This is a genomic window from Acidovorax sp. GW460-11-11-14-LB4 (assembly GCF_059423685.1).
In genome coordinates, this window is the sequence record NZ_JBWKYJ010000032.1 from 1 (window position 1) to 49,938 (window position 49,938).

Consider the following 49,938-nt stretch of genomic DNA (forward strand, 5'->3'; position numbering starts at 1 on the left):
CACCACCATAGCCACCGCCGCCTTCACGGCCGCCGCCATATCCGCCACCACCGCTGCGGCCGCCGCCGTAGCCGCCACCACCACCACCGCCGCCGCCGAAACCACCGCTACGGGGTGGGCGTGGTTCCATGGGGCGCGCTTCGTTCACCACAATGCTGCGACCGCCGAGGGGCTGGCCGTTCATGCCGTTGATGGCGGCCTGGGCTTCTGCGTCGCTGCCCATCTCCACAAAGCCAAAGCCTTTGGAGCGACCCGTGTCGCGCTCCATCATGACCTTGGCGCTGGTCACGGCACCGAACTGGCCAAAGGCCTGTTCCAGATCACCGTCGCGCACCGAGTAAGGCAGGTTGCCGACGTACAGTTTGTTGCCCATCGAGGGACTCCTCAAAAACACATGGATAAAGCGATGGAGTCCCCAAAACGCAGCCAGCTAATCTCAATGACGCTCTCAGCGCGAAACTGACGGATCACCGCAAACTTGAAATGCGGGCCAAACCCGCCAGACCATTATGCGCCACACTTTTGGGGAAAAAGCAAGGGGCTTTGCGCGCTGTGGTGTCCGTGCCGCGCCCGAACGCAAAAAGGAGCCCAAAGGCTCCTTTTTTTGCCGTCGGCAGGCCCTGAGGACTGCCGATAAGGACTTTTTAGTAGCTGCTACGGCCACCGCCGTAACCACCACCGCCGCCACCGCCGTAGCCGCCGCCACCGCTACGGCCACCGCCGTAACCGCCGCCGCCGCCATTGCCGCCACCGAAGCCACCGCTACGGGGAGCGCGGGGCTCCATGGGGCGGGCTTCGTTGACCACGAGGTCACGGCCACCGAAGTTTTGACCATGCACGCCTTGGATGGCGGCTTGGGCTTCAGCATCGCTGCCCATTTCGACAAAGCCGAAACCCTTGGAGCGGCCGGTGTCACGTTCCATCATGACCTTGGCGCTGCCAACCGAGCCGTACTGGCTGAAGGTCTGCTGCAGATCTTCGTCGCGGAAAGAGTAGGGCAGGTTGCCCACGTAAAGTTTGTTGCCCATGAAGGACTCCTGAAAAAACACAAAAACGCGATGGAGCCCGACGCAATCAACAAACCTGTGACGACTTCAAAGACGCGAAACTGACCATTCACCGCTAAGCTAACTGCCCTTCTGCAAGCAGAAAAGCGAATCCATTATTAATCACTTTATGGGGCCCGTGGGGTTTTATTTCTGGGCAGATGGGCTCAAAACACCGGGGCAGCGTGGTTTTTCGGGGAATTTCAGGGCAAACCATAAGGTAAAATCTGGGGGTCTTTGGGGAGTAGCCCGCCCGGCCGCGCAATGCGCCGGGGGCATGCGTCAACACACTTGGGTTCTTTGAGACCTATGGCGTATGCGGCTTTTTGAGCTGGGCGAGACCATTGACTGCAAACCGATCCACGTGGCCGGAGTCGGGGTGCAGTCAATGCGTTTTCCACCCATCCGGCCGGATAGGACCCCCTCCCCCATGGAAGCCTTCTTCATTTCCACCGCCATCGTCGCGCTCGCCGAGATGGGCGACAAGACGCAGCTGCTCGCTCTGGTGCTGGCGGCACGCTTTCGCAAACCCTGGCCCATTGTGCTGGGTATCCTGGTGGCCACGCTGGTCAACCACGGCCTGGCCGGCGCTGTCGGTGCCTGGGTGACCACGTTCCTGGGCCCCCAGGTGCTGCGCTGGATTTTGGGCGCCTCGTTCATCGCCATGGCGGTCTGGATGCTGATCCCCGACAAGCTGGACGAAGGCGAAGCCGACGGATCGCCACGCTGGGGTGTGTTTGGCACCACCGTGGTCGCATTCTTCCTGGCCGAGATGGGCGACAAGACCCAGATCGCCACGGTCATGCTGGCTGCCAAATACAACGCTTACCTCTGGGTGGTGGCGGGCACCACGTTGGGCATGATGCTGGCCAATGCGCCCGTGGTCTGGCTGGGCGAGCGCATCACGCGCAAGGTGCCCATCCGCGCGGTGCATCTGGTGTCTGCCGCCATCTTTCTGGTGTTGGGGCTGCTGGCGATTTTTTCGTCCGCAGGCTGACCTGATCGGTGCGACGGGCTGGGCGACGCGGCGCTGCTTTGGTATATTTACCGCACGCGCCGATTTGCCACAGCTTGCGGGCGCTTTATAAATTCTGCTAAAGACCCGTCCGACACACCTGCCCGGCCTCGTTTTTAGCGACGCCGGGTATTTTTTTGCCGAGGTTTTGCCCTCGGTGACAGCGGCTCCTCAAGGGGCTTGCGGCGTGTGCAAGCGGTGGAACGTGAGGGCTTACCAGTTCCAACTATGTCGTTCATCGCCACACCCCAGTCCATGCATTTCCCGGATGCGCTGCCGCTGCAAAGCGGCGCGTCCATCCGCGACTACCACCTGGCCTTTGAGACCTACGGCACGCTCAATGCCGACCGCTCGAACGCCGTGCTTGTGTGCCACGCCCTCAACGCCTCGCACCATGTGGCGGGCGTGTACGCCGGTCAGGACAAGAGCGAGGGCTGGTGGGACAACATGATCGGCCCCGGCAAGCCCGTGGACACCGACCGCTTCTTCGTCATCGGCGTGAACAACCTGGGCTCGTGTTTTGGCTCCACCGGGCCCATGCACCACCACCCGGACACCGGCGAGGTTTATGGCGCGGACTTCCCCGTGGTCACAGTGGAAGACTGGGTCAACGCCCAGGCGCGGTTGCTGGACCGCCTGGGCATCCAGCAACTGGCGGCTGTGCTGGGTGGCAGCCTGGGCGGCATGCAGGCCCTCAGCTGGACGCTGCAGTACCCCGAGCGCATGCGCCACGCGGTGGTGGTGGCCAGCGCACCCAACCTCACGGCCGAGAACATCGCCTTCAACGAAGTCGCCCGCCGCGCCATCGTGACCGACCCGGACTTCCACGGCGGCCACTTTTACCGCCACGGCGTGATCCCCAAGCGTGGCCTGCGCATTGCCCGCATGATCGGCCACATCACGTACCTCAGCGACGACGTGATGAACGAGAAGTTCGGGCGTCAGCTGCGTGAAGGCATCGACCTGAAATACAGCACGCAGGACATCGAGTTCCAGATCGAAAGCTACCTGCGCTACCAGGGCGACAAGTTCAGCGACTACTTCGACGCCAACACCTACCTGCTCATCACCCGGGCGCTGGACTACTTCGACCCCGCGCGCACCCATGCCGGTAACCTCACGCGGGCCCTGGCCCGGGCGCAGGCCAGGTTCCTGCTGGTGAGTTTCACCACCGACTGGCGCTTTTCGCCCAAGCGCAGCCGCGAGATCGTGAAGGCCCTGCTCGACAACCGCCGCAGCGTGAGCTACGCCGAGATCGACGCGCCCCACGGGCACGATGCCTTTTTGCTCGATGACGCCCGCTACATGGGCGTCATGCGCTCATACTTCGATAGCATTGCCAAGGAGTTGCAACCATGACCGAAAAAGCGGCGATGCAAGCCCTGGCGCGCCTGGTGCCCCCCGGCTCGCGCGTGCTCGACCTGGGCTGTGGCAACGGCGCCATGCTTGACTACCTGCAGCGCGAGCGCGGCTGCAGCGGCTATGGTGTGGAGATCGACGACGCCAACGTGCTGGCCTGCGTGCAGCGCGGCGTCGATGTGATCCAGCTCAACCTCGACGAGGGGCTGGCCATGTTCGACGACAACAGCTTTGACGTGGTGCTGCAGATCGACACGCTGCAGCACCTGCGCAATGCTGAAACCATGCTGCGCGAGACCGCGCGCGTGGGCCGCACGGGTGTGGTGGCGTTTCCCAACTTTGCGCACTGGCCCAACCGCCTGTCCATCCTGCGCGGACGCATGCCCGTGACGCGGCGCTTGCCTTACCAGTGGTACGACACGCCCAACATCCGCGTGGGCACCTACAAGGACTTCGAAGTGCTGGCCACCAAGAACAGCCTGCGCATCCTGGATGCCTTCGGCCTGCAGGATGGACAGGAAGTGCGCTGGCTGCCCAATGCGCGCGCGGGCACGGCCGTCTTCCACTTCGAACACGCGTAGCGCTTACCGGGGTGTACGCCCCGGCGACACGCCGCTGTCAACCGCATCGGCTAAGGTGCGGGCTCCGTTTGTAGGAGACCCGCATGAAACGCATTGCACTGCGCGCAGTGACCGCTGCCGCGCTGTTGACCACCTGGGCGCTGGGCGCCGTGGCCCAGGCCTGGCCGCCCACCCCCACCGTCATTGCCCACCGGGGCGCCTCGGCGCTGCGGCCCGAGCACACGTTGGCCGCGTACCAGAAGGCCATTGACGACGGCGCCGACATCATCGAGCCCGACCTGGTCATCACCAAGGACGGCGTGCTGGTGGCCCGGCACGAGAACGCCATCGCCATCCTGGGCGCCGATGGCTCTGTGAAGGAAGCCACCACCGACGTGGTGGACCGCCCCGAGTTTGCGGGCCGCAAAACCACCAAGACCATTGACGGCCAGGCCATCACCGGCTGGTTCTCCGAAGACTTCACGCTGGCCGAGCTCAAAACCCTGCGCGCCCGCGAGCGCATCCCTGCGCAGCGCCCGGCCAACGTGGCCTATAACGGTCAGTTCGAGGTGCCCACTTTGCAGGAGGTGATCGACCTGGCCAAGGCGGCGACGGCCAAGACCGGTCGCACCATCGGCATCTACCCCGAGACCAAACACCCCACCTACTTCCAGTCCATCGGCCTGCCGCTGGAGGCGCCGCTGCTGGCCGTGCTGGAGAAGAACGGCTGGAACCACAAGGACGCGCCCGTGTTCGTGCAGTCGTTCGAGGTTAGCAACCTGCAGGCGATCCGCAAGCTCAGCAGCGTGCGCCTGGTGCAGCTGGTCGCTCCTTCGGGCCGGCCATATGACTTTGTGGCCCAGGGCGCGGCCAACACGCGCGCTTATGCCGACCTGATCACGCCCGAGGGCCTGAAGCAGGTAGCCACTTACGCCAACGCCATTGGGCCATTCAAGACGCTGGTGGTGCCGGTGAAGGACGGTGCGCCCGGCGAGCCCACGCCGCTGGTCGCGCAGGCCCATGCCGCCGGGCTGGCAGTGCATATCTGGACGCTGCGTCCCGAAAACGCTTTCCTGCCCGCCGGTCTGAAGAAGGCGCCGATCACTGATGGCACCGTGCGCGGCGACAGCGTGGCCGAGATCACGGCCTACCTGCGCGCGGGCATCGACGGCTTCTTCACCGACGACTCGGCGGTGGGCCGTGCTGCAGTGCAGGCCTTCACGGCGAAGGCGACGAAGTAACAGGTGCCGGGCGCGGCTTGCCCGGTGCGGAACGCGCCCCCTGGCGCAACCCCAGTTGCCGCGCCTTCTCCACCCACAGCGCCAGCCGGTCAGCGCTGGCGCTGCGCACGGGGCCAAAGCTGTGCACCTGCACGGGCCGGATGCCGCAGAACTCCAGGATGGCCTTCTTCATCTGGTGGTGCCCCGGCATGCGCGTGACCCAGCGGAAGTACCAGGGCGGCGAGTCCATGGTCACCAGCAGCTCGGCCGATCGGCCGGTCAGCAGCTTGTCCCACAGCGATGAGCCTTTGCGGTACTTGAAGGCATAGCCGGGCAGCAGCACGCGGTCGATAAAACCCTTGAGCAGCGCGGGCATGGCGCCCCACCAGATGGGGTACACCCACACCAGGTGGTGCGCCCAGCTGATGTCGGTCTGCGCGGCCAGCAGGTCGGGTTCCAGCGGCTGGGCAGCGCCGTAGCCCTGGAACAGGGGGTTGAAGGTCAGCTGACCCACGTCCAGAAAGCGCACCTGCGCCCCGGCGTGCCGGGCGCCCTCGGCATAGGCACGTGCCATGCCCGCGCACAGGCTCCCGGCGGCGGGGTGGCCCAGGATGACCAGAATGTTGTGTTGCTCTGCCACAGACGCTCCATCTCGGTGTTGTTGATGGCGCCATGGTCACCTTGCCCCACGGGGCAGAGTCAAGCGGTCAGGTCAAGTCGCGGTGGATCTCGCAGCGCCCGCTGTGGTCGCTGCACCAAATTGCGCGGGGTTGTGCGCTGGAGGTGCCACCGCCAGTGTGGAGGGTCCAGCGCAGGCTTCGGGTGCCACGGGCACGGCCAGCGTGTCGCAGGTGTGCAGCTCGGCTTCCAACAGCGCCAGCTGCGCGTCCAGCGCTGACAGGCGTGCCAGCTCCTGCGCCACGGCGGCCCGCCGCCCGGCCACCAGTTGGGCCACACGGTTCCAGCCAGCGGCGGTGTCGATGTGGGGCAGCCCGTCCAGCTCCGACAGCCGAAAACCCAGCGCCTGGGCCCTGCGAATCAGCAACACGCGGGCCACATCGGCCTCGCCATAGTGGCGGTAGCTGCCCGCACGCGCCACCGTGCCTAGCAGGCCCCGTGACTCATACAGCCGAATGGCCTTGGGCGTGGTGCCGGTGCGTTGAGCGAGTTCTCCGATGCGCATGGGTGATCCTGAGATTGCTATAAAATGTATAGCTGTAAAGGCATATGAAACTAGCGCTAGAAGCGAATTTGGCACAAATTCAGGCTCCACGGCGCTCTGGGCGGGCAATGGGCTCGTTGGCTACACGATAAGCTGCGGCGCTTTGAAGTTGCCTCTTCGCACTGCCCCCCATGCCCCAGTTTGCCGCCCACCTGAGCCTGATGTACACCGAGCTGCCCTTGCTCGACCGTTTTGCGGCTGCGGCGCACGACGGGTTCCGGGCGGTGGAACTGCACTTCCCCTACGCTTTCGATCCCCGCGAGATCGCTGCCCGGCTGCAGGACAACGGCCTGCAGCTGGTGCTGTTCAACGCCCCGGCGGGCGGGTTCGCGCCCACCGACATGGCCCACGCCTGGGACCAGGGCGCACGGGGCCTCGCCGCGCAGCCGGGGCGGGAGGCAGAGTTTCGCGCCGGAGTGCTGGAGGCCCTGCGGTATGCCGAGCAACTGTGCTGCCCGTTCATCAACCTGCTGTGCGGCACCGTGCCGCCGGGGGTGGAGCGCGAATCGCTCAAGGCCCTGTGCGTGGGCAACCTGCGCTGGGCGGCAGAGCAGGCCGCGCGTGCAGGGTGTGACATCCTCATCGAGCCCACCAACCTGCGCGACGTGCCGCGTTATTTCCTGAACCGGCAGGACCATGCGCACGAGCTGCTCGACGCGGCCCAGGTGCCCCACCTGAAGGTGCTGATGGACCTGTACCACTGCCAGCTGGTGGAGGGGGACCTGCACGGCAAGCTGCAGCGCTACCTGCCCACGGGCCGCGTGGCCCATATCCAGGTGGCGGGCGTGCCCGCACGCAATGAGCCCGACCGAGGCGAGCTGCACTACCCGTTCTTGCTCGACACCATCGACGCCCTGGGCTACACGGGCTGGGTGGGGTGCGAATACACCCCGGCCGCGGGCACGTCACAGGGGCTCGGCTGGCGGGACTGGGCCCTGCGCAGCCGCGCCCCTCACCCCGCATAGATCGTTTCGGCGGTCGGCACCAATACGCGCGAATGCGTAAGGGAATGCGTGAATAAATGTAACAAGGTGCTGCGCTTAGAGTGAATGCAGACCGGCCCAGCCGGCTTTTCGCATTCCATTCCAGGAGATACCCCGCATGCCCGCATCCCTTGCCAACAACCGATCCGTCGCGCGCCAGGTCACGTTGACCGCCATTGCGCTGGTGGCCTTGGTGCTGGTGCTGGTGGGGCTGGCGATTGCTGTGCTGACCGAGCGCAGCACCCGCGCCCAGGTGGTGGCCAGCGTGGGCGACACGGCACAGAGCGTGGCGCAGTCGCTGGACGCGGCCGACAACACCAACCGCGAGCTGGTGCAGCTGACCATGAAGGGCTTTCAGCGCTACTTCGAGGCCGCCATGCAGCTCGACGAAGCCTCGGGCGAACTGCGCAGCTACGGCGCGCTGGTCAACGAGGACTACGGCTCGGTCGACAAATTCGCCAGCGAGACGGGCGGCATTGCCACCGTGTTCGCCAAGAAGGGCGACGATTTCATCCGCATCACCACCTCGGTCAAGAACGACAAGGGCGAGCGCCAGATGGGCACGCCGCTTGGCCGCACCGACCCGGCCTACGCCACGGTGTCCAAGGGCGAGCCCTTTACCGGCGTCACGGTGGTGAACGGCAAGCCCTTCATGGGCCACTACCTGCCCGCCAAGGACGCCTCGGGCAAGGTCATTGCGCTGCTGTTCATCGGCAACGACATCAGCGTGTTCCACGCCATGCTGCAAAAGCAGGTGGCGCAGACGAAGTTCTTCGAACACGGCGGCACCTATGTGATCAACCCTGGCACCTCGCTGGACCAGGCCGTGTTCGTGTACCACCCCACGGCGCGCGGCAAGCGCGTGCTGGAGGCCTACCCGCAAGCGCGCCCCTTCTTTGAAGCGCTGGCTGCATCGCAGGACGGCTTTGTGCGCGAGGCCGCAGACGTGCTGGGCACCGGCGCCGAGAACCCCTGGGCGCTGGTGCGCAAGACCGGTGGCGGCTGGTGGGTGGTGGCCGAAGTGGCCGACGGCGAGGCCATGGCCAGCCAGCGGCGCGTCACGCTGGCCGTGTGGGGCTTGATGGCCGTGGCCGTGGTGCTGCTGGCCATCGGCCTGTTCGTCATGCTGCGCCGGGGCGTGAGCCGCCCGCTGCAGGACCTGACCCAGGCCATCACGCTGGTCGCGCAGGGCGACCTGACCGAGGCCTTTCACACCACGCGGCGCGACGAGATCGGCGCGCTGGTGCAGGAGGTGGAGGGCATGCGCCAGCGCTATACGCAAATGCTGCAACAGGTGCGCAATGCCGTGGACAGCATCACCACCGCCAGCGCCGAGATTGCCAGCGGCAACCAGGACCTGTCGGCCCGCACCGAGGCCACGGCCAGCAGCCTAGCGCAGACCGCACAAAGCATGGAGCACCTGACCTCCACCGTGCGCCAGTCGGCCGACGCCGCCCGCCAGGCCAACCAGCTGGCCAGCACCGCGGCCGAGGTGGCCGCGCGGGGCGGCCAGGTGGTGGGCGAGGTGGTCACCACCATGGGCGACATCAACCAGAGCTCGCGCAAGATCGCCGACATCATCGGCGTGATTGATTCGATCGCGTTCCAGACCAACATCCTCGCGCTCAACGCTGCGGTAGAAGCCGCCCGCGCGGGTGAGCAGGGCCGGGGTTTTGCCGTGGTGGCCAGCGAAGTGCGCAACCTGGCCGGGCGCAGCGCCGAGGCGGCGCGCGAGATCAAGGCGCTGATTGGTGCGTCCGTAGAGCGGGTGGAATCGGGCGCGCGCCTGGTGCAGAACGCGGGCAGCACCATGGACGAGATCGTGGGTTCGGTCAAACGGGTGGGCGACATCATTGGCGAGATCACGGCCGCATCGACCGAACAGTCCGACGGCATCGGCCAGGTCAACACCGCCGTCAACCAGCTCGACCAGATGACGCAGCAGAACGCCGCGCTGGTGGAGCAATCTGCCGCCGCTGCGCAAAGCCTGCGCGAGCAGGCCACGCGGCTGGCCGGGGCGGTACAGGTGTTCAAACTCTCGCGGGGCGACGGCACGGCGACCCACGGTGGCCTGGGTTACTCGGCGCGCGAGGCCCTGGCTGCGCCCATGGCGCAGACCGGCGACGGCGAGGGACAGCACGCGCCCGGCAGCGGAGCTCGGGCGCCCGCCCAGCTGCAATAGGGCGCACGAACGGTGGGGGTGGTCATCCGGCGGTTTGCGGTCTGTGGCCCTTGGTTTATGCTGGTCTGATTCCTTTCACTCCCCCGCCCACCTGCATCCATGGCCGCCCACGTCCCCACCATGCTGGCAATGATCATTGCCAGCTCCCTCATGATGGCGGCCTCCATGGCCGTGGTGGGCTGGGGTCGGCGACGCGACGGCCTGGGTCGCTGGGCGGCGGCCCTGCTGGTCAACGCCATCGGCCACTTGCTGATCATGCTGCGCGGCCTGATTCCCGATGTGTTGTCCATCGTGGTCGGCAACCTGATGTTGTCCAGTGTGTTCGTGGGCATGATCGCAGCGGTCTATCAGTTCCAGGGGCGCCCCGTGCGCTGGCCCCTGCTGCTGGCACCACCGCTGCTGGTGCTGGTTTTTGTCTCGGTGTTCATCGACAACTTTCCAGCGCGGGTGAGTTTTGTGGGCCTGGTCATCGGGCTGCAGGCCGTGTGGGCGCTGCTGGCGGCGCTGTCGCACCGGCACGCCACCGTGGGGCGCGGGCAGTGGCTGCTGGTGGCGGGCCTGCTGCTGGAGGCCGTGGTACTGGGGGGGCGCGCGCTGGTGGCCATCAGCACCCATTCCGAGGCCACCAACATCCTGCAAAGCAGTGCGCTGCAAACGCTGACCTTTCTGGCCACCTTCTCGGTGGTGCTCGTCAGCTCGGTGGGTTTTGTGTTCATGTCGCGCGACCGGGCCGACGAAAACAACCGCGTGCTGGCCGCGCTGGACCCGCTCACCGGTGTGGCCAACCGCCGCTCGCTGATCGCCGCGCTGGACCGCGACGTGGCCCGTGCCCAGCGCATGCGCGAGCCCATGGCGCTGATGATGGTGGACATCGACCACTTCAAGGACGTGAACGACCAGTACGGCCATCCGGCGGGGGACCGCGTGTTGTGCAGCGTGGTCAATGTGCTGCGCCAGCGCGTGCGTGCGCAGGACTTGGTGGGCCGCTACGGGGGCGAGGAGTTCATGGTGCTGCTGCCAGACACCGGCCTCACGGGGGCCGAGCAACTGGCGCGCGAGCTGTGCAAGGCGGTCGAGGAATCCCGCTGCCCCGCCGATGGCGTACCCGGCCCCGGCATTGCGGTCACGGTGAGCATTGGCGTGTTTGGCGGGCGGCTGGAGTCGGGTGACAGCTGGGACATGCTGATTGCTGCCGCCGACCGCGCGCTGTACCAGGCCAAGAACAACGGCCGCAACCGCGTCGAGGTGGCCACGGGCTTGCGCCGCCCCAGCGCCCAGCTGGCGGCCCAGGCCAATCCCGAGACCCTGCCCGAGTCTCTGTATTGATCGATGGCGCCCGGCGGGGGGTTGTGTTGGAATGGCGGATTGATCACCTTCTGCCTTCAGGAGTCCCACCATGAACGCCCGCGTGCCCTCCCAAGTCCTTCAGCCTGAGCTTGCCCTGCAGCGTGTCAGCCAGGCCTGGGACAGCGACATTGTTCGCCAGCTCACCGACTACATCGCCATCCCCGCCAAGTCCCCCACGTTCGCTGCTGACTGGGCCGAGCTGGGCCTGCTCGACACCGTGGTGCGCAACGCCGCCGCCTGGGTGGAGTCGCAAAAGGTCGAGGGCCTGACGCTCGAAATCGTGCGCCTGGAAGGCCGCACCCCGGTGCTGTTCTTCGAGATCGCCGCCACCCAGCCCGGCGCCACCGACACCGTGCTCATGTACGGCCACCTGGACAAGCAGCCCGAGTTCTCCGGCTGGCGCAGCGACCTGGGTCCCTGGACGCCCAAGTACGAAGACGGCAAGCTCTACGGCCGGGGCGGCGCCGACGACGGATATGCGGTGTACGCCAGCATCGCTGCGGTGCAGGAACTCAAGCGCCAGAACGTGCCGCACCCACGCATCGTGGGCCTCATTGAAACCTGCGAGGAAAGCGGCTCGCGCGACCTGCTGCCCTACATCGATGCATTGAAGCCCCGCATGGGCAACGTGGCGCTGGTCGTGTGCCTGGACTCGGGCGCCGGCAACTACGACCAGCTGTGGCTCACCACCAGCCTGCGCGGCATGGCCAGCGGCACGCTCAAGGTCGAGATCCTGACCGAGGGCATCCACTCGGGCGACGCTTCGGGCCTGGTGCCCTCGTCGTTCCGCATCATGCGGCAGGTGCTCGACCGGCTGGAAGACAGCGCCACCGGCCGCCTGCTGCCCCAGAGCTTCCATTGCGAAGTGCCCGCCGACCGGCTGGCCCAGGCCCGCGCCACGGCGGCCATCCTGGGCGAAGAGGTGTACCGCCGCTTCCCCTGGGCGCACTACGACTGCGGCGGCTCCACCACGTTTGCCCTGCCCACCACCACCGACCCGGTGCAGGCCCTGCTCAAGCGCACCTGGGAGCCCACGCTCAGCGTGACCGGTGCCGAGGGCTTCCCGGCGCTGCAGGACGCGGGCAATGTGCTGCGGCCCTACACCGCCTTCAAGCTCAGCCTGCGCCTGCCCCCGCTGGTGGACGCCGCGCAAGCCGTGCAGGACCTGAAAGCGCTGCTGGAAGACAACGCGCCCTACCAGGCCAAGGTCACCTTCCAGAGCGGCGGCGGTGCCACGGGCTGGAATGCCCCGGCCACCACACCCTGGTTCGAGCAGGCGCTCAACGAGGCTTCGCAGGCGCACTTTGGCGCGCCCTGCGGCTACATTGGCCAGGGCGGCACCATTCCGCTCATGAACATGCTCAGCGAAGGTTTTCCCACCGCGCAGATGATGGTCTGTGGCGTGTTGGGCCCCAAGAGCAACGCGCATGGCCCCAACGAGTTTTTGCATGTGCCCTATGCCAAGCGCCTCACCGCCTCCGTGGCACATGTGGTGGCGGCCATGGCCCAGCAGGCAGCCGCTGCGGCCACGGCCCCCTGACTCCAGAGGGCGCCACACCAGGCGCCCTGGGTGCTCTTCCTCACGCCTTCCATCACCGGGTCACACCATGGACAAACGCGTATTTCTCCACGCCTGCTCTGCAGCTGCCCTTGCCACTCTCGCGCCGGCGTCCGGTACGGCCCAGACCCCGGCTGGCAGCAGCACACCGGGCCCTCTTCACACGCTGACCGGTACCAACAGCGAAGGCAAACCGGTCATGCTGACGGACTATGCGGGCAAGGTGTGTCTGGTGAGCTTTTTCACCGCTGGCTGCGCTCTGTGCACCAACGAGTTGCGCCTCATGCGCGAGTTTTACACCGCCAATCGCCAACGCGACTTTGTGCTGCTGGGCGTGAACATGGATGAGAAGGCTGCTGACTTCATGCAGTACATCGAGCTGCTCAAGGTATCAGTGCCCGCCGAGCAGCGTTTTCCCATTGCCTGGCGAAACGCTGAGGGGCACAAGGACAGTTTTGGCGCCATTTCTCGGCGTCCCACGCACTTCGTGCTCAACCGCAAGCACCAGCAAGTGCTGCGGCGCGAGGGCAATTTCCTGCCCACCGACTGGGATGACCTCTGGGTATCTCTGGCTTGAAAACCCCGGAGCAGCTTCGCCCGATCAGGGGTCACGCTCTCTGGGTCTTGCCGGCAGTACAAGCCTGACCATTTAGTGCATCGGGTATTTGGGTGCGCCGGGTATGCTGTCCCATCGCGTCTCGAATGCCCTGCTTTCCATGACTTCTGACGAACTGCTTCCTTCGACCCTGACCACCTTCACCGCGAGCGATGGCGAGAACCTGGCTGTGCAGGACTGGCCCCTGCCGCAGGGCGAGCCCTGCCGGGGGACGGTGCTGCTGGTGCACGGCCTGGGCGAGCATGTGGGCCGCTATGACGCGCTGGCCCGCCGCCTCAACGACTGGGGGTTTGCGGTGCGGGGCTATGACCAATACGGCCATGGCGAATCGGCCGGGCCGCGTGGCGGGCTCACGTCGGACATGCGCCTGCTGGACGACCTGGCGGACCTGGTGGACGCCACCCGCGCCCGGATGCTGGCAGGGCAACCCCTGGTGCTGCTGGGCCACAGCATGGGCGGCTTGGTGGCCTCGCGGTTTGTGTCCCTGCACCTGCGCCCGGTGGATGCGCTGGTGTTGTCCTCCCCCGCACTTGATGCCGGCCTGGGCGCCGTGCAAAAGCTGCTGCTGGCCACCTTGCCGCGCCTTGCGCCCAACCTGCGCCTGGGCAACGGGCTGGACGCGCAGTACCTTTCGCATGACAGCGCCGTGGTGGCGGCCTACCTGGCCGATCCGCTGTGCCACGACCGCATCAGTGCCCGCCTGGCCCGCTTCATTGCCGAGGGTGGCCCCGCCACCGTCGCCCGCGCTGCGCACTGGAGTGTGCCCACGCTGCTGATGTGGGCGGGCAGCGACGAGCTGGTCAACCCCGCAGGCAGCCGTGCGTTTGCGGCCGCTGCACCCCAAGCCGTGGTGCAGTCGCACTGCTTTGAACCCCTGTTCCACGAGCTGTTCAACGAAAGCCCCGAGCTGGCGGAGCCGGTGTTCGACCTGCTGCGGCAGTGGCTGGTGCGGCGCTGTCCCGTGGTGGCCTAGGCGTACGGGCCGTTTTTTGGATAAAAAGGCCTTCAAGCGCTAGTGCATCATGCGTTAGTAGCTATCATTTTTGAAATGATGGAGATAGCGCCGGTAGTACGGACCGGCGCAACCGCCTGTGGTGGACGACAGTGCCATAGACGCCCAGCGCGTACACCACCAGCAGCACCGCGGCCATCAGCAGGCCGCCGCTGGTACAGGTGTCCAGGCTGTCCAGAAAATCACTCCAGCCGGGTTCGTCCCGCATCTCCAGGTCATTCCACACCCACAGCACCTTGGCGGCGGTGAAGTAAACGAACATGAGCACGGCGGCGATGCGGCTGCGGCGGTAGATGCCCCACGCCAGCACCCCGCAGATACCTACGTCCAGCCACATCCACGGGGTGAACGTCACCCCGTTGGAACCCAGTGCGGCACCGGTCGTGTTGGCTGCGGTGAGTGCAAACGTCACCAGGGCAGCCCCCCAGGCCCAGCGAATGCAGTGTTGTGCGGCGCGGCTGGGGGTTGTGGGTTGGGGGCCGGGTGTCACAGCCAGCCGTTGTCGCCCAGCATGACCTTCTTGTAGTAGTCGCGGTTGGCCATCATGGCAAACAGGGCGACCCATGCGCCGGTGTAGTGCACCCGGCTCAGCAGGTGCCCAAAGCCCGCCACCGTCACCAGCGTTTCCAGCAGCAGGATGCCCGCAATGCCCAGCCCCCAGTACGCCAAGCCCTTTTTCCACATGCCCTTGGCGACGTAATAAAACGGGCCGAACAGGCCCGCCAGCAGGTTGAAGGTACACGCCGTGCGCTCAAAGAAGCTCAGGTCCTTGAGCTTGGTGAGCTTGAGTCCCCCCGCCCGCTCTATCAGCGCAAATCGTTTTTGCCAGACTTTGGGCAAGTCGGTGGGCACCGCCGTGGGGGTGCCACTGGCTGCGGCGGATGCCGCTTGGGGCGTTGCAAATGGAGTGCCTTCGTTCATGCTGAAAATTCCCTCGGTCGTGTGTTGTTGTGTGCGCCGCAGTGCTTGCCGATGGGCCCGCCTTGCACGGCGCCCGCGATGCTAGGGGCACACCCGTGGGAATTTTTGTGAGCAGTCCTCTGAGTTGTTTGCAGCGGTAACGCGCTGGCCCCACCGAGGGCGCGGGGTGGTGATGAAAATGGCTGATGGCGCTTTCAATTCAAGTGCTAGCAGCTATCACTTTTGAAGCAATCCGCCCAGCATCCCCAGCAGATCGTTGGCATTGCCAAACCCGCCATGGGGCGCCTGTCCCTGGGGGCTCAGGTGGTCGACCAGGCCCGGCAACACCTGCGCCAGTTGCCCCGCCGCAGCGCTGGGGCCCACACCCAATTGCGACGCGATCTGCGCCAGTGGGCCACTGCCCAGCACCTGGGACAGCTGCTCGCCCGAGATTGCGTGGTTGGGCCCGGCGCTCAGCCACGACGCAATCACGTTGCCCAGCCCGGCCTGCTGGAACTTGGCCATCAGCCCCGGCAGGCCGCCCACCGGGCCGTCGTTGCTGAGGAGGGACATGACGGCCTGCACCAGCTGCGGGTTTTGTGCGGCCAGGCTGATCAGCCCTCCCAGGCCACCACCGGCCCCACCCGCCGCAGCGGCGCCACTGCCGCCTTGCGACGCGTTGTTGATGACGGCACCCAGAACGGAATCGAGCAAACCCATGGTGTTCTCCTGTAGAGGAATGAAGGGCGGCAGTGCGCCAGCCCGGACGGAACCACCCATGGTACGCACCTCGGCGGCGCCTTCGTGTCAACAATCGTGAACGGGGTGATGCCGCTGGGGTGCCGCGCCACTACTTGGTGCGGGGTGGGCGCTTGTCGAGCAGTGGCGCACTCACACCTTGTACCCCCACCAGCCCCAGCACCGTGACCAGCGAGGTCTGGGCGCCTTTCCAGGCATCCGTCAGGTCGATCCATTCGGACAGCGCGTGGAACCCTCCTGTCTTGCCGCCGCCCCCGATCACGATGGCCGGGATGCCCAGCGCCATGGGCACGTTGGCATCGGTGCTGGCACCGGCCAGCACCGTCTTGCGGCCAAAGGCGGTGTTGGCGCGCACGGCAGCCTCGACGATCAACGCGTCGGCGGCGGTGCGGCCACCGGGCCGGTCGCCGATGAGCTTGGTCGAGGCGCTCAGGGTGTTCACGCCCCAGCGTGCGTTCTCTTCGGTCACGGCGCTGTCCACGGCGGCCAGCACCTGCTTCTCGGTGGCCAGCAGCGGGGCCATTTCGTCGGAGCGGATGTCCACCGCCATGCGCGCATCGGGCGCGATGGTGTTGACAGACGTGCCGCCGCCCACGGTGCCCACGGTGAAGGTGGTCTTGGGGCTCTTGGGCGTGCGGATCTCGGCGATCTTGGCAATGGCGCGGCCCATGCCGTGAATGGCGCTGGGCACCTCGCCGAACGCGGCGTAGCTGTGGCCGCCCGGGCCCTTGAAGGTCACCTCGTGGCGGTGGCTGCCCGTGCCCAGCACCAGCACCGTGCCATCGGGCGCGGGCTCCAGCGCCACCATGCCGTCGATGTCCAGGTGCTCCTTGAACAAATGCTTCATGCCGCGCAGGTTGCCCAGCTCTTCCTCGCCCACATTGCCCACAAACACCAGGTCGCCCACGGTGGCGATCTTCTGGTCGTTCAACACCTTGAGCCACGACAACAGCACGGCCAGGCCGCGCGTGTTGTCGGAGATGCCGGGCGCATACAGCTTGCCGTCGCGCTCCTTCACCTTCACGTCGGTGCCGGAGGGGAACACGGTGTCCAGGTGGGCCGAGATGACCAGCTTGGGTCCGTTGCCCGTGCCCTTGCGCACGCCCACCACATTGCCTTCGGCGTCAATGGCGGCATTGGTCAGGCCCAGGGCCTGGAGCCGGGCCAGGAAGGCTTCGGCACGCTTTTGTTCCTTGAACGGCGGCGCCTCGATCTCGGTGAGCATGCGCAGGTCTTCGGTGGCGCGGTCGTGGTCGGCCTTCACGGCGTCGAGCAGCTGCAGGATCTGGGGTGCGGCCATCAGCTGGCCGTAGGCCTTGTCCACGGCGGGACGCAGCGTGGTGGGCGTGGGCGCCACGGCGCCGAACTGCGCATGGGCGGCACCGGGCAGCAAGGCGGAGCAGGCGAGGGCCATGGCACCCGCAAGGGCTGTGGCACGGAAGGTATGGAGAGGGAGAGTCATGGTGATCCAGCGAAACACGAACACAAACGGAAGGAGTGACCGGCCTGTCCAGCCATCGTGGATGGAGCCGTGGGCCGGCATGCAGTGCCATGCAATTGTTGGACCGAACCCGGCCCCTGGGCTCTGCTTTAATCTGCCCAGCCGACAGTTTTTCTTACATGCGCAAACACATCCCCAGCACCCGCGCCCTGCTTGTTTTTGATGCCGTGGCGCGCCACCACGGCGTGAGCAAGGCCGCCGAAGAACTCTGCCTCACCCACAGCGCCGTGAGCCAGCAGCTGCGTCTGCTGGAGGGCCAGCTGGGCCTGCAGCTCGTGCAGCGTGGCGCGCGGGGCTCCACCCTCACCGACGTGGGCCGCCGCTACCACGCGCAGATCGTGGGCGACCTGCTGCGGCTGCAGAACCACACGCTCGAAGCCATGGCCCAGCGGCCCGATGGCGCGCGCCTGCTGGTGGGTTGCGTGCCGGTGTTTGCCGAGCGCTGGCTGCTGCCCCGGCTGTCGGCCTTCCTCGCACAGCACAAAGGCTGCAGCCTGCACCTGCAGGTGTACCCCACGCAGATCTACATGGCGGAGATCCCGTTCGACGTGGCCGTGCAGTACGACGACGCGGCCTGGCCCGGCGTGGTGCCCGTGCCCCTGATGCCCGAGGTCTGCGTGGCCGTGTGCGCGCCACAGTCGCGCCACCGGCGCGCCACAGAGCGCGGCGACTTCCGCGCCGTGCCGCTGTTGCAGCTCAGCTCCCGCCTGGGGGCGTGGGACGACTGGCTGGGCCGCGCGGGCATCACGCGCGTGCCGGCCCACACCCTGGGCGGCCACCGCTTTGATCTGTTCTCGATGCTGGTGGAGGCGGTGCGCGCCGATCTGGGTATTGGCCTGGTGCCCCGGTATTTTGTGGAGCGCGAACTGCAATCGGGCGAGTTGGTGCTGGCCCACCCGCACCACGACAGCGGTGCGCGGGGCTACAGCCTCTTTGTGGCGCCGGGGCGCCTGGAAGACCCTGCGGTGGCGGCCTTCGCACAGTGGCTGCGCACCACGGCGCAGGCAGAGGGCGCTGCGGTAGGCCGGTCTTCAGGCGCCGCTTGAAACACGCTGGCGCTGCAGACCCAGCCAGGCCAGCGCCAGCCCCGTCACCACAATCGGCACCAGCGAGCCGGCGTTCAGCAGCGTCCAGCCCTGTGTGGTGACCAGCACGCCCGATGAGAACGCGCTCAGCGCCAGCGTGGCGTACACACAGAAGTTGATGGCCGCCTGGGCGCGGTCTTTTTCCTCGGGGCGGTAGGCCGTCATGGCCAGCGTGGTGGAGCCGGTGAACAGGAAGTTCCAGCCCACGCCCAGGAAGAACAGCGCAATGCCAAAGTGGTGCAGCTCCACGCCCATCAGCGCCACCGCCACACACGCCAGGTTGAGCAACACCCCCGTGCCCATGATGGGCAGCACACCAAACCGCTTGATGAGGTGGCCAGTGACAAAGCCGGGAGCGAACATGCCGATCACATGCCACTCCAGCACCAGTGCCGAGGCATCAAAGGCAAAGCCGCACACCTGCATGGCCAGCGGCGTGGCCGCCATCAGCAGGTTCATCACCCCATAGCCCAGCGCGGCACCCACAATGGCCACGATGAAGGCAGGCTGGCGCATCAGCACTTTGAGCGGGCGCCCCTGCTCGCGCTGCCCCGCCGCATTGAGCACCACGGGCTGCGTCTCAAAGCGAATCGCCGCCATGCACAGCATGGACAACAGCGCCACGCCGATCAGCGCGATGTAGGCGCCCGCAAACGGCACCGGGAACAGCGTGCGCGTGGCGCTGGCCAGGTTGGGGCCCGCCACCGCACCCAGCAGGCCACCGGCCAGCACCAGCGACACGGCCTTTTCGCGGTAGTCCGGCTTGGCCAGTTCGGCGGCCGCAAAGCGGTACAGGCCACCGTTGGCGCTGTAGTAGCCCGCCACCACCGTGGCCGTGCACAGCAGCCAGAAGCTGGCGCTGAACGCGGCCCAGGCACACAGCGCGGCCGACACCACGGCCACGGCCAGCCCGATCTGGAACGACACCTTGCGCCCCCAGCGCGCCTGGCTGTGCGCCACCAGCGGCGTGGACAGCGCACCGCCCACCACATAGCCCATCACCGGCAGTGTGGCCATCCAGCCAAAGGGCGCGAGCTGCAGTCCCACCAGCCCGTTGATGGCGATGAAGACGATGTTGTTGGTCAGGAAAAGGCCTTGGCACAGGGCCAGCAACCACAGGTTCTTGTTCACGGCAGAGGGCGCCTTTTGGCGTCTTTATGAAATGGATGTCCCACGCAGGGCACTGGACGCAAGTCAAGGCCGGTGGGCAGTGTGGAACGCCGGGAAGGCTGGAGCACATCAAAACCCGACTGCTTTGCTCCGGCATTGTGCACTGCCGTTGATGAAGATCAGCGGATGCGCGGAGAGCCCCCCGTATGGTGGCGCCCAGTGCTGTGGCTCCCCACCGGGGCCAGCGTTTGAATGCTTGTGATGGATCCCTTGAAATCGACGGCCACCGCCTTGCCCGGGGCGGCTGGCCCTGCCATGGAACTGGTTTGCCCCGCGGGCAGCCTGCCCGCCCTGAAGGCCGCTGTGGACCACGGCGCCAACTGTGTCTACCTGGGCTTGCGCGACGCCACCAACGCGCGCAACTTTGTGGGCCTTAACTTCGACGAGGCGGCCATCGCCCAGGGCATTAGCCATGCGCATGCGCGCGGCTGCAAGGTCTTCATGGCACTCAACACCTACCCGCAGGCCGCCAACCCGGGGCCGTGGCGCAGCGCCCTGGACGAGGCGGTGGACCTGGGCGTGGACGCGGTCATCCTGGCCGACCCCGGCCTCATGCACTACGCGGTGCAGCACCATCCCCGGCTGCGCCTGCACCTATCGGTGCAGGGCTCGGCTACCAACTACGAGGCCATCAACTTCTACCGCGAGCAGTTCGGCATCGTGCGCGCCGTGCTCCCGCGTGTGCTGTCGATGGAGCAGGTACGCCAGGTCATCGACCGCACGCCGGTCGAGATCGAGGTGTTCGGTTTTGGCAGTCTGTGCGTAATGGTCGAGGGGCGCTGTGCGCTGTCGTCGTACGCGACGGGCGAATCGCCCAACACGCACGGCGTGTGTTCACCGCCGAAGGCCGTGCGCTGGGTGGAGACCCCGCAGGGCCGCGAGTCGCGCCTGAACGGCGTGCTCATCGACCGCTACGCGCCCGGCGAGAACGCGGGCTACCCCACGCTGTGCAAAGGCCGCTTCGACGTGGGGGATGACGAGAACTACTACGCCATCGAAGAGCCCACCAGCCTCAACACGCTGGAGCTGCTGCCCCAGCTGCTCAAGATGGGTGTGCGCGCCATCAAGATCGAAGGCCGGCAGCGCAGCCCCGCCTATGTGGCGCAGGTCACCCAGGTCTGGCGCGAGGCCATGGACCAGTGCCTGGCCCACCCGCACCGCTATGCGCCCAAGACGCGCTGGATGGCCAGCCTGGACCAGGTGGCAGAAGGCCAGCAGCACACGCTGGGTGCCTACCACCGCCCCTGGAAGTAGTGCTTCTCCACAATGACAAAACCCCCGGAGACCGCCCCATGAAACTCTCTCTCGGCCCGCTGCTGTACTACTGGCCCCGCGACACCGTGTTCGCGTTCTACGAGGCCATGGCCGCCACGCCTGTGGATGTGGTGTACCTGGGCGAGACGGTATGCTCGCGCCGCCATGAGCTGCGCCTGACCGACTGGCTGGCGCTGGCGCGCAAGCTGCGGGACGCGGGCAAGGAAGCGGTCTTGTCCAGCCAGGTGCTCATCGAGTCCAGCGCCGACGTGGGGGTGATGCACAAGATCACGGGCAACGGCGAGTTCCTGGTCGAGGCCAATGACATGGGGGCCGTGGGCTGCCTCTCGCGTGCGCCCGCCGGGCCGCAAGCCTTTGTGGCCGGGCCGCACCTGAACCTGTACAACGCGCACTCGCTGCAATGGATGGCGCAATTGGGCGCAACGCGCTGGGTGATGCCGCTGGAGATGTCGCAGGACGCGCTCGCTGCTGTGCTGGCGCAGCGGCCCGCAGGCATCGAGACCGAGGTGTTTGCCTACGGCCGCATGCCCCTGGCCTATTCGGCGCGCTGCTTCACCGCCCGCCACCGCAACCTGCCCAAGGACGACTGCCAGTTCAGCTGCCTGCAACACGCCGACGGTCTGCCGCTGCGCACGCGCGAGGGCGAGGGTTTTCTGGTGCTCAACGGCACACAAACGCAATCGGCGCGCGTCTACAACCTGGCCAACGAACTGGCGGCGATGCAGGCCCAGGGCGTGGACGTGGTGCGACTGAGCCCGCAGGCGCAGCACATGGCGCAGGTGATCGCCGCGTTTGACGAAGCCCGCCGCGCAGTGCTTGCGCAAGAGACGGCTGAAAAGACCCCCGACTTTGTGGAGCGCATGCAGCCCTTCATGCCCGATCTGCCCTGCAATGGCTACTGGTTCGGTCGCCCGGGCCTGGAGCAGGGGCTGCAAGGGGCAGCGCGTGGTGCTGCCACGCGGCCTGCGATGCATCCATAACGCAAAAAAAGCGAATCACCGCATGTACCCCGGAGAACGTTTCAACAGCATCAGCCACCTGGTGGGCGCGCTGCTCGCCACGGCAGGCACGGCCGTGCTCATCACCCTCGCGGCGCGCCTGGGCGACCCGTGGAAGGTGGTCGCGTTCAGCATCTACGGCGCCATGTTGGTGGCGCTGTACGCGGCCTCCACCGCGTACCACAGCGTGCGTCGGCGCACCATCAAGGCCGTGCTGCAAAAGCTGGACCACTGCAGCATCTACCTGCTGATTGTGGGCAGCTACACGCCGTTTGCGCTGGTGTCGCTGCGCGGTGCCTGGGGCTGGTCGCTGCTGGGCGTGGTGTGGGGGCTGGCCCTGCTGGGCATTGCGCAGGAGATCTGGTGGGCGCGGGGTGCACGCGTGCTGTCGCTGGTCATCTACGTGCTCATGGGCTGGCTGGCGCTGGTGGCCGTGGTGCCGCTGTGGCACGCGCTCACGCCAGCCGGGTTTGCCTGGCTGCTGGCGGGCGGGGCCTGCTACACGCTGGGCATCGTTTTCTATGCGCTGGACCACCGCGTGCGCCACGGCCACGGGCTGTGGCACCTGTTTGTGCTGGGCGGCAGCGTCTGCCACTTCTTCACCGTGTTTTTCTACGTGGCCTGAGGGCCCGTCTTCAACCTATGGCTGCTTTCCCTTCTTCACCCACCCCTGCCGCGAACCCACGGCTGGTGCCGCCGCCCGTGGGGGCCTTGCTGGCGCGCCTGCCCGCCTACCCCGGCTCGATGCTGCTGGTGACGGCGCTCAACCTGGCGCTCGCGCGGCACCTGCCTGTGGACGTGGGCCAGGTGCTGCTGCACAAGAAGATGCGGGTGCAGGTGCGCGATGCGCGCGTGGCGTTCGACTTTGCCTGGACGGGCCAGCGCTTCGCCCCCCATGCACCGCTGGTGCCGCCGCAGGTGGCCGATGTCACGCTGAACGCTACGGCCCATGATTTTTTGCTGCTGGCCCAGCGCCAGCAAGACCCGGACACGCTGTTCTTCAGCCGCCGCCTGTCGATGGAGGGCGACACCGAGCTGGGCCTGGTGGTGAAGAACGCGCTCGATGCGATCGAGCTGCCCGTGCTGGACCCGCGCCAGTGGGTCCACAGGCTGGCGCCGCGCCAGGTGCTGGGCCACCTGCGCCGCCGCCTGGACCCCACACCACGCAACGGAGGGTGAGCATGACCACCGACACCCATCCCCAGAACCATCCCTTGGTCTATTCCTGCTCCGGCTGCTCCAGCGCCGCGCAGCTGGCCAACCACGTGGCGCTGCAGCTCGACCGGCGCGGCGTGGCCGAGATGTCGTGCATCGCGGGGGTGGGCGGCGACGTGCCGCACCTGATGAAGACCGTGCGCTCGGGTCGGCCCATCATCGCGCTCGACGGCTGTCCGCTGGTCTGCGTGAAAAGCACGCTGGCGCGCCACGGCATCGCGGCCGACCGGCACTACCAGCTGCAGCAATACGGCGTGAAAAAGCGCACGCACGAAGACTTTGACCCCGTGCAGGCCGCGCTGGTGCTGGAGCAGGTGGAGGCCGATCAGCAGGCGCAGCCCTTGGTTCGTTCTGCCGCCGTGGAGCCCTCGCATGGCTGATGCTGCCCACACCCGTCGCATCATCGTCGCGATCTCGGGCGCCAGCGGCGCCGTGTACGGCGCGCGCCTGCTGCAGGTGCTGCAGGGCCAGAGCGGCATCGAGACCCACCTGGTCGTCTCCGACGCCGGCTGGCGCAACCTGCAGCACGAGCTGGACATGGACCGCCCTGCGGTGGAAGCGCTGGCGCACCGCGTGCACGACGTGGCCAACGTGGGCGCGGCCATCGCCAGCGGTTCGTTCCAGTGCCATGCCATGGTGGTGGCACCGTGTTCCATGCGCACACTCGCCGCCATTGCGCACGGCCTGGCCGACAACCTGCTCACGCGCGCGGCCGACGTGGCCCTCAAGGAGCGCCGCCGTCTGGTGCTGATGGTGCGCGAGTCGCCCCTGCACCTCACGCACCTGCGCAACATGGTGGCCGTGACCGAGATGGGCGGCATCATCTGCCCGCCGCTGCCCGCCTTCTACCTGCGCCCGCAGACCGTGGGCGAGGTGGTGGACTACAGCGTGGCGCGCGTGCTTGATCTCATGGATGTGCCGCACGCCCTGGCGCCTCGGTGGCAGGGCCTGGAGCTGAATGCTCCTTAATTTATAGCTGCTAGGGCAATCAATACCTGCGCTACCAGTCGATTTCATTCAAATCCTGAACCTGACATGGCCTACAGCGACCTGCGCGACTTCATGGCCCAGCTCGAAGTCACGGGCGACCTGCGCCGTGTGGGGGAGCCCGTGTCGCCCCACCTGGAGATGACTGCGCTCAGCGACCGCGTGCTGCGCGCAGGCGGCCCGGCGCTGCTGTTCACCCAGCCCACGGGCCACCGCATGCCGGCGCTCACCAACCTGTTTGGCACCACAGACCGCGTGGCCCGCGCCATGGGCGTGGCCGACCTGCACGGCGTGCGCGCCCTGGGCGAACTGCTGGCCACCCTCAAGGAGCCCGAGGCACCCAAGGGCTTCAAGGACATGGTGGGCATGGGCCAGCTGCTCAAGACCCTGTGGAACATGGCGCCGCACACCGTGGCGCGCGGCGCGCCCTGCCAGCAGGAGGTGTGGGAGGGGCCCGATGTCGATCTGGCCCGCCTGCCCGTGCAGCACTGCTGGCCCGGCGACGTGGCCCCGCTCATCACCTGGGGTCTGACCATCACGCGTGGCCCGCGCAAGGCGCGGCAGAACCTGGGCATCTACCGCCAGCAGGTGCTCTCGCGCAACCAGGTCATCGTGCGCTGGCTGGCCCACCGGGGCGGCGCGCTGGACTTTGCCGACCACTGCGCCGCCCACCCCGGTCAGCCTTACCCCGTGGCCGTGGCGCTGGGGGCCGACCCGGCCACGCTGCTGGGCGCCGTCACGCCCGTGCCCGACAGCTTGAGTGAGTACCAGTTCGCCGGCCTGCTGCGCGGCGCCCGCACCGAGGTGGCGCCCGCGTTGGGTGTGCCCCTCTCGGTGCCCGCCACCGCCGAGATCGTGCTCGAAGGCCACATCCAGCCCGATGCCCATCACCCGAGCGGCTGGCAGCATGCGCTGGAAGGTCCGTACGGCGACCACACCGGCTACTACAACGAATGCGCCGAGTTCCCCGTGCTCACCGTGGACCGCATCACCCTGCGCAAGGACGCGATCTACCACAGCACCTACACCGGCAAGCCGCCCGACGAACCCGCCGTGCTGGGCCTGGCGATGAACGAGCTGTTCATCCCGCTGTTGCAAAAGCAGTTCCCCGAGATCGTGGACTTTTATCTGCCGCCCGAAGGCTGCAGCTATCGGCTAGCGGTGGTCAGCATCCGCAAGGCCTACGCGGGCCACGCGCGGCGCGTGATGATGGGCGTGTGGAGCCACCTGCGCCAGTTCATGTACACCAAGTTCATCGTGGTGGTGGACGCGGATGTTGACGTGCGCGATTGGAGGGAAGTGATCTGGGCCATCACCACCCGCATGGACCCGGCGCGCGACACGCTGCTGGTGGAGCACACCCCCATCGACTACCTGGACTTCGCCTCGCCTGTCAGCGGCCTGGGCAGCAAGATGGGGATGGACGCCACCAACAAGTGGCCCGGCGAGACGCAGCGCGAATGGGGCCGCCCCATGGCCATGGACGCCGCCGTGCAGGCGTGCGTGGACGGTCTTTTCACAGCGCTGGGCCTGTGACCCGTCCGTGCACCACGGCGGTGCTGTGCGCTCCAGTCACGTAGAAGACAAGCACGCCCCGCGTTGTTTGCGACGATGCGCCAGCCCCGGCAAAGAGGGCTCTGCACCGGCATCCCACGGATGCCGCGATGCAGCACCGCGCACACCACAAGGAGACGACAGCAATGCAGCAGCCCGGCAGCATGATGGATCGGCCGTTACTGGTCTCGGCCATCCTCGAGCACGGTGAGAACCAGTACGGCGACCAGCAGATCGTCTCGCGCGACACCAATGGCAGCCTGCACCGCTACCGCTTTGCCGACATGGCCAGGCGCGCCCGACAGCTCGCCAACGCATTGCAGGCGCTGGGCCTGCGCCCTGGCAGCGTGGTGGGGTCGCTGGCCTGGAACAACCACCGCCACCTGGAGGCGTATTACGCCGTGTCCGGCAGCGGCATGGTCATGCACACCTGCAACCCGCGCCTGCACCCTGAGCAGCTGGCCTACATCGTCAACCACGCCGACGACGAGGTGGTGCTGTTTGACACTACCTTCGCACCACTGGTGCGCGCCATTGCGGCGTCGTGCCCCCGCGTGCGGCACTGGGTGGCGCTGTGTGATGCGGACACGCTGGGCAGCATCGACCTGCAAGGGGTGCCCGGGGTCGAGGCCTACGAGACCCTGGTGGCCGGCCAGCATGACCGCTTTGAGTGGCCCGAATGTGATGAAAAGACCGGCGCAGCGCTGTGCTACACCTCGGGCACCACCGGCAACCCCAAGGGCGTGCTGTATTCGCACCGGGCGCTGGCGCTCAGCGCCCTGTCGGCCTGCATGCCGGGCGTGCTGAGCATCAGCGCGCGGGAGACCATCCTGCCCGTGGTGCCCATGTTCCACATCAACGCCTGGTGCCTGCCCTATGCGGCCCTGATTGGCGGGGCCAAGCTGGTGCTGCCCGGCCCGCGCCTGGACGCCGCCAGCCTGTACGAGCTGATGGAGACCGAGCGCGTCACCGTCAGCGCGGGTGTTCCCACCATCTGGATGGGCCTGATCCAGCATGTGGAGCAGCACCAGTTGCGCTTTACCACCATGCGGCGCACGGGCGTGGGGGGATCTGCCATGCCCAAGGCGCTGATCGCCAAGTTCAACGACGTGTACGACGTGGAGGTGCGCCATGGCTGGGGCATGACCGAGACCACGGCCATCGCCACCATGAGCGTGCTGGGCGCGGCCGATGCCGAACTGCCACCCGAGGAGCGCCACGCGCTGGTCGCCAAGCAGGGCAAGTCGGTGTTCGGCATCGAACTCAAGCTGGTGGACGAAAACGGCACCAGCCTGCCCCGGGACGGCGTGGCGCAGGGCGAGCTGATGGTGCGCGGCCAGTGGATCGTGGACCGGTACCACAAGGCCGAGCGTTCGGCGCTGGCCGATGGCTGGTTTCCCACCGGCGATATCGCCACCATCAGCCCCCAGGGCGTGGTGCAGATTCGCGACCGCACCAAGGACGTGATCAAGTCGGGCGGCGAGTGGATCAGCTCCATCGATCTGGAGAACGCCGCCGTGGCGCATCCGGCGGTGGCCATGGCCGCTGTCATCGGCGTCAAGCACCCCAAGTGGGACGAACGCCCGCTGCTCTTCATCGTGCGCAAGCCCGGCCAGTCGCTCGACAAGGCGCAGATCCTGGACTTCCTCGCAGAGCGTGTTGCCAAGTGGTGGCTGCCCGACGAAGTGCTGTTTGTCGAAAGCCTGCCGCTGGGCGGCACCGGCAAGGTCCAGAAAAACGAGCTGCGGCAACGCCATGGCTCGGTGTTCGGCGGCGAGTGACATCGCCCCGCATTGACGCAGTTCCTACCCACCCACCCCACGGAGACACACATGAACATGGTTCCCAGGAAATGGCCTCATCAATGGCTCAAGGTCGGCGCATGCGCCGCAGCGCTGGTGATGGCTGCGCACGCCGGGGCTGCCGAGACGGTGAAGATCGGCTTCATCGACCTGCTGTCCGGCCCGTTTGCGCTCACCGGCCAAAGCTCGCTCAACCAGCTGCGCGAGGTGGTGGCGCAGGTCAACGCCAAGGCCGGGCCGAACGAGCCCAAGTTCGAGGTGATGGACTTTGACAACAAGGGCACGCCGCAGGAGAGCCTGAACGCGCTCAAGGCTGCCACTGACCGGGGCGTGCGCTACATCACCCAGGGTGGTGGCTCGGGCGTGGCGCTGGCGCTGGTGGATGCGCTGAACAAGCTCGCCGAGCGCGACCCCGAGCGCGCGACCGTGTACCTCAACTACGCCGCCATGGACCCGCAGCTCACCAACGAGCGCTGCAGCTTCTGGCACTTTCGCTTCTATCCGTCGAGCGAGATGAAGATGGAGGCGCTGACCACCTACCTGCAAGGCCGCAAGGACGTGAAGCGCGTGTACCTGCTCAACCAGGACTACACCCACGGCCGCCAGGTCTCCAAGGCTGCCAAGGAATACCTGGCCCGCAAGCGGCCTGACATCGAGGTTGTGGGCGATGACTTCATCCCCATCGCCCAGACGCGCGACTTCGCCTCGTACGTGGCCAAGATTGCCGCCACCAAGGCCGACACCGTCATCACCTCCAACTGGGGCAGCGATCTCACGCTGCTGTTCAAGTCCTCGCGCGACTATGGCCTGAACATCAACTACTTCACGCTCAATGCCAACAACCCCGGCACGCCCGCGCAGATCGGGCCCTGGGGCGAAGGCAAGGTCGGGGTGATCTGGAACTGGGTGCACAACGCCCCCACCCCCGAGCTCGAAAAGATCTACTTGGACTACAAGAAGAAGACCGGTGAAGACTTTGTGTTTGCCGCCCACTGGAACAGCGTGCACATGCTGCGCGAAGCCATGCGCAAGGCCCAGTCCACCGACGCCAAGAAGGTGGCCCTGGCCCTGGAAGGCATGACCTACAAGAGCCCCATGGGCGAAGTGCGCATGCGCAAGACCGACCACCAGCTCGAAGCCCCGCTGTACCTGGGCATCTGGGCCAAGCAGGGCAGCAAGGGCGTGAAGTACGACGCGGAGAAGACCGGCTACGGCTTCCGCTCCGAAGTGGCGTGGGACAACTACATCAGCGCCCAGCCGACTTCCTGCCAGATGAAGCGGCCGTCCTGAGCTCCCTGCCATCTCTGCGCCTGCACGCCACGCACTGTGCGTAGCTGCTGCAGGCGCAAACGCTTTCCCCAAGGGCACGCTCGTTGCGGAGCCTTGCCATCAGCGCTGCATCGGTCCGCAGCGCAAACGGCCGTGCATCGGGATAAGCCACCTTTAACTGCTGGCGCAAGCCGGTGATTCTTTGACTGGCGTGGCCGGCATCGGCCCCGCTCTTTCTCGCTTGTGAGCGGGGCGTGCACACGACCCACGCGCGCGGGCTCTGTGCGTGATCGCATCCACGCGCCAGCCCAGGCCCCCAGTCCGCAGCCCTCGCTGACGGGCACCCCACACCTCCAACACCTCTTGCCCTGCACGCCCTGGTGGGGCGTGCGCCGCCTCGGCGCTTTTGCGCCCCTGGCTCCGTGCGGGAGGCGCAAGCCCCATGCAGGCGAGCCCTTGCTCCGCAGGGCGTGCGGCACGCCAGGTCTCCTTCTTTCGGTCTTTGCATCTCCCGTCAGATGATTTGGTTGTAAAGAAAACGATTTTTATTCGTTTGGTTTTGGCTGACCACGGCATAGATTGGTGGCTATCCCCATCCAAAACCGCTTTCCCCCACGTTCCAGGAGACCCTGTCCATGTCCGCCGATGCCCTTGAGATCACCTTGCCCGAAGCCCTGGAGGCTGCCCGCGCAGATGCCGCTGCCCAGGGGCTGAACTACGCCGGTGGCGTGCGCCCGCCCGTAGCGTGGGCGCTGGTGCAGTCGGGCCAGGCCGTGCTGGTGGACGTGCGTTCGGCCGAAGAGCGCAAGTTTGTGGGCCATGTGCCCGGCAGCCAGCATGTGGCCTGGGCCACGGGTACAGCGCTCACACGCAACCCGCGTTTTGTGCGCGAGCTGGAGGCCCGGCTGGCCAAGGACGGCGGCAAAGATGCCGTGGCGCTGCTGCTGTGCCGCAGCGGCAAGCGTTCGGTGCTGGCGGCCGAGGCAGCCGCAGCAGCGGGGTTCCGCCATGTGTTCAACGTGCTCGAAGGCTTCGAAGGCGAGATCGATGCCCTGCAGCACCGCGGCGGTGGTGATGGATGGCGCTTTCACAACCTGCCGTGGGTGCAGGACTGAAGAGCAGCGCGCGGACCTCCCGAACTTTGCAGACTGGATGAACCGGTTCGACCGGTGTGAAACCCATGGCCCTTTTTGACATTGAACAGATCGCGCAATCCTTGAGCGCGGCCCGGCGCGAGTGGCGCGATGCGCACAACCGCTTGCAGGATGCGGGCGAACGCGAGTTCCCCTCGCGCGACGCACTGGCCCATGTGGTGCACCAGCTCAAGGGCGCACTCTTTCCCATGCGGCTGGGCCCTTACGACCTGCGCCAGGAGAGCGAAGACTTCTACGTCGCCCACACGCTGGACAGCGCCTTGCATGCGCTGCATGTACAGATCGGTCTGGAGCTGCGCTACAGCGGCCGTCGGCGAGGCCTGGACGGGGCGGATGCGGACGCCCAGGCACGCCAATCGGCCCAGGCGTTTGCGCAGTCGCTGCCCGCCATCCGCCGCCTGCTCGACAGCGATGTGCTGGCGGCCTACCAGGGCGACCCGGCGGCCCGCAGTGTGGACGAAGTGCTGCTGTGCTACCCCGGCATCCTGGCCATGATCCACCACCGCCTGGCACATCGGCTGTACCAGCTGGGCTTGCCGCTGCTGGCGCGCATCGTGGCCGAGCTGGCGCACAGCGAAACCGGCATTGACATCCACCCCGGCGCGCAGATTGGAGCGGGATTTTTCATCGACCACGGCACGGGTGTGGTGATTGGCGAGACCGCCGTCATCGGCCAGGGCGTGCGGGTCTACCAGGCGGTCACGCTGGGCGCCAAGCGTTTTCCCATCGATGCCGAAGGCCACCTGCAAAAGGGCTTGCCGCGCCACCCGGTGGTGGAAGACGACGTGGTGATCTATGCAGGGGCCACCATCCTGGGCCGCGTCACGCTGGGCCGGGGCGCCGTCATCGGCGGCAACGTCTGGCTCACGCACGACGTGCCGGCCGGCGGCAATGTCACCCAGGCCAGCTCACTGGAGTCGGGCCGTTTTGCCTCCGTGCTGGCGGGGGCTGCGCTATGAGCACGCTGGTCCAGGGTTTTGGCATCGCCGTGCGCCAGTCGCGCGAGGCCCGGGGCTGGTCGCAGGAGCGCCTGGCCGAACACTCCGACCTCAACCGCTCCTATGTGGGCGAGATCGAGCGGGGCAGCGTGATTGCCTCGCTGGCCACCGTCGAGAAGCTGGCCGGTGCGCTGGGCGTGGCGGCTTCGGGCCTGGTGGTGCGGGGCGAGGCTGTTCAGCGTGCCCAGCTGGTGCGTGGCATCGAGTTGGCGGCTATAGCCTGTTGAGGCGGCCCACCCTGCCACGGGACACTGCGCCCATTCCATTTTTCATCACTGATTTTTACCCCAGGGAGTTTCACTATGTCGGCAACAGTGGGCGGCACGACCGCACTCGGCGATAGCGCCGCGCGGCAACTAGCCAATGCAACCAAGACCGTTCCCCAGCTGGAGACCATCAGTCCCCGCTGGCTGACCCACCTGCTGCAGTGGGTGCCGGTAGAGGCGGGCATCTACCGCCTCAACAAGGTCAAGAACCCTGAAGCCATCAAGGTGGCGTGCACCGCCAAGGAGTCGGAGAACCAGCTCCCGCGCACCTTTGTGGACTACGAAGAAAACCCCCGCGAGTACCACCTGAATGCCGTGAGCACCGTGCTTGACGTGCACACCCGCGTGTCGGACCTGTACAGCAGCCCGCACGACCAGATCAAGGAACAGCTGCGCCTGACGATCGAGACGATCAAGGAAAACCAGGAAAGCGAACTCATCAACCACCCCGACTACGGCCTGCTGGCGCAGGTGACGGAAGAGCAGCGCATCTTCCCGCTCACGGGCGCGCCCACGCCGGACGACCTGGACGAGCTGCTGACCAAGGTCTGGAAGGAGCCCGCGTTTTTCCTGGCGCACCCGCTGGCCATTGCCGCTTTCGGGCGCGAAGCCACCCGCCGTGGCACACCACCACCCACCGTGAGCCTGTTCGGCTCGCAGTTCATCACCTGGCGCGGTATTCCGCTGATCCCTTCGGACAAGGTGCCCGTGGCCGATGGCAAGAGCAAGATCCTGCTGCTGCGCGTTGGCGACAAGCGACAGGGTGTGGTGGGCCTGTTTCAGCCGGGCCTGCCGGGCGAGCAGGGCCCGGGCCTGTCGGTGCGTTTCATGGGCATCAACAACCACGCGATCGCGTCGTACCTGATCTCGCTGTACTGCTCGCTGGCGGTGCTGACCAGCGACGCACTGGCGGTGCTGGACGACGTCGAGGTCAACAAGTACCACGACTACCCTGACACCTACAAGTAATCTGCGGTGAGCAACATCCCTTCCACCTCAGTGGGCGTGCCCGACGCACCCGAGGCGCCGATCAGCCCGGCGCTGCTGGCACAGATGGCCACGGCGTTTTTCTCGGCCCGGCCGGGCGAGACGCCGCAGCTGCCCTCCAGCACCCCCTCCACATCACCGGCCACAGTCCCGAGCTTTGCCCAGGCATCGCCTGCTCCGGCCGGTGTGCAGGCGCCCGTCAACATCGCGCCTGCGGGCTCGCCGCTGGCCAGCCCGGCGGGCTTTGGGCCCAGCGTGCCGGGCACACCGTTCCCGCAAGGGCAGGTGCCGGGCGCCAACGTGGTGCCGGGCTCGCCCACGCCCGTGTTGTCGCTGGCGAACCGCGCACCCGCCCTGCTGCCCCACGCCACCGCCGCCAATGGCGTGCCCGACACCGTGGTCACTGCCGTGCCGGGCTATGAGCCCCGCTTTGGCAGTGGCGTGCTGGGTGTGCCCGAGGCGGCGGGTGCCAGCGGTGCATCTGCTGGCAGCCACCCTGCGGCCAGCGCGTCATCGTTCTACTTCCTGTCGCGCCAGCACGGGCAGCCGTCGCCCGGTGGCCACAGTGGCACGCCAGGCAATGCGCTGGGCCCCACCCGCGTCAGCGACGAACTGGCCCGCCAGCCGTTTTCCAACCTGCAAGGGGTGGACCTGCGCGGCACACCAGCGCCCTCGTCTGCACCGTTGGCGCAGGCGTCTCCTGGCACTGCCCCACAGTTCTACTTTGCCGATGCGGTGGTGCTGCCCAGCGGCTATGTCACCCCGGCCAAGCCCGCGCCGCACGCCACGGTGCCGCTGGCGGGGCAGGGGCAGCATCCGCCGTTTGACGTGCATGCCATCCGCCGCGACTTTCCGGTGCTCTCCGAGCGCGTGAATGGCCGGCAGCTGGTGTGGTTCGACAACGCGGCCACCACGCACAAGCCCCGGGCGGTCATCGACCGCATCAGCTACTTTTACGAGCACGAAAACTCCAACATCCACCGCGCCGCCCATGAGCTGGCTGCACGTGCCACGGACGCCTATGAAGGCGCTCGCCAGCGCGTGAAGAACTTCATCAACGCGCCGGATGTGAACGAGGTGATTTTTGTGCGTGGCACCACCGAGGCCATCAACCTCGTGGCCAAGAGCTGGGGCGCGCAACACATTGGCGAGGGCGACGAGATCATCGTCAGCCACCTGGAGCACCACGCCAACATCGTGCCCTGGCAGCAGCTTGCGGCGGCCAAGGGCGCCAGGCTGTGCGTGATCCCGGTGGACGACTCGGGCCAGGTGCTGCTGGATGAATACCAGAAGCTCCTGAACGACCGCACCAAGATCGTGTCCGTCACGCAAGTGTCGAACGCGCTCGGTACGGTGGTGCCCGTGAAGGAGATCGTGGCCCTGGCGCACCGCGCAGGGGCCAAGGCGCTGGTCGATGGCGCGCAGTCCATCTCGCACATGCGGGTGGACGTGCAGGACATCGGTGCCGACTTCTTCGTGTTCTCGGGCCACAAGGTGTTCGGGCCCACCGGCGTCGGCGTGGTCTGGGGCAAGCGCGAGGTGCTGGAAGACATGCCCCCCTGGCAGGGCGGCGGCAACATGATTGCCGACGTGACCTTTGAGAAGACGGTGTTCCAGCCCATCCCCAACAAGTTCGAGGCTGGCACCGGCAACATCGCCGACGCCGTGGGCCTGGGGGCCGCCATCGACTACGTGAACCGCGTGGGCATCGAGAACATTGCGCAGTACGAGCATGACCTGCTGGTGTATGGCATGCAGCAGCTGGGCGCCATTCCAGGTGTCCGCCTGATCGGCACGGCGGCGCACAAGGCCAGCGTGATGTCCTTCGTTCTCGCGGGCTACACCACGGAAGAGGTCGGCAAGGCGCTCAACCAGGAGGGCATTGCGGTGCGCACGGGCCACCACTGCGCGCAGCCCATCCTGCGCCGCTTTGGCGTGGAGACCACGGTGCGGCCGTCGCTGGCGTTCTACAACACGTTTGACGAAATCGACTGCCTCACGACCGTGGTACGCAGGCTGGCGGCGCAACGGCGATAGCCTGAGCCCGCACCGGCTGCAGTGCCAGCCGGGTGCGATCAAAAAAAGGGGAAGTGGGTGTTGTGCCCACTTCCCCTTTTTATGTCGTGGCAGTGTGTGAGTCTTCCGTTATCAGGCCACCGCCAACTCAATGGCTGCTCCGTGGGTCTGGTCCAGTCGCCATGCCGGGGCAGTCTGTGCTGCAGGCGAGCTGGTGCCCAGTACCAGGGCAAACGGCCCGGGGCCACGCGTGGCAAGCTGCTGCGCTCCGGCGGCGTGCGGGGCAGCACTTTGGGTTGGCTGCGTCAGTACCAGCGTGGTGGTTCCCAGGGCTATGGTGGCCACCCGTGCGCCGGCGCCAGGCAACACCAACGGCGTGCCAATGTGTGCCGCCTGTGCCTCACCCAGCAAGGCGCGGTAGCGGGCCAGGCTGGCATCAAGGTCTTCCACCGCAATCGACAGGCTGAGCACGCCGCGTGCGCCGTTGGGGTGCACGCGGGCGTCGCCCTCGGGCACACGCAGCGCGCGGGGGGTGAGGTCTCCGCACAGAAACGGCAGGTCGGCCGATGGCGGGCGGGCCGTTTGCCATTGCAGGCGCTCGCCATCGGGCCGCAGGCGGCCTCCGTCGTGCGGGCCGCTGTAGGCCAGGCCCCGGGCCTGTGCGTTGCTCACGGTGGCCGCAGTGCCAGGCGGCAGCAATGCAAAGTCCACGATGCCGTCCCCATGCTGGTTCAGCAGTTCCCACCAGCGGTCGCCGGGCGAAGGGGAACGCCAGGCGATGAGTTCAAAGTAGGCGCCATCGGCCAACACGACCAGGGCGTTGTAGGTGGGCCGTCCCGGGTGCTCGCCACCCTGCAGCACGTTAAAGCCAAGGGCGCGGTAGTCGGTGATGGTCTGCTCCAGATCCTTCACCGCGATCACGATGTGGTCGAGTGTCAATGCCATGGGGTTCCTTGTTGCTTTCGTCGAGTTCAGGCCGCCACGGCTTCTGCGTTGGCCCGTTGGGGTGCGGAGGCGGCGGAGTTCACCAGCTTCACTTCGGCGTGGATGTGCTGCGGGTTGCGCAGCAGGTTGAGGATGGGGCAGGTCTGCTCGACCGCCTGAAACAGCGCGTCAATGTCAGCCCGGCTGGCGGGTGAGTCGATGTGCACCGTGTAGGCAATGTGGTGCGGCCAGATGGGCGTGGCCTCGTGCCCAGGCTTGCCGCCGCGCGGGTCGATCACGCCGCTGACCTCCACCTCCAGGCTCGTCAAAGGCACCTGGCGCAAGGCCGCCTGGATCAGGACGATGTGTGTCACGCAACTGCCCAGCACACCGAGCTGCAACTCGGGCGAACTCGGGCCCAGGTTGTAGCCCGCGAAGTCGGGCGGGCTGTCGCTGATGACCTGGTGGTCGCGGATGCGGATGCGGCGTACGCCGCTGCGACCCTCGGCGCTCACGCGCGCCTGCAGGGCGGCCGGTTGTGCAGTGCCTGCGTCGATGGCGGCATTGCGCGCGAGCACGGCGGCACGCTTTTCAGCCAGGTAGTCGTTGAGGTGGCTATTCGAATGGGGCATGGATGTTCTTTCCAACGCCTTCCGCGCCCGGACATCGGGCGTGGGTAAAGCGGCGTCGCACATGCATTGTTCGGGGCCACACCCGCGCTGGAAACAAACAAAACTGCGCTCGCATATGCGGGTTTCAGATATGCCTGGCGGGGCTGCGTTCTGCGGCCTGCTTCGTCGTTTTCCGAATATGCATGCTACGTAATAGGTACACGTTTGGATGGTGCGTCGATAGCATGCATACACATGAATCGGTCCACTTTGGGGCCGGTGTTTCATGGTCTGTCAATGCCGGTCCGGCGACGAGGTACGAACGTGTTTTCTCTGAAGAAATCAATGGGATGGAGGGTGTGGGGTGCGTCTGCGCTGGCGCTGGGCGTGCTGGTGGCGGGCTGCTCCAAGCAGGCCAGCGAGCCAGCCGCCTCCACCGGTGCCGCCACCGACCAACCCGTGCAGGGCGGCACGCTGGTGTATCTGGAGCAGCAGGCGCACACCAACCTGTACCCACCGGCGGGGGGCTTCTATCCGAACGGCGGCATCCTCAACCAGATCACCGACAAGCTCACCTACCAAGACCCTAAGACGCTGGAGATCCAGCCCTGGATCGCCGAGTCGTGGGAGGTCAACCCTACCGCCACCGAGTACACCTTCAAGCTGAAGAAAGGCGTGACCTTCTCGGACGGCACTCCGCTGGATGCCGTCGCCGTGGCCAGGAACTACGACACCTACGGTCTGGGCAACAAGGAGCTCAAGCTGCCCGTGTCCGAAGTCATCAACAACTACGAACGCAGTGAGGTGGTGGACTCGTTCACCGTCAAGTTCTACTTCAAGAAGCCATCGCCCGGCTTCCTGCAGGGCACATCCGTCATCGGCTCGGGCTTGGTGTCGCTGGCCACGCTGGCGCGGCCGTTTGAAGAGCTGGGCGATGCGACCAAGATCATCGGCTCCGGGCCCTTCGTGGTGACGGCCGAGACGCTGGGCAAGGAGCTCACGCTCACCGCCCGCAAGGACTACGCATGGGGCCCCGCCAAGCACGCCCACCAGGGCCGTGCGCGCCTCGACGAGATCAAGCTCATCGTCACGCCCGAGGACAGCGTGCGCATCGGTGCGCTGCTGTCGGGCCAGGCGGGCTTCATCCGCCAGGTGCAGGCCTATGACGAAAAGCGCGTGCTCGACCAGAAGTTCGCCATCTACGCGCCCTCCACGCGCGGCGTGAACAACAGCGTGGTCTTTCGCCCCGACAACGCGCTGGTGGCGGATGTGAAGGTGCGCCAGGCGCTGCTGCATGCCACCAACACGAAGGAGATCGTGCAGACCCTGTTCTCGGCCAACTACCCGCAGGCCACATCGGTCATCGCGTCCACGGCCCTGGGTTATGTGAACCTGTCGGCCAAGCTGGGTTACGACGAGGCCAAGGCCAAACAATTGCTGGATGACGCCGGCTGGAAGCTCAATGCCAACGGCCTGCGCGAGAAGGACGGCAAGGAACTGGTGCTAGCCGCATACGAGTCGCTGCCGCAGCCGCAGAACAAGGAAACCCTGCAGCTCGTGGCCCAGCAGTGGGCCAAGGTGGGCGTCAAGCTCAACGTGCTGGCAGGCGACTCGGGCAGCCGCACCGTGGACAGCCTCGACCCTGAGAAGACCCCTGTCGCCCCCGGCATGGTGGGCCGCGCCGACCCCGACGTGATCAAGAGCAACTACTACCCCACCAACCGCAACGTGCTGCTGCAAAAGGGTGGGGTGAGCAGCAAGGTCAAGTCGTTCGAAGACACGAAGCTGAACGGTTTGCTCGAAGCCATTGCTGCCGAGACCGATCCGGCCAAACGGCTCGCGTTCACGGCCGACGTGCAGAACTACCTGATCGACCAGGCCTATGTGATCCCGGTGTTCGAAGAGCCGCAGGCCTTTGCGGGTGCGCCTTCGGTGAAGGGTGTGGAGTTTGAGGCAGTGGGCCGCCCCAGCTTCTACGGCACCTGGGTCGCTGCAAAACACTGACCTTTTGACGGCGCCAGTTTCGCAGGCCCAGCGCCCTTTGCGGCACAAGGAATGATCGATATGTTCATCAAGTACCTCGCCAACCGCACCGGGCAGGCCCTGCTGGTGCTGTGGGCCGCCTTCACGGCGTCGTTCGTGCTGCTCCAGCTGTTGCCGGGCGATGCGATCTTGATCAAGTTCCTGAACCCCGAGTTTGGCCTGGGCCCGCAGGAGATCGCCGACATCCGCGCGGCCTATGGGGCCGACACGTCGGTGTGGCAGCAGTACCAACACACGCTGCTGGGCTTCCTCAGTGGCAACTTCGGTTACTCGGTACAGGCGGGCGTGCCGGTGAGCCAGGGGCTGGCCACCAACCTGCCGCCCACGCTGCGCCTGGCGGGGCTGGGGTTTGCGGCGGCGCTGCTGCTGGCGGTGGTGCTGGCCTTTGCCTCGCAACTCACGCGCTGGGGCTGGCTGCGCTCGGCGCTGCAGTCGCTGCCTTCGCTGTTCATCTCGGTGCCGGTGTTCTGGCTGGGGATCATGCTGATCCAGGTGGTGTCGTTCCGCCTGGGGTGGATTCCGGTGATCAACCCCGGCAAGTGGCAGGGCCTGGTGCTGCCCACCCTCACGCTGGCCATCCCCATCGCCGCGCCGCTGGCGCAGATCCTGGTCCGCAACATCGACGAGGTACTCACCCAGCCTTTCGTGGCCGTGGCGCGCGCCAAGGGCGCCACACGCCAGTGGGTGTTGTGGAAACACGTGGCGCGCAACGCGGTGCTGCCCACGCTGACGATTGCGGGCGTGCTGTTTGGCGAGCTGCTGGCTGGGGCCGTGGTGACCGAGGCAGTGTTCGGCCTCAACGGCCTGGGCAGCCTCAAGCAGCAGGCGGTGGGCAACCAGGACACCGCCGTGCTGCAGGCGGTGGTGGTGGTCTCGGCCACGGCCTTCGTGTTCATCAACCTGGTGGTGGACCTGCTCTACCCCGTGTTCGACCCCCGCCTGCGTTCGCGCCTGGGCACCTGAGGAGATCCCGCATGACCACCACGTCTTCGACCGCCAGCCTGGGCGCTTTCACGGGTACCGCACAGCCGGCCCCACACCGCTTTGAGCGTGCCGTGGCGGCGCCTGCTGCTGTCGTGGTGCCCACGGTGCCCATCCCTGCCGCCCCGCCGCCGCGCGCGCACAGTGACACATGGGGCCGTCGTCTGGTGCAGCGCGCGCGCAGGGCACCCATCAGCCTGTGGCTGGCCTGGGGCGTTCTTGCGCTGGTGGCGCTGTGGGCCGTCGCGCCCGGTGTGTTCACCAGCTACAGCGCCACGATGGGCGTGGCCGGCCAGCAACTGCAGGCGCCGTCGGCTGCGCACTGGCTGGGCACGGATGCGCTGGGGCGCGACGGCTATGCTCGGCTGGTGTTCGGTGCGGTGCATTCGCTGTCAGGCGCATTCCTGGCGGTGGCCGTGGGGCTGGTGCTGGGCACGCTGCTGGGCGTGCTGGCCGGGTCCATCGGCGGCTGGGTGGAGGACGTGATCATGCGCACCGTCGATGTGCTGCTGTCGGTGCCGTCGCTGCTGTTGTCGCTCTCCATCATCATCATCCTGGGCTTTGGCACGCTGAACGCGGCGGTGGCCGTGGGTGTTGCGTCGGTCGCCAGCTTTGCGCGGCTCACACGGTCCGAGGTGGTGCGCGTGCGCCGTTCCGACTATGTGGAGGCGGCCTTTGGCAGCGGCGGGCGCTTTGGCGCGGTGCTGTGGCGCCATGTGCTGCCCAACTCGCTGACCTCGGTGATCGCCATGGCGGCGCTGCAGTTCGGCTCGGCCATCCTGTCGATCTCGACGCTGGGGTTTTTGGGCTACGGCGCGCCGCCGCCCACCCCCGAATGGGGCCTGCTCATCGCCGAGGGGCGCAACTACATCTCGACGGCCTGGTGGCTCACCACCGTGCCGGGGCTGGTGGTGGTGGCCGTGGTGCTGGCGGCCAACCGCATCAGCGCGGCGTTGACGAAGGGGCGCGCATGACCACCATCGCCCAGGCCGTGGCGCCGCCGCCGGTGCTGGAGGTGGAGAACCTCTCCATCACCTACCGCGACAAGGACCATGAACAGCGTGTGGTGCACGGTGTGTCATTCGCCATTGCACCCGGCGAGGTCGTGGCGCTGGTGGGCGAATCGGGCTCAGGCAAGACCACCACCGCGCAAGCCCTCATCGGGCTGCTGGCCGACAACGGCCGGGTGGAGCATGGCGCGATTCGCCTGAACGGTACGGACGTCGCCGGCTGGTCGCCCGACCGCTTCGACAGCGTGCGCGGCCGCGTGGTGAGCCTCATCCCGCAGGACCCGACCAGTTCGCTCAACCCCGTGCGCACGGTGGGCGAGCAGGTGGGCGAGATCTTGAAGATCCACCGCTTCGGCGACCGCCAGGCCATCGCGCAGCGCGTGGTTGACCTGCTGGCCAAGGTGGGCCTGTCTCAGCCCGAGCTGCGTGCGCGGCAGTACCCGCACGAGCTGTCGGGCGGCATGAAGCAGCGCGTGCTGATCGCCATTGCCATCGCGCTGCAGCCCGCGCTCATCATTGCCGACGAGCCCACCAGCGCGCTCGATGTGACGGTACAGCGGCGCATCCTCGACCTCATCGACGAACTGCGCAGCGAGTTCGGCACCGCCGTGTTGCTGGTCACGCACGACCTGGGCGTGGCGGCCGACCGGGCCAACCGGCTGGTGGTACTGCAGGGCGGGCGCATCCAGGAGCAGGGCGATACCGCCAGCGTGCTGCGCAACCCGCACAGCGCCTACACGCGCAAGCTGCTGGCCGATGCGCCTTCGCTTTCGCAGGGGGCGTTTCGCCCGGCCCGTGCCGCCGCCGCCAACGATGCGCCCGAGCGGCCCGAGGACTTCGCCATCGTGGTGGACGGCCTGGTGCACGACTTCGACGTGGCCGGGCGCAAAGAGCCTTTCCGCGCGGTGGACGGCGTGTCGTTCCGCGTGCGGCGCGGCACCACGCACGCCATCGTGGGCGAGTCGGGCTCGGGCAAGACCACCACCATCCGCGACGTGGTGGGCTTTCGCCAGCCCACGGCGGGCCGCATCGTCATCGAGGGCACGGACCTCACCACCCTGCGCGGCGAGGTGCTGCGGCAGTTCCGCCGCACGGTGCAGCTGGTCTACCAGAACCCGTTCAGCTCGCTGGACCCGCGCCAGACCATCTTCCAGATCATCGAAGAGCCGCTGCTCAACTTCGAGCCGCTGCCCGCCGCCGAGCGCGCGCGCCGCGTGCACGACATCCTGGCCCGCGTCGGCCTGCCGCCCGCTGTGCTGGAGCGCCGCCCGCGCGCCCTGTCGGGCGGCCAACGCCAGCGCGTGGCCATTGCGCGCGCCCTGGTGCTGCAGCCCCGCGTGCTGGTGCTCGACGAGGCCGTATCGGCCCTGGACGTGACCGTGCAGGCGCAGATCCTGGCGCTGCTGGAGACGCTGCAGCGCGACCTGGGCCTGACCTACCTCTTTATCTCGCACGACCTCGCCGTGGTGCGCCAGATCGCCGACACCGTCTCGGTACTGCAGGCCGGCCGCCAGGTGGACGCGGGCCGCGTGGAAGACGTGTTCCTGCGCCCCGGCAGCGACTACACGCGTGAACTCATTGCAGCCATCCCCGGAAAGAAGAACCATCACCATGACCCTATCGACACCCACACCACTCACCTCCGCCAAGCGCCTGGGGTTTTTCAGCAGGCTGCTTGACGATGTGCCAGCCGGTGAACGCTACCGGCTGGTGACCGAGCAGATCGCCCACGCCGAGGCCTTTGGCTTCGACTCCGCCTGGGTGGCCCAACACCACTTCCACGAACACGAAGGCGGCCTGCCCTCACCGTTTGTCTTTCTGGCCCATGTGGCGGCGCGTACGCGGCGCATCCGCCTGGGCACTGGCATCGTGACCCTGCCCATGGAGAACGCCGTGCGTGTCGCCGAGGACGCGATCGTGCTGGACCTGCTCTCGGGTGGGCGGTTGGAGGTGGGCGTGGGCACGGGCGGCACGCCCGAGTCGTTCGCCGCCTTTGGCATCACCAGCGACGACCGCGCCAGCGTCTATGCCAGGCACCTCGCGCTGGTGCGTGAAGCCTGGGCCGGGCGGCCCTTGGCGGGCGGTGACCGGCTGTACCCCGCCGCCGAACATTTGCTGGCACGCATCTGGCAGGCCACGTTTTCGGTGTCGGGTGGTGTGCGTGCGGGGCAGGCGGGCGACGGGCTGATGCTGTCGCGCACCCAGCCGCGCTCGGTAGAGGCGCCTGCGGCCTCGCTGTCAGACCTGCAGCACCCGATCATTGATGCGTACCTGGCTGCGCTGCCGCCCGGCATCACCCCACGCATCGTGGGCTCGCGCAGCCTGTTCGTTGCCGATGACCGCGAGGAGGCATTGCACCTGGCCGATGTGGGCCTGCGCCGCGCCGCCGCGCGCTTTGCCGCCGCTGTGTTGCCAGGACAAGCGCCGCGCCCTGGGCCACAAGCCCCACTGGCCGAGCTGATTGCCGCCTACGACGTGCACGTGGGCACACCGGACGATGTGATCGCCTCGCTGCAGGCCGACACAGCACTGGCGCGCACCACTGACATCGTGTTCCAGGTGCATTCGGTGGACCCGCCGCACGAGCACATCCTGCGCTCCATCGAATTGACTGCGACCCAGGTGGCTCCGGCATTGGGCTGGGTGCGCAAGCCTGTATCTGTGCCCTCCACCCTGGCCCCATCGCCTGCTGAACGTACTCCGGAACCCGCATGACAAACACCCCTGCTCTCCAAGGCACAGTCCCTGACGTGATCGACTTGCTGGTCGGCATCAAGCCGGGCGATGCCCTTGACACCGTGCGCCGCCATCGCTTGCAGGCGCGCACCCATGCCCACACAAGCTACCTGGCGCTGTTTGCGCCCACAGCGCCGGTGCCCGGCAGCGTGACGCTGACAGAGCGGCATGCGGTGGCTGCGTTTGTGGCGGGCCTGCACCAGCAGCCCGAGGCGGCGGGCTTCTATGCCGCCGCCCTGGTGGCCCACGATGCACCGCCCGGGCTGGCCCCGGCCATCGCGGCGGAGATTGCGCAAGGCGCGGCGCGTGGACCGTATGGCCGCTATCCCGCAGGGCCGTTGAGTGCAGAAGATGCCGAGGGGCCGGTGTACCGCGTGGCGCCCACCGCGCGTGCGGTGCTGGGCGCCCGGCTGTCTGCCGCGCTGGAGCACGCGCACCTGCTGGTGTTTCGCCCGCGCGATGCCAGCCCACAAGCGCTGCAAGAGCTGCTGGACGCGGGCTGGTCGGCCACCGACATCGTGATCCTGTCGCAGCTGGTGGCGTTCCTGTCGTTCCAGATCCGTGTGGTGGTCGGCCTGCGGGCACTGGCGGCACACCCTGCGTTGCCCCAAACCACCGAGGTCCAGCCATGAGCGACACCCCACTGACACACCCCGACAACCAGGAGCCGACCGCTTTCACGCAGGCCCAGCTTGAATGGCTGCCCTGGCTGGCGCCGCTGCCCGAGGACGAACTGACCGATCGCCACTATGCAGGCCTGGTGGACGCCGCGCGCGCCAAGTCGCCCTACTTTCGCCTGCTGGCGCGCGACCCGGACACTCTGGGCGCCCGCACGCGCACCGACAAGGACATCTTCTACAACCCCGATGCAGGCCTGCCGCGCGCAGAGCGCGAGCTGTCGGCCACGGCCACGTCGCGTTTCAATGGCTGCATCTATTGCGCGTCGGTGCACGCCCGGTTTGCGTCACATTTTTCGCACCGCGAGGGCGATGTGCAGCGCCTGCTCGATGAAGGGGTGTCTGCCGACCTGGGCCCCCGCTGGAACGCCATCGTGGCCGCATCCGCAGCACTGTCGGCCACACCGTCGGACTTTGGCCCGGAGCACATCGACGGCTTGCGTGCCGTGGGGCTGGATGACTACGCCATTGCCGATGCGCTGCAAGGCGCCGCCTTCTTCAACTGGGCCAACCGGTTGATGCTGTCGCTGGGGGAGCCGCAGCTGCAGGTCGGTGGGTAGGCAGAGAGGCCACCGCACGGCGCGGGTGCGCGACAGGGGCCTGGTTCAGTCCAGAAATCCCTTGGGCACCTTGTCCGCCTTTTTTTCCACCGGGTTGGCCGTGAGCCACTGCGCCGCGTACTGGCGCAAGAACTCCTTGGCCTTTTCCGGCCGGGCCGTGAGCCACGCGTCGTACGCGCCTTCGTTCAGGATGGCGGGCATGCTTTTTTCGCTGCCGGGCTGGCCGTAGCGGTGCAGCAGCGCGTGGTTGTTGGCGTTCACCGTGAGCAGGCAGTAGCTGATGATCACCTCGCCGTCAGCGCCCTGCCAGCGCGCCCACAGGCCTGCCACGCCCATCGGCTTGCCGTCCACGCGCGCGACGCGGGTGGGCACGGCCTTGCCGCTGCGCAGGTCGTCTTCATAAAACGCAGCCATGGGCACGATGCAGCGCTGGCCGTTCAGCCATGCGTCGCGAAACGCCGTGCCGGCGGAGGCGGTGTCGGACTTGGCGTTGACCAGCTTGGGTGCACGCAGCTTGGCGTCGGATGCCGACTTGACCCAGTGCGGCACCAGGCCCCATTGCGCAGGCACCAGTACCCGGTCGGGGGCGGCGTTGCTGGGGGTGTCTGATGCAGTTGTTGATGGAGCGGTCTCCTCGGCCGGGCTGGTGGGCCCTTGTGCCAGGGCGGCGGCCGTCGCGGCATGCACGATAAACAAACCTGGCTTGCGGGGCCACAGGTGGCGTTCACCCAGCGCCGCAGGGGGCTCGACCGCAAACGCCTCGCGGTAGGTGTCGGCGTGTTGCAGGGTTTCGTAGTGGGTACTCATGGGGCCATGGTACCCGTGTGCAGGGGGGCGCTCAGCGAGATTTCAAGCAAAAGAGGCTGGTAGCGCTAGTGCAATATGCCTTGATAGCTATCAATAAAATAGCGCTGTGTTTGCCTCCCTGAGGGCGCTCCGGGCAGGCCGTGATGTGCGTCAAGCCCGTTGTCGCTTGCGTTGTGACGTGTGCTGGCGCTGTTTTCACAATGTCCGCATGGACTTCGCACCTTCCCCCCTGGCTCTGCAATGGCGTGATCGCCTGCTGGCGTTCATCGACCGTTATCTGCTGCCCTACAACGCCGCCTGGCATGCGGCCGTGGCCGCGCGCGACTACCCGCCGCCGTTCCTGGAAGACCTCAAGGCCCTGGCCCGCGAAGAAGGGCTGTGGAACCTTTTCTTGCCCACGCTGCGCGAGGACGAGCCGGGCACGCGCCTGTCCAACCTCGACTACGCACCACTGGCCGAGGCCATGGGCCGCCTGCCCTGGGCGGCCGAGGTGTTCAACTGCCAAGCGCCGGACACCGGCAACATCGAGCTGCTGCACCGCTTTGCCACACCCGCGCAGCGCGCCCGCTGGCTGGTGCCGTTGCTGGACGGCCAGATGCGTTCGGCCTTTGCGATGAGCGAGCCCGACGTGGCTTCGTCCGACCCCACGAACCTGCAGACCACGGTGCGACGCGAGGGGGATGGCCTGGTGCTCAGCGGCCGCAAGTGGTTCATCACCGGCGCGGCGCATCCGCACTGCCAACTGCTCATCGTGCTGTGCCGCAATGCGGATGCCGATGGTGCAGACAGCCACCGCCGCCACAGCATGGTGCTGGTGCCCGTGGACACGCCGGGTGTGCAGATCGTGCGCAACATCCCCGTGCTGCACCACCATGCGCCCGAGGGGCATTGCGAGATCCTGCTGCAGGGCGTGCGTGTGCCTGCGGACCACCTGCTGGGCGACTGGGGGGCGGGGTTTGCGATGGCGCAGGCGCGCCTGGGCCCGGGCCGTGTGCACCACTGCATGCGCACCATCGGCCAGTGCGAGCTGGCGCTGCGCCTGGCCACCGAGCGCGCGCTGGAGCGCACGGCGTTTGGCAAGCCGCTGGCCGATCAGGCCAACGTGCAGGAGTGGCTGGCCGAGTCGCGCATCGAGATCGACCAGGCGCGCCTGCTGGTGCTGCACGCTGCGTGGCTGCTGGACCAGGGCGAATCAGCCGATGCGGCGGACGCGCGCGCCGTGCGTGCGCAGGTCGCTGCCATCAAAGTGGTGGCCGCGCGCCTGCAGCAGCGGGTAGTGGACCGCGCCATGCAGGTCTTTGGCGCCATGGGCCTGTCGCCCGACACGCCGCTGGCCGCCTTCTGGACCTGGGGCCGCGCGCTGCGGCTGATGGATGGGCCCGACGAGGTGCACCTGCGCACCGTGGCGCGCCATGAGCTGGCGCAGGCGCGTGCGGCCCTGGGGGCGTCGGCGGCCTACTTCACCACCCCCGAGCAGCTGCGCGCGCCGCCGCACCTGAGTGCTTGAGCGGTCCGGCGTCTTTCAGAGAGAGCGTGCCGTCGATCGTGGCCCCTGAAGTGCTCCGTCTCCACTTGGCAGCCGGGGCGTGCTTGCCGATACTGTGGTCCCAGCCGCTGTCACTGAGGCCCCCACACCATGCACACCACCATCCCCCGCGCTTTCGTGTTTGCCGTTTTCTTCGCTGTGCTGTGCACTGCCCACGCCCAGCCCCAGAAGCTGCGCCCCGGCCTGTGGGAGAACAGCGTGACCATGAAAAGCCAGAGCGGCCAGCTGGAGGCCGCAATGGCGCAGATGCAGAAGTCCATGGCCAGCCTGACGCCCGCGCAGCGCAAGCAGATGGAGCAAGCCATGGCCCAGCAGGGCGTGAGCATGGGCCCCAGCGGCAACACCGTGAAGGTCTGCATCAGCCCCGAGCAGGCCGACCTGGACCGCATTCCGGCGCAGGAAGGCTGCACGCAGAACGTGCAACGCACGGGCCCCAACGCGGTGGCCATGACGTTCAGCTGCAAGGGCACCCAAGGCCAGCCGCCCACCACGGGAGAGGGCACGATGACCTTCCAGGGGCCCACGGCCTACACGGGCAATTTCAAGGTCAAGACCACGTCCAACGGCAAGCCCGAGCAGATCGACATGGTGCAGAACGGCAAGTGGCTCGCCGCTGACTGCGGCACGATCAAGCCCGTGCGTTAGACCCTGCCGCCACGGTACGGTGGGCGGCAGGCGCCACCACCACGCGGTTGCGGCCCAGGGCCTTGGCGTGGTACAGCGCCTGGTCGGCGCGTTCCAGCGTGTGCTCCACGGTGTCTCCGGGCAGGTGCTGCGCCAGGCCGATGGACACCGTGAGGTGCAGTGAGCCTGCGCTGTGGGCAATCTCCAGCGCCTGCACGGCCTGGCGGATGCGTTCGAGCAACTCGCGCGCATGGTCTGCCGAGGTGTCGGTGAGCATCAGCACAAACTCTTCGCCACCCCAGCGGGCCAGCACGTCGGTGTCGCGCACGCTGGCGCGCACCGTGCCCGCAAAGGCCTGCAGCGCGCGGTCGCCGGTGGCGTGGCCGTGCTGGTCGTTGATGGGCTTGAAGTGGTCGATGTCCAGCTGCGCCAGCAGCATCGGGCGGCCACTGCGCAGGCTGCGGCGGTGCTCCAGCGCCATCAGGTCGAGCATGGCGCGGCGGTTGATGAGGCCTGTCAGCTCGTCGCGGGTGGCCAGTTCGCGGTTGACTTCGAGCGCCTGGGCCAGCGCCTCGCGCTGCTGCTGCAGCTTGGCGCGGATGCGCTGGATGCGCAGGTTCAGCGCAATGCAGCCGCTGAGCACGATGAGCACCATCAGCGCGTAGGCGGTGTCGAGGTAGCCCGAGGCGTTGGCGTTGAAGCGCGAACTGACGCCGATGGCACTGGCAAAGGCCAGCAGCGCATACACGCCAATGCCGATCACCTCGGCCACCGTGAGGCCGAAGGTGCCAAAGAACAGGATCATGGCCAGCACGCTGGGCACCAGCCCGCGCGCATCGCCCGCCAGCACATAGGCCACCGCACCGCTGGTGATGGTCCAGACCATTTGCGGGATGGTGAGCGAGGGGTCGCGCAGGCGGGCGGTTTCGCCGGAGCGGATGAAGGCCGTCATGACCACCAGGCCGCCCACCGACAGGGCGGCCCACCATTGCACGGCGGTCTGGTCCACGGTGGTGCTGGAATGTGCCACCAGCAGCATCACGCCGGCGCTGCCTGCCATCAGCGTGAGCGCCAGCAAGGCCATGCCCACCAGCGTGCGCCGCCGAGGGTCGGTGGAGAGGATCACATCCTTGAGGCGCTGCCAGCGGGCGGGTGGGCGCAAGGTGGGGGGCTCCGGCCAGGAGAGAGGGCCGCGCGGCGCGCGGGCGGGGTGGCCCGAAACCCGTGTGATCCTGGGTTACCGGCTGGTCGGAGATTTTACGGTGAGGTAGTGCCGTGCGTATAGCCCCCCAGGGCTTGTCCTGGCCTTGACCGGGCGTGGGGCCCGCGTGGCGAGCCCGGCCTGCGCGCGGGGTGTCGCGCTACAGCGTGAGCGCGGCCAAGGCGGCCAGCGGGGCCGTCTCGGCACGCAGCACACGCGGGCCCAGCGTGACTGGGGCGAAGCCATGTTGCAGCGCCAGGTCCTCTTCCGCAGCGCTCAGCCCGCCCTCGGGGCCCGAGAGGAACAGCACGGGGCGCTGGCCATCCGCGCTGCCCGTGGCCTCGCGCAGCGGCACGGTTCCGGCCCGCAGCGACAGCAGCAGGCGCTGGGGGGTGTCCCGTGTCTCGGGAGACGCCAGGCCCTGCCCTGGTGAACGCAGCCAGCCCGCCAGGTCGGTGGCGGCGTGCACCACCGGCACGCGGTTGCGGCCGCACTGCTCGCAGGCGGCCACGGCCACGGCCTGCCAGTGGGCGATCTTTTTGTCGGCGCGCTCGCCCTTGAGCTTGAGCACGCTGCGCTCGGCCACCAGTGGGGTGATGCTGGCCACGCCCAGTTCGGTGGCTTTCTCGACCAGCCAGTCCATGCGCTCGTTGGCGGTGATACCCGCCAGCAGGTGCACGGCGCGGGGCGCCTCGCGCTCGATGGCGTGGTGCGCCCCCACCAGCACGCGCACATCGCTGCGGCCCATCTTGACCACGGTGGCATCGAACTCGCCGCCCGGGTCGGCCGCGCTCTGGCCGCCGTGGAACAGCGTGATGCCGTCACCAGGCTGCAGGCGCAGCACCTGCACATGGCGTGCAGCGCCCGGGGGCAGGTCCAGCTCGGCGCCGGTGGCCAGGGGGGCCGGGCAATGGAAACGGGGCATTTGCTATCTTTGTAATAGCTGCTAGCGCATGATTTGTGTGCGCTTGAGCCGGTTTTTGCTTGATTTATTGGGTGTGCCGTGCGTGCAGGCGGCCAGGGCTACATCCGGCCGTACGCAAAGCCCACCACGGGCTCGGTGCCTTCGATCTGGTCCAGCATCTTGAGCAGGGGCCCCAGCTGGCGGTAGCGGTTGGCGGTGGCGCGGATGTAGGCGATGAAGCGGGGCGCATCGGCCAGGTACTTGGGCTTGCCGTCGCGCAAGGTCAGGCGCGCAAAAATGCCCGCGACCTTGAGGTGCCGCTGCAGGCCCATCCACTCCACCGCGCGGTAGAACTCGCCAAAGTCATCGCCCCAGCCGCTGGCGCTGGTGGCGCCCAGCAGTCCGGCCTTGCGCGCCTTTTCCCAGTAACGCACGGTAATGTCGATGACGAATTCTTCTTCCCAGCTGATGAACGCATCGCGCAGCAGGCTGGCAATGTCATAAGTGATGGGGCCGTAGACCGCGTCCTGGAAGTCCAGCACGCCCAAGGGGGCGCCCTGTGCGGCAGGTGCCATCAGGTTGCGGGTCATGAAGTCGCGGTGCACATACACCTGCGGGGCGGCCAGGTTGTGCGCCACGATGGCGTCAAAGGCGCTGCTCAAGGTGGCCTGTTGCTTGTCATCCAGCGTGACGCTGCGGTGCTGGGCGAGGTACCAGTCGGGGAACAGCGCCAGCTCGCGGCGCAGCAGCGGCTCGTCGTAGGCGGGCAGCACACCGGGGGTGGACGCCTTTTGCCACTGCAGCAGCACATCGGTGGCCTGCTGGTACCAGGCGTAGGCGTCCTGGGGTTTTTCGGGGTTCAGCCGCTCGATCACCGTCTGGTGGCCCAGGTCTGACAGCAGCATGAAGCCGGTGGGCGCATCAAACGCCAGGATCTGCGGCACGTTCAGCCCGGCGGCGGCCATCAGGCCCTGCACCTGCACAAACGGCTGGCAGTTTTCCTTGTCGGGCGGCGCGTCCATGACGATGCGGCTGGCGCCCGTGGCTGTGTCGATGCGCAGGTAGCGGCGGAAGCTGGCATCGGCCGAGGCGGGGCGCAGCGTGGAAGGCAGCAGCTGGTGGGGGCCCACGAGAGGCGCCAACCAGGCTTCGAAGGCCGCGCGGCGGGCTGCATCAGGCCAGCTGACAGGGGTGGAGGCGGCGGGCGCAGCAGGTGCGGCCACGGTGGCGCCCAGGGGCTGGCCGGCGGGCGATGGGG

Annotated in this window: 49 protein-coding genes and 1 riboswitch; of the genes, 34 read left to right on the plus strand and 15 right to left on the minus strand. The window is 67.3% G+C overall.

Annotated features, from left to right (window positions below; all coding sequences use genetic code 11):
- Both rbp (AC07X4_RS13035) and rbp (AC07X4_RS13040) read right to left on the minus strand, forming a co-directional pair.
- Positions 1 to 373: RNA-binding regulator (rbp, locus tag AC07X4_RS13035; protein ID WP_494740291.1), on the minus strand; the 373-nt coding region annotated here is incomplete at its 3' end.
- A 271-nt stretch (positions 374 to 644) separates the two neighbouring features.
- A complete protein-coding gene (rbp, locus tag AC07X4_RS13040) occupies positions 645 to 1,028 on the minus strand; it encodes an RNA-binding regulator (RefSeq protein WP_056056787.1) in 384 nt (127 codons plus the stop codon).
- Between the two features lie 245 nt (positions 1,029 to 1,273).
- Positions 1,274 to 1,467: riboswitch (yybP-ykoY riboswitch) on the plus strand.
- Between the two features lie 9 nt (positions 1,468 to 1,476).
- Between rbp (AC07X4_RS13040) and AC07X4_RS13045 the strand changes: the two genes are divergently transcribed.
- The 4 genes from AC07X4_RS13045 to AC07X4_RS13060 all read left to right on the plus strand — a co-directional run bounded on the left by AC07X4_RS13045 (position 1,477) and on the right by AC07X4_RS13060 (position 5,221).
- Positions 1,477 to 2,043 (plus strand): TMEM165/GDT1 family protein, encoded by a 567-nt coding sequence (locus tag AC07X4_RS13045; protein ID WP_056056786.1) that lies wholly within the window; start codon positions 1,477 to 1,479, stop codon positions 2,041 to 2,043.
- Between the two features lie 246 nt (positions 2,044 to 2,289).
- Positions 2,290 to 3,420: a homoserine O-succinyltransferase MetX gene (gene metX, locus AC07X4_RS13050; protein ID WP_108498593.1), complete on the plus strand. Its 1,131-nt coding sequence runs from the start codon at positions 2,290 to 2,292 to the stop codon at positions 3,418 to 3,420.
- The gene (gene metW, locus AC07X4_RS13055; protein WP_055402134.1) at positions 3,417 to 4,001 is read left to right on the plus strand and encodes a methionine biosynthesis protein MetW; all 585 of its coding nucleotides are present in this window, start codon (positions 3,417 to 3,419) and stop codon (positions 3,999 to 4,001) included. The genes metX and metW overlap by 4 nt, the downstream gene beginning before the upstream one ends.
- 83 nt (positions 4,002 to 4,084) lie before the next feature.
- Complete coding sequence (locus AC07X4_RS13060) at positions 4,085 to 5,221, plus strand: glycerophosphodiester phosphodiesterase (protein ID WP_494740292.1); 1,137 nt, start codon at positions 4,085 to 4,087, stop codon at positions 5,219 to 5,221.
- On the opposite strand, the gene AC07X4_RS13065 is transcribed toward AC07X4_RS13060, so the two are convergent.
- Together AC07X4_RS13065 and AC07X4_RS13070 are read right to left on the minus strand one after the other, a co-directional pair.
- Entirely contained in the window at positions 5,199 to 5,840 is a 642-nt protein-coding gene (locus AC07X4_RS13065; protein WP_395457152.1) for an NAD(P)H-dependent oxidoreductase, read from the minus strand. The genes AC07X4_RS13060 and AC07X4_RS13065 overlap by 23 nt on opposite strands.
- 72 nt (positions 5,841 to 5,912) lie before the next feature.
- Complete coding sequence (locus tag AC07X4_RS13070; protein ID WP_494740293.1) at positions 5,913 to 6,383, minus strand: MerR family transcriptional regulator; 471 nt, start codon at positions 6,381 to 6,383, stop codon at positions 5,913 to 5,915.
- 170 nt (positions 6,384 to 6,553) lie between these two features.
- On the opposite strand from AC07X4_RS13070, the gene AC07X4_RS13075 reads away from it, so the two are divergent.
- From AC07X4_RS13075 to AC07X4_RS13100, 6 genes are all read left to right on the plus strand, one after another.
- The gene (locus AC07X4_RS13075) at positions 6,554 to 7,387 is read left to right on the plus strand and encodes a hydroxypyruvate isomerase family protein (protein ID WP_494740294.1); all 834 of its coding nucleotides are present in this window, start codon (positions 6,554 to 6,556) and stop codon (positions 7,385 to 7,387) included.
- Between the two features lie 136 nt (positions 7,388 to 7,523).
- A complete protein-coding gene (locus tag AC07X4_RS13080) occupies positions 7,524 to 9,587 on the plus strand; it encodes a methyl-accepting chemotaxis protein (protein ID WP_494740295.1) in 2,064 nt (687 codons plus the stop codon).
- 99 nt (positions 9,588 to 9,686) lie between these two features.
- A complete protein-coding gene (locus AC07X4_RS13085) occupies positions 9,687 to 10,913 on the plus strand; it encodes a GGDEF domain-containing protein (RefSeq protein WP_494740296.1) in 1,227 nt (408 codons plus the stop codon).
- 70 nt (positions 10,914 to 10,983) lie between these two features.
- Entirely contained in the window at positions 10,984 to 12,474 is a 1,491-nt protein-coding gene (locus AC07X4_RS13090; protein WP_494740297.1) for a M20 family metallopeptidase, read from the plus strand.
- A gap of 67 nt (positions 12,475 to 12,541) precedes the next feature.
- Positions 12,542 to 13,069 (plus strand): peroxiredoxin family protein, encoded by a 528-nt coding sequence (locus AC07X4_RS13095; protein WP_494740298.1) that lies wholly within the window; start codon positions 12,542 to 12,544, stop codon positions 13,067 to 13,069.
- Positions 13,070 to 13,208: 139 nt separating this feature from the next.
- The gene (locus AC07X4_RS13100) at positions 13,209 to 14,081 is read left to right on the plus strand and encodes an alpha/beta hydrolase (RefSeq protein WP_494740299.1); all 873 of its coding nucleotides are present in this window, start codon (positions 13,209 to 13,211) and stop codon (positions 14,079 to 14,081) included.
- Positions 14,082 to 14,145: 64 nt separating this feature from the next.
- On the opposite strand, the gene AC07X4_RS13105 is transcribed toward AC07X4_RS13100, so the two are convergent.
- From AC07X4_RS13105 to AC07X4_RS13120, 4 genes are all read right to left on the minus strand, one after another.
- Positions 14,146 to 14,532 carry a hypothetical protein gene (locus AC07X4_RS13105; RefSeq protein ID WP_395457139.1) on the minus strand — a complete coding sequence of 129 codons (387 nt, stop codon included), beginning with the start codon at positions 14,530 to 14,532 and terminating at the stop codon, positions 14,146 to 14,148.
- A gap of 74 nt (positions 14,533 to 14,606) precedes the next feature.
- Positions 14,607 to 15,041 carry a DUF2628 domain-containing protein gene (locus AC07X4_RS13110; protein ID WP_288851707.1) on the minus strand — a complete coding sequence of 145 codons (435 nt, stop codon included), beginning with the start codon at positions 15,039 to 15,041 and terminating at the stop codon, positions 14,607 to 14,609.
- 216 nt (positions 15,042 to 15,257) lie between these two features.
- Complete coding sequence (locus AC07X4_RS13115) at positions 15,258 to 15,740, minus strand: YidB family protein (RefSeq protein WP_395458146.1); 483 nt, start codon at positions 15,738 to 15,740, stop codon at positions 15,258 to 15,260.
- Between the two features lie 130 nt (positions 15,741 to 15,870).
- Entirely contained in the window at positions 15,871 to 17,241 is a 1,371-nt protein-coding gene (locus AC07X4_RS13120) for a M20/M25/M40 family metallo-hydrolase (protein ID WP_192419330.1), read from the minus strand.
- Positions 17,242 to 17,399: 158 nt separating this feature from the next.
- On the opposite strand from AC07X4_RS13120, the gene AC07X4_RS13125 reads away from it, so the two are divergent.
- A complete protein-coding gene (locus AC07X4_RS13125) occupies positions 17,400 to 18,326 on the plus strand; it encodes a LysR family transcriptional regulator (RefSeq protein ID WP_494740300.1) in 927 nt (308 codons plus the stop codon).
- Here AC07X4_RS13125 and AC07X4_RS13130 read toward each other — a convergent pair.
- On the minus strand, positions 18,312 to 19,496 hold the full coding sequence (locus AC07X4_RS13130; RefSeq protein WP_494740301.1) for an MFS transporter: 1,185 nt from the start codon (positions 19,494 to 19,496) through the stop codon (positions 18,312 to 18,314). The two genes, AC07X4_RS13125 and AC07X4_RS13130, sit on opposite strands and share 15 nt — an antisense overlap.
- A gap of 240 nt (positions 19,497 to 19,736) precedes the next feature.
- On the opposite strand from AC07X4_RS13130, the gene ubiU reads away from it, so the two are divergent.
- The 14 genes from ubiU to AC07X4_RS13200 all read left to right on the plus strand — a co-directional run bounded on the left by ubiU (position 19,737) and on the right by AC07X4_RS13200 (position 34,077).
- Positions 19,737 to 20,789: a ubiquinone anaerobic biosynthesis protein UbiU gene (ubiU, locus tag AC07X4_RS13135; RefSeq protein WP_494740302.1), complete on the plus strand. Its 1,053-nt coding sequence runs from the start codon at positions 19,737 to 19,739 to the stop codon at positions 20,787 to 20,789.
- 38 nt (positions 20,790 to 20,827) lie between these two features.
- Positions 20,828 to 21,790, plus strand: a complete 963-nt coding sequence (locus AC07X4_RS13140; RefSeq protein WP_494740303.1) for a U32 family peptidase — start codon at positions 20,828 to 20,830, stop codon at positions 21,788 to 21,790.
- A 22-nt stretch (positions 21,791 to 21,812) separates the two neighbouring features.
- Entirely contained in the window at positions 21,813 to 22,433 is a 621-nt protein-coding gene (trhA, locus tag AC07X4_RS13145; protein ID WP_494740304.1) for a PAQR family membrane homeostasis protein TrhA, read from the plus strand.
- Between the two features lie 17 nt (positions 22,434 to 22,450).
- On the plus strand, positions 22,451 to 22,987 hold the full coding sequence (ubiT, locus tag AC07X4_RS13150) for a ubiquinone anaerobic biosynthesis accessory factor UbiT (RefSeq protein WP_218300773.1): 537 nt from the start codon (positions 22,451 to 22,453) through the stop codon (positions 22,985 to 22,987).
- A gap of 2 nt (positions 22,988 to 22,989) precedes the next feature.
- On the plus strand, positions 22,990 to 23,403 hold the full coding sequence (locus tag AC07X4_RS13155; protein WP_494740305.1) for a putative zinc-binding protein: 414 nt from the start codon (positions 22,990 to 22,992) through the stop codon (positions 23,401 to 23,403).
- Positions 23,396 to 23,992, plus strand: coding sequence for a UbiX family flavin prenyltransferase (locus AC07X4_RS13160; protein ID WP_060987236.1), 597 nt, complete (start codon positions 23,396 to 23,398; stop codon positions 23,990 to 23,992). Before AC07X4_RS13155 ends, AC07X4_RS13160 begins: the two co-directional genes overlap by 8 nt.
- Positions 23,993 to 24,058: 66 nt before the next feature.
- The gene (ubiD, locus tag AC07X4_RS13165; protein WP_494740306.1) at positions 24,059 to 25,546 is read left to right on the plus strand and encodes a 4-hydroxy-3-polyprenylbenzoate decarboxylase; all 1,488 of its coding nucleotides are present in this window, start codon (positions 24,059 to 24,061) and stop codon (positions 25,544 to 25,546) included.
- Positions 25,547 to 25,710: 164 nt separating this feature from the next.
- Entirely contained in the window at positions 25,711 to 27,345 is a 1,635-nt protein-coding gene (locus AC07X4_RS13170) for a long-chain-fatty-acid--CoA ligase (RefSeq protein ID WP_494740307.1), read from the plus strand.
- A gap of 51 nt (positions 27,346 to 27,396) precedes the next feature.
- The gene (locus AC07X4_RS13175; protein WP_494740308.1) at positions 27,397 to 28,656 is read left to right on the plus strand and encodes a branched-chain amino acid ABC transporter substrate-binding protein; all 1,260 of its coding nucleotides are present in this window, start codon (positions 27,397 to 27,399) and stop codon (positions 28,654 to 28,656) included.
- A gap of 614 nt (positions 28,657 to 29,270) precedes the next feature.
- Positions 29,271 to 29,750 carry a rhodanese-like domain-containing protein gene (locus AC07X4_RS13180; protein WP_056742652.1) on the plus strand — a complete coding sequence of 160 codons (480 nt, stop codon included), beginning with the start codon at positions 29,271 to 29,273 and terminating at the stop codon, positions 29,748 to 29,750.
- Positions 29,751 to 29,815: 65 nt separating this feature from the next.
- Positions 29,816 to 30,748 carry a serine O-acetyltransferase EpsC gene (epsC, locus tag AC07X4_RS13185; protein WP_494740309.1) on the plus strand — a complete coding sequence of 311 codons (933 nt, stop codon included), beginning with the start codon at positions 29,816 to 29,818 and terminating at the stop codon, positions 30,746 to 30,748.
- Positions 30,745 to 31,014, plus strand: coding sequence for a helix-turn-helix domain-containing protein (locus tag AC07X4_RS13190; protein ID WP_056742656.1), 270 nt, complete (start codon positions 30,745 to 30,747; stop codon positions 31,012 to 31,014). The genes epsC and AC07X4_RS13190 overlap by 4 nt, the downstream gene beginning before the upstream one ends.
- A gap of 75 nt (positions 31,015 to 31,089) precedes the next feature.
- Entirely contained in the window at positions 31,090 to 32,022 is a 933-nt protein-coding gene (locus AC07X4_RS13195; RefSeq protein ID WP_056742658.1) for a family 2A encapsulin nanocompartment shell protein, read from the plus strand.
- 6 nt (positions 32,023 to 32,028) lie between these two features.
- Positions 32,029 to 34,077: a family 2A encapsulin nanocompartment cargo protein cysteine desulfurase gene (locus tag AC07X4_RS13200; protein WP_494740310.1), complete on the plus strand. Its 2,049-nt coding sequence runs from the start codon at positions 32,029 to 32,031 to the stop codon at positions 34,075 to 34,077.
- Between the two features lie 111 nt (positions 34,078 to 34,188).
- On the opposite strand, the gene AC07X4_RS13205 is transcribed toward AC07X4_RS13200, so the two are convergent.
- Together AC07X4_RS13205 and AC07X4_RS13210 are read right to left on the minus strand one after the other, a co-directional pair.
- Positions 34,189 to 35,001 carry a VOC family protein gene (locus AC07X4_RS13205; RefSeq protein WP_494740311.1) on the minus strand — a complete coding sequence of 271 codons (813 nt, stop codon included), beginning with the start codon at positions 34,999 to 35,001 and terminating at the stop codon, positions 34,189 to 34,191.
- A gap of 26 nt (positions 35,002 to 35,027) precedes the next feature.
- Entirely contained in the window at positions 35,028 to 35,612 is a 585-nt protein-coding gene (locus AC07X4_RS13210; RefSeq protein ID WP_494740312.1) for an OsmC family protein, read from the minus strand.
- A 324-nt stretch (positions 35,613 to 35,936) separates the two neighbouring features.
- Here AC07X4_RS13210 and AC07X4_RS13215 point away from each other — a divergent pair, with 324 nt between their 5' ends.
- From AC07X4_RS13215 to AC07X4_RS13245, 7 genes are read left to right on the plus strand one after another with little or no spacing between them, the layout of a single operon-like run.
- Positions 35,937 to 37,595 carry a TIGR04028 family ABC transporter substrate-binding protein gene (locus tag AC07X4_RS13215; protein WP_494740313.1) on the plus strand — a complete coding sequence of 553 codons (1,659 nt, stop codon included), beginning with the start codon at positions 35,937 to 35,939 and terminating at the stop codon, positions 37,593 to 37,595.
- A 60-nt stretch (positions 37,596 to 37,655) separates the two neighbouring features.
- Complete coding sequence (locus AC07X4_RS13220; RefSeq protein ID WP_494740314.1) at positions 37,656 to 38,597, plus strand: ABC transporter permease; 942 nt, start codon at positions 37,656 to 37,658, stop codon at positions 38,595 to 38,597.
- A gap of 11 nt (positions 38,598 to 38,608) precedes the next feature.
- Positions 38,609 to 39,589, plus strand: coding sequence for an ABC transporter permease (locus tag AC07X4_RS13225; protein ID WP_494740315.1), 981 nt, complete (start codon positions 38,609 to 38,611; stop codon positions 39,587 to 39,589).
- A complete protein-coding gene (locus tag AC07X4_RS13230) occupies positions 39,586 to 41,304 on the plus strand; it encodes a dipeptide ABC transporter ATP-binding protein (RefSeq protein ID WP_494740316.1) in 1,719 nt (572 codons plus the stop codon). The genes AC07X4_RS13225 and AC07X4_RS13230 overlap by 4 nt, the downstream gene beginning before the upstream one ends.
- Complete coding sequence (locus tag AC07X4_RS13235) at positions 41,237 to 42,340, plus strand: putative FMN-dependent luciferase-like monooxygenase (RefSeq protein ID WP_494740317.1); 1,104 nt, start codon at positions 41,237 to 41,239, stop codon at positions 42,338 to 42,340. The genes AC07X4_RS13230 and AC07X4_RS13235 overlap by 68 nt, the downstream gene beginning before the upstream one ends.
- A complete protein-coding gene (locus AC07X4_RS13240) occupies positions 42,337 to 42,993 on the plus strand; it encodes a CMD domain protein (RefSeq protein ID WP_494740318.1) in 657 nt (218 codons plus the stop codon). The genes AC07X4_RS13235 and AC07X4_RS13240 overlap by 4 nt, the downstream gene beginning before the upstream one ends.
- The gene (locus tag AC07X4_RS13245; RefSeq protein WP_116748390.1) at positions 42,990 to 43,598 is read left to right on the plus strand and encodes an alkylhydroperoxidase domain protein; all 609 of its coding nucleotides are present in this window, start codon (positions 42,990 to 42,992) and stop codon (positions 43,596 to 43,598) included. Before AC07X4_RS13240 ends, AC07X4_RS13245 begins: the two co-directional genes overlap by 4 nt.
- Positions 43,599 to 43,643: 45 nt before the next feature.
- Here AC07X4_RS13245 and AC07X4_RS13250 read toward each other — a convergent pair whose 3' ends face one another.
- Positions 43,644 to 44,405, minus strand: a complete 762-nt coding sequence (locus AC07X4_RS13250; RefSeq protein ID WP_494740319.1) for an SOS response-associated peptidase — start codon at positions 44,403 to 44,405, stop codon at positions 43,644 to 43,646.
- Positions 44,406 to 44,613: 208 nt separating this feature from the next.
- Here AC07X4_RS13250 and AC07X4_RS13255 point away from each other — a divergent pair, with 208 nt between their 5' ends.
- On the plus strand, positions 44,614 to 45,912 hold the full coding sequence (locus AC07X4_RS13255) for an acyl-CoA dehydrogenase family protein (RefSeq protein WP_494740320.1): 1,299 nt from the start codon (positions 44,614 to 44,616) through the stop codon (positions 45,910 to 45,912).
- Positions 45,913 to 46,041: 129 nt separating this feature from the next.
- The gene (locus AC07X4_RS13260) at positions 46,042 to 46,596 is read left to right on the plus strand and encodes a DUF3617 domain-containing protein (protein ID WP_494740321.1); all 555 of its coding nucleotides are present in this window, start codon (positions 46,042 to 46,044) and stop codon (positions 46,594 to 46,596) included.
- Here the strand turns inward: AC07X4_RS13260 and AC07X4_RS13265 are convergent.
- The 3 genes from AC07X4_RS13265 to AC07X4_RS13275 form a co-directional block, all read right to left on the minus strand.
- Positions 46,580 to 47,737 (minus strand): diguanylate cyclase, encoded by a 1,158-nt coding sequence (locus AC07X4_RS13265; RefSeq protein WP_056056740.1) that lies wholly within the window; start codon positions 47,735 to 47,737, stop codon positions 46,580 to 46,582. The two genes, AC07X4_RS13260 and AC07X4_RS13265, sit on opposite strands and share 17 nt — an antisense overlap.
- A gap of 199 nt (positions 47,738 to 47,936) precedes the next feature.
- The gene (locus AC07X4_RS13270; RefSeq protein WP_494740322.1) at positions 47,937 to 48,701 is read right to left on the minus strand and encodes a 16S rRNA (uracil(1498)-N(3))-methyltransferase; all 765 of its coding nucleotides are present in this window, start codon (positions 48,699 to 48,701) and stop codon (positions 47,937 to 47,939) included.
- 98 nt (positions 48,702 to 48,799) lie between these two features.
- On the minus strand, positions 48,800 to 49,915 hold the full coding sequence (locus AC07X4_RS13275) for an aminoglycoside phosphotransferase family protein (protein WP_494740323.1): 1,116 nt from the start codon (positions 49,913 to 49,915) through the stop codon (positions 48,800 to 48,802).
- Between the last annotated feature and the right edge of the window lie 23 nt (positions 49,916 to 49,938).

What these genes read in the sequence shown, in the direction of transcription:
- rbp (WP_056056787.1), bottom strand. Translation starts at nt 1,028, where the DNA reads ATGGGCAACAAACTTTACGTGGGCAACCTGCCCTACTCTTTCCGCGAC.
- AC07X4_RS13045 (WP_056056786.1), top strand. Translation starts at nt 1,477, where the DNA reads ATGGAAGCCTTCTTCATTTCCACCGCCATCGTCGCGCTCGCCGAGATG.
- metX (WP_108498593.1), top strand. Translation starts at nt 2,290, where the DNA reads ATGTCGTTCATCGCCACACCCCAGTCCATGCATTTCCCGGATGCGCTG.
- metW (WP_055402134.1), top strand. Translation starts at nt 3,417, where the DNA reads ATGACCGAAAAAGCGGCGATGCAAGCCCTGGCGCGCCTGGTGCCCCCC.
- AC07X4_RS13060 (WP_494740292.1), top strand. Translation starts at nt 4,085, where the DNA reads ATGAAACGCATTGCACTGCGCGCAGTGACCGCTGCCGCGCTGTTGACC.
- AC07X4_RS13070 (WP_494740293.1), bottom strand. Translation starts at nt 6,383, where the DNA reads ATGCGCATCGGAGAACTCGCTCAACGCACCGGCACCACGCCCAAGGCC.
- AC07X4_RS13075 (WP_494740294.1), top strand. Translation starts at nt 6,554, where the DNA reads ATGCCCCAGTTTGCCGCCCACCTGAGCCTGATGTACACCGAGCTGCCC.
- AC07X4_RS13080 (WP_494740295.1), top strand. Translation starts at nt 7,524, where the DNA reads ATGCCCGCATCCCTTGCCAACAACCGATCCGTCGCGCGCCAGGTCACG.
- AC07X4_RS13085 (WP_494740296.1), top strand. Translation starts at nt 9,687, where the DNA reads ATGGCCGCCCACGTCCCCACCATGCTGGCAATGATCATTGCCAGCTCC.
- AC07X4_RS13090 (WP_494740297.1), top strand. Translation starts at nt 10,984, where the DNA reads ATGAACGCCCGCGTGCCCTCCCAAGTCCTTCAGCCTGAGCTTGCCCTG.
- AC07X4_RS13095 (WP_494740298.1), top strand. Translation starts at nt 12,542, where the DNA reads ATGGACAAACGCGTATTTCTCCACGCCTGCTCTGCAGCTGCCCTTGCC.
- AC07X4_RS13100 (WP_494740299.1), top strand. Translation starts at nt 13,209, where the DNA reads ATGACTTCTGACGAACTGCTTCCTTCGACCCTGACCACCTTCACCGCG.
- AC07X4_RS13110 (WP_288851707.1), bottom strand. Translation starts at nt 15,041, where the DNA reads ATGAACGAAGGCACTCCATTTGCAACGCCCCAAGCGGCATCCGCCGCA.
- AC07X4_RS13115 (WP_395458146.1), bottom strand. Translation starts at nt 15,740, where the DNA reads ATGGGTTTGCTCGATTCCGTTCTGGGTGCCGTCATCAACAACGCGTCG.
- AC07X4_RS13120 (WP_192419330.1), bottom strand. Translation starts at nt 17,241, where the DNA reads ATGACTCTCCCTCTCCATACCTTCCGTGCCACAGCCCTTGCGGGTGCC.
- AC07X4_RS13125 (WP_494740300.1), top strand. Translation starts at nt 17,400, where the DNA reads ATGCGCAAACACATCCCCAGCACCCGCGCCCTGCTTGTTTTTGATGCC.
- ubiU (WP_494740302.1), top strand. Translation starts at nt 19,737, where the DNA reads ATGGATCCCTTGAAATCGACGGCCACCGCCTTGCCCGGGGCGGCTGGC.
- AC07X4_RS13140 (WP_494740303.1), top strand. Translation starts at nt 20,828, where the DNA reads ATGAAACTCTCTCTCGGCCCGCTGCTGTACTACTGGCCCCGCGACACC.
- trhA (WP_494740304.1), top strand. Translation starts at nt 21,813, where the DNA reads ATGTACCCCGGAGAACGTTTCAACAGCATCAGCCACCTGGTGGGCGCG.
- ubiT (WP_218300773.1), top strand. Translation starts at nt 22,451, where the DNA reads ATGGCTGCTTTCCCTTCTTCACCCACCCCTGCCGCGAACCCACGGCTG.
- AC07X4_RS13155 (WP_494740305.1), top strand. Translation starts at nt 22,990, where the DNA reads ATGACCACCGACACCCATCCCCAGAACCATCCCTTGGTCTATTCCTGC.
- AC07X4_RS13160 (WP_060987236.1), top strand. Translation starts at nt 23,396, where the DNA reads ATGGCTGATGCTGCCCACACCCGTCGCATCATCGTCGCGATCTCGGGC.
- ubiD (WP_494740306.1), top strand. Translation starts at nt 24,059, where the DNA reads ATGGCCTACAGCGACCTGCGCGACTTCATGGCCCAGCTCGAAGTCACG.
- AC07X4_RS13170 (WP_494740307.1), top strand. Translation starts at nt 25,711, where the DNA reads ATGCAGCAGCCCGGCAGCATGATGGATCGGCCGTTACTGGTCTCGGCC.
- AC07X4_RS13175 (WP_494740308.1), top strand. Translation starts at nt 27,397, where the DNA reads ATGAACATGGTTCCCAGGAAATGGCCTCATCAATGGCTCAAGGTCGGC.
- AC07X4_RS13180 (WP_056742652.1), top strand. Translation starts at nt 29,271, where the DNA reads ATGTCCGCCGATGCCCTTGAGATCACCTTGCCCGAAGCCCTGGAGGCT.
- epsC (WP_494740309.1), top strand. Translation starts at nt 29,816, where the DNA reads ATGGCCCTTTTTGACATTGAACAGATCGCGCAATCCTTGAGCGCGGCC.
- AC07X4_RS13190 (WP_056742656.1), top strand. Translation starts at nt 30,745, where the DNA reads ATGAGCACGCTGGTCCAGGGTTTTGGCATCGCCGTGCGCCAGTCGCGC.
- AC07X4_RS13195 (WP_056742658.1), top strand. Translation starts at nt 31,090, where the DNA reads ATGTCGGCAACAGTGGGCGGCACGACCGCACTCGGCGATAGCGCCGCG.
- AC07X4_RS13205 (WP_494740311.1), bottom strand. Translation starts at nt 35,001, where the DNA reads ATGGCATTGACACTCGACCACATCGTGATCGCGGTGAAGGATCTGGAG.
- AC07X4_RS13210 (WP_494740312.1), bottom strand. Translation starts at nt 35,612, where the DNA reads ATGCCCCATTCGAATAGCCACCTCAACGACTACCTGGCTGAAAAGCGT.
- AC07X4_RS13215 (WP_494740313.1), top strand. Translation starts at nt 35,937, where the DNA reads ATGGGATGGAGGGTGTGGGGTGCGTCTGCGCTGGCGCTGGGCGTGCTG.
- AC07X4_RS13220 (WP_494740314.1), top strand. Translation starts at nt 37,656, where the DNA reads ATGTTCATCAAGTACCTCGCCAACCGCACCGGGCAGGCCCTGCTGGTG.
- AC07X4_RS13225 (WP_494740315.1), top strand. Translation starts at nt 38,609, where the DNA reads ATGACCACCACGTCTTCGACCGCCAGCCTGGGCGCTTTCACGGGTACC.
- AC07X4_RS13230 (WP_494740316.1), top strand. Translation starts at nt 39,586, where the DNA reads ATGACCACCATCGCCCAGGCCGTGGCGCCGCCGCCGGTGCTGGAGGTG.
- AC07X4_RS13235 (WP_494740317.1), top strand. Translation starts at nt 41,237, where the DNA reads ATGACCCTATCGACACCCACACCACTCACCTCCGCCAAGCGCCTGGGG.
- AC07X4_RS13240 (WP_494740318.1), top strand. Translation starts at nt 42,337, where the DNA reads ATGACAAACACCCCTGCTCTCCAAGGCACAGTCCCTGACGTGATCGAC.
- AC07X4_RS13245 (WP_116748390.1), top strand. Translation starts at nt 42,990, where the DNA reads ATGAGCGACACCCCACTGACACACCCCGACAACCAGGAGCCGACCGCT.
- AC07X4_RS13250 (WP_494740319.1), bottom strand. Translation starts at nt 44,405, where the DNA reads ATGAGTACCCACTACGAAACCCTGCAACACGCCGACACCTACCGCGAG.
- AC07X4_RS13255 (WP_494740320.1), top strand. Translation starts at nt 44,614, where the DNA reads ATGGACTTCGCACCTTCCCCCCTGGCTCTGCAATGGCGTGATCGCCTG.
- AC07X4_RS13260 (WP_494740321.1), top strand. Translation starts at nt 46,042, where the DNA reads ATGCACACCACCATCCCCCGCGCTTTCGTGTTTGCCGTTTTCTTCGCT.
- AC07X4_RS13270 (WP_494740322.1), bottom strand. Translation starts at nt 48,701, where the DNA reads ATGCCCCGTTTCCATTGCCCGGCCCCCCTGGCCACCGGCGCCGAGCTG.